Raw genomic sequence first — 57671 nt, forward strand, 5'->3', positions numbered from 1 at the left:
TTTTTAATCCCTCCGCTGTTGCCTATAGCTTGCTTTCTCTTGCCTGGAATCGAAGCGAAAATTTAAAAACAAAGTCAGGCAATGACCCCTAACGGATGTGTAACATCATATTGATGTTATATTATTTATCTATGTTTTTAATTAACTCATTATCAATCTTCTTCTTATCCTCTAAAATCCGATCTAATGGACTTTTTATTTTTGCAAAATGTTTTGTGCTTACATGAGTATAAATATCCGTGGTTTTACTCGATGCATGACCTAGGATATTTTGAATATACCTGATATCGGTTCCTTGTTCTAATAAGTGTGTCGCAAATGAATGCCTCAACATATGGGGTGTGACTCTCTTATCAAATTTACACCTTTCAGCAGCATTTGTCACAACATTAAATACACTTGTTGCACTATATTTTCTTCGCCCTTTACCCTCAAATAAATAATAATTTGGCTTAAATAACTTTAGATATTTTTTCAATACAATCATTAATGACTCAGATAGAATTGAAGTTCTATCTTTTTTCCCTTTCCCTGCTCTAATAAATATGAGCTGCTTATCAAACCAAATATCCTGCCGCCTCAGATTAATAAGTTCACTTCGACGCAATCCGGCAGAATACAAAGTCGCTATAATCGCTTTGTGTTTTAGGTTTGTACTAACATTCAATAACTGAATAACTTCATTTTCGGAGATTACTTTAGGCAGCGTTCTAGTTTTACGTGGCCGGTCTATACTATAAAATTCTTTTTTCTTACCTAAAACCTGCTCATAGTAGAATTTAATAGCATTTATCCGTTGATTCTGCTGACTATGAGAGATCTTATTACGAATAATTAATCGATGTATATAGTCATTAATTTCATCAGGAGTTATGTCCTCAATGTTTCTTAGTCTGAAATATCTCTGGTAGTCATCAAAATACTTGGTATAAATCCGAATGGTACTCTCACTGTATCTAACTCGTTCCAATTTCTCCAAATAACCTTTCGGCAATCGAACAACTTCCTCAACTTCTGCTATACCTCTTTGTATGCTAATCTCGTATGTCTGAGAGAAAACCTGCTTAAATTTGTCGTAATCAAACTCATTTCGAGCAACCCACCACATTTTTTTAGTCTGACTCCAGCATGCAGGAAAGTTCGCTCTCAGTAGGTTAATAACTTCCTGATTGCGCTCAAAGCGAATGCACACAACTTTTTGCTTGCGATGCACATCTGCAGATAGCTTGAGTTTTACTTTTTGCATAACGATTACAATATGACAAAACCAAATTTATGAAAATAAAACGATCAACAATATAAATATCGAATGTAAAAACAGAAATCCAAATAAAATAGAATTTGTCCACATAATTATGTTGGTTCCATGACCTTTTAATCCCCCTTTACTTAGCAGGCCAGAAAAAAGCAAGAATACCTGAAACAGCATATAGATGAAGGCTTCACACCCCCTCTCCAACTACACAGATTTAACTTTTAAAAAAAATCCTTTACCCTTTACCCTTTACCCTTTACCCTTTACCCCCTTCCAAATAAAAAGGCATGGCCCTCCCAGCCATGCCCTAATCCCAATCCACATATCTTGATATCTACCAAAGAACAAGACATATAAATCAGTATTCTTTTGATTAAAATAACCCGATATCATTTTGCAAACGCAACCAGGGGTTTGGGCATCATCTTAAGATGCAACTTCCGATGTTCCGAAGCATACCGTCGAACAGAAACAAAAAGCGTATTGTACCCCATATTCTCTATTTTCAAACGAAATTCACCCTCCGGAAACGACTTAAATCTAAAAGTACCATTGGCAGTAATCTTTACACTCAAGTCCTGCCCTTCAACCGAAACCTGGCCCAGCGAAATGGGTTTCCCGCTTACCTCATCAGTTATATACCCCAACACATCGTAATGACGATGTATAGCAGCTGGCACCTGTCGTGCCGTAAAATAATGATTTACAAAATCAGGCTGTGTATTCCGGTAACTCTCAATACTCCAATCCAGCTCTTGCTTAAGCAGATACTTCATTTTCGTTTTTAGCTTGTTAAATTCCACTCCTGCCACCTTTTTGTCATCTACCAACATCAAACGCTCAATACGTTTTTGTTCAAAAGAGTTCAGCTCGGTTTCACAAGCCGTTATCATCTCTTCACTTATACCAAAAACAACCAATTCTGCTTTACGAGCTTTTGACAAACCAATAAGCTTATCTGCATAGATATGCAAATCTGTTTCGTTTAAACTCGACAGTTTTCCTTTACTTATTTTCACTTGGTCCAGCAAAAGTTCATCACCGGTACTGTTGGCCAAACGAATAAAAGCAACCGATAGAGGATATATCAAATTGAGCAACGAAACTTTAATCTCATTCTTATCTCGGGTCAACCATTCAGTTGGCTGATCCATTTTATAGGCTAAGGTCGATAACTGTATCTTATAGCCCGAAAAAATATGGGTGAGCGATTTTGTTGCTTCATCTGTTTCATAAATATGGGCTTCTTCATCTAATACCCGGGAAATCTCAGATATTGAACTCATCCATTTCTTGTCATTTGTTTTCATTTTTTTCACTTTTTAGCAACAGATCTAAATCAGCTGACAAGGCTATAGTTCACCTTTTCAGCTTGTTCTGCTGGCCTGATGATTTCTACTATCTGATTTTCATCCATTATAAAACCACCATTCTCATTTACAAACGAATCATGACATAAGCCTCTTTAAATTAAATATTAAAACCAAATTAGAATAGTGCAAAATTTTAAAATTAGCGATGGCAATTTCACTAAAACGTCTAAGCTTGAGTCTAACACTTCAATTCCTGAACCCAACATTTCGTTTCTTAACCCCAACACTTCAATTCTTGAGTATAAAACTTCAACTCTACGAAGCAAAACCTCTAATCTTTTTTATAAAACCAGCTGTCAAAACCTTAAAACCTTGCTTCAGGTCTCGAAAACCTGGCCTCAGATTCAGTAAAGAGAACTTAAATAAGATAAGATTTGGTGTAAAATGATTAAAATCAGATGAAATATTGCCAATAGTGAGCTTGGTCGCTGGGAGAGATTTAGCAAATATGAAATACTTTCGTCGATATCACTTAAAAGTATTTAGAGTATCACCTACAGACTCATTTCGCCGTTTTAAAATCAGTAGGTAGCTGGACGTCTTTGGTAGATTTGTATTTCAAATTTAAAGAATTAATTCTTTAAAACCCAAAACTTTTTATCATTTACAACAAAAAAAGAGCCTTTCATCATCAAAAACTACACTTTAGTGTAGGTATCTCCTCAGCTTTTCATCAGGCGCAATTGAGTAAGATAAACAAGCTGATTCTCATACCCATCCATCCCATTAAATCCAAACAACTTAGTCTCACCTTCCACAGCTCACAACAAGTCTAAATACCAACTCCCATCAAAAATGCCCAACACTTAAAGTCAGCCATTCAACTTTGTTCAATATTTGCAATTCAACAAGCAGACTGAGATAAAAAGCGGAAATAGAGGAAAGACCTTTCCGGAATTGCCCAAATCTCAGATAAAAATTTAATTTTACACGCAAATCAAATCCTATACTTATGACGAAACTTATTTACACTTCAATCATTATACTCGCTCTTATCAGTTCAGCTTGTAGCTCCGGTGAAAAAGCCTTACAAAAAGGCAACTACTACACGGCTGTGCTCAAGTCGGTTGACCGATTACGATCGAACCCCAATAAGAAAAAGGCACAACAAACCCTATTGGAAAGTTATCCTTTAGCTCTTGATTGGTCGAAAAGAGAAATCACAGCTCTACTGAATTCGTCCGATCCTTTAAAAAACACCAAATCGATAGGGCAATATCAGATTCTGAACAGAATGTACAACGAAATCAACCGCTGCCCTGCGGCTTTGCGTTTACTCTCCAATGTACAATCATTCAGAGCCGAGGAAGATATGGCCAAACAGCTTGCCGCTCCTGAATGTTATAATTTAGGCCTAATAGAACTGGCTAAAGGCACACGCAATGCAGCCAAATCAGCATACAATCATTTTGCAAAAGCCAACCAGTTTGTGCCCAACTTTAAAGATGTGCTTGCTAAGATGGACGAAGCATACGAGATAGCAACCCTAAAGGTCATTATCGAACACATTCCGGTTAATTCTGCAAAATACAGTTTGAGTGCTGAATTTTTCCAGGATCAGGTCACCCAATACATTACCAACAATATCAAACGCCAGTTTGTTCGATTCTATACCCCTAAACAAGCTGAAATGGAAGGTTTAGACTATCCCGATCAGGTGATTGCCATGCGTTTCGAAGACTTTGTGGTGGGCGAAACCCACGATACCGACATCGAAAAGGAAGTCATTAGTGCCGATAGCGTTGAGGTAGGAAGCACCAAACTTAAAAATGGTGAAACCATCAAAGTTTTTAACAAGGTGAAGGCCAAACTGCACATTCACAAGCGCGAAGTGATTTCTAAAGGTCTGCTTTCCTTACAAATTGAAGAGTTTGCAAACAGACGAATCCTGAACAACAAACAGTTGGGCGGAGAATATGTTTGGTTTAGCAAATGGGGCCATTTCAATGGCGACGAAAGAGCCCTGACAAAGAAAGAACTTAAAATTTGCAATCAAGAACCGATTCTCCCTCCTGCCAAACAGGATTTGTTTGTAGAGTTTACCAAACCCATCTTCACCCAACTTACCGATGAGTTAAGACGATTCTATAACAGATATTAATGATCTGAATTGATGATATTAAAAAAGGCTATCCCATTTAGGATAGCCTTTTTTACTAATCTTGAATTCTACTTACTCCAAAAAAACAAAGTCGAGGTCTAAATCAAGAGAGAACTTCAACCTTAAATTTTTGATTTGAGCGGACTTTGTCAGTCTGCCGTGAGGCGTGATACAGTTTTATCTAAAAGAAAAAACAAGGATCAGACTGACTTGATTTTTTATTCGCGAAACAATTTTTCAAATGTGCTCATGAGCCCTTTAGTGTTGCTTACTTTTTGATCTAAGCAAAAAGTAAGAGCCCAGCGGCTTGAGCGAAATAAGAGATTATTAATCAATCGCGTCCTAAGAGATGGCATACTCGCAAGTCCAATTTGATTATAGATTCCAATGGAAATATAAAACCACCAAATAGTTACGCTGTTGTTTGCTCCATTTATATAGGAAGTAAGTTAAGTTCTAATTATTTTATAATCTTCACATTTAAATTCACAACAAGCTCTTTCAAGAATACACTTTATCAAAGGCTTCTTCCTAAAAGACAAAACGATAGTCATTCCATCGCTAATGAACACAGCGCCCTGATTAACTTCTGTACGTGCGATGGATTTACTTGATGCCAATAACCCGAAGTGGCAGTCACTCCGTGACTTGACTTCGGGCTAATGGGATTCGAGCCCTTTGGGCTCATTGCTTTGCAATCTTCAAACCGTAATGGGACAACTGGAGCCGGTTCCGAACAATCGGGATTGATTTTTTTTGCTTCGTTTTTTGGATCAAGCCAAAAAATGAAGTCGGGATTATTCGAAGAGCTCATGAACTCACAAAAGCTCGGTTGAGGCGAAGCCCAATTAATAGGACAGGATTAATTATTAGCTTATTCTTTTTCCCAAATCACTCGTATCAATGGCATACTCGCAAGTCCAATTTGATTACAGATTCCAATGGAAATATAAAACCACCTCGCCTTCGTTCCTCAGGCACTCCTCCTTGTAAAGGAGGAGAAACACTTGTTTTATAAATAAATCAGTCGTTATTAGTTACTCCCAGGGTACCAAAGCCGAAGGATAATAATTGATTCCCATAAACTCAAAACGTGACTTCTCTTTGCCTAAGCGAACTTTATATTCCTCCCACGATTTATCAGGATGATTCGACCAGCCCAATTCGGCATAACCCGGCAAACGTGGAAAAACCAGATACTCAATATCATCAATCGTTTCAACCGTTTCGGTCCAAAGTGGTGCTTCTATTCCGATAATATCCTTCTTGCTAATACCTTTTACATTGCTTTCTAATGACCAATCGTAAGCATCGTCCACTTCGGTATAACCTGCCCAATGCAGTCCCAAAGGACAAATTGAGTCGTACTGAATATCCATATAAGCCCTTGTAGCCGGCGACATAATAATCTTCACATTCTGATTCACAGCATCCAATGCCGTTTGCGTTCTCGTGTGCCAAAATTGGGCTATGGTATTTTCCTTGAGATTCGCTGCCGAAATATCAGCCCAACCCATCATCTTTTTACCATGAGCATTCACAATTTCCTGAACTCGGTTTACAAATTTGATATAATCCTTTTTCCTGGTGGCATTCGATTCATCACCTCCAATATGAATGTACTCACCCGGAGTAATCGCCGCCAATTCACCAATCACATCATCAATAAATTGGTAGGTGATCTCTTTATTTGCATCAAGCGTGCTGAACCCCACATCGGTTCCAGTATACAGTTCTCTGGCTTTACCATCCGCATTCAACTCGGCATAAGAAGCCAAAGCGGCATTGGTATGACCCGGCATATCAATTTCAGGAATCACGGTAATATATCTCGCTTGAGCATACTTCACAATCTCACTATAGTCTGCCTGCGTATAGAATCCGCCTTTTCCTCCGTCAACTTCAGCACTCCCACCATGTGCGGTTAAATTAGGCCAACTTTTTATCTCAATTCGCCAGCCCTGATCATCGGTCAGGTGCAAATGCAAAACATTCATCTTATAAGCCGCAATTAAATCAATGAATCGTTTCACATCGTCTACATCGAAGAAATGACGCACCACATCGAGCATAGCACCACGGTAACCATATTCGGGTTTGTCTTCAATAGTACCACTGGCCAATTCCCATGGGCCAACTTGTAGGTCTTTCGATTCAATTTTAGCTGGTAGCAGTTGTCGAATGGTTTGGACACCTCGAAACAAACCTGCCAATTGATAAGCCGCCAATACCACACGTTTTTCAGTAATCTCCAATTGATAACCTTCATCACCCAATGCTGTCAATTCTTTATTTAAAAGCATAGCGATTCCTTTTTTAGAAGCAGGTGTATTAACAACTTCTACCTTGGTCTTAAACCCGGTTGCCGGTGCAATAAAATCGGCCAGGTAATTTGCAATACCTTGCACACTTTCCTGTTCAACTGACACATATATTTTTGTTTTCTCATTCCATTCAAATGAGCTACCCGTTGCAATAAGAATTGAGGGTTTTGGAATCAAATTTTCCTTTGCCAGATCTTTAGGTGTTGGTGTCTTACATGAAAATAGCATCACTACGATTAATAATAGTGAGCAAAAACTGAATGATTTACTCATTTTGATACGAATTGTTAGTTGGTTTATTGGTCAAATCACAAGGATATAAAAATCCCTGTGAAAGATAAGCATAATTACACTTTAAAATAAAACAGATACTGAATACAACCCCTATTTTAATCCACCCCAAAACGAAAAAACGATTTCCCAATTAAGGCAAACCGTTTTCACATATATATCAGTTCCAAATTAAACCTTCTCTACCTTCTTTATACCACTTCGGTTGAAAATAATGCGGTAACGACGATAGGCCGTTTCATCATCAAGCTTAAAACGGAGAACCATATTCATAAAATAAACCTTTTCACCGGATAGTTTCTCAAACTTATCTGTATTCAAATAATAAAGAGGAATCTCAGGATTATCCATTTTCTGTATAAAGCGAGACACGTTAAAACGGATGATATCAACCACCCCGGTTATATTGTAGTTGCCATAGGAATTATCAAGCGCCTTTTGATCCAATCGCAGCAGCTTGCGATAGAAAATAATCTTCTCGCCCACACCCCGACTCTCAATATCGATAATGCGTGAGCGATTGCGATGCTTCATCACACGAAGAGGAACCGAATCTTCACTCACAAAGTCGAAACTCTCCTTACACCAACCAATTTTCTCATCCCCCTTAACACGAATGACAGTCTTATGATCGAAAAAGCGCTTATTGATTTTCCCAATCAGATAATGACGACTCAAATCCTTAATCCTATCCTTAAGCATGTAAATAATCACCAAGGCAATATATAAGGGAATGGTGAAACCGCCCAGACTTTTTTGAAAAATAAAGGTCAGTGCAGCACCAATAATCATGGCCATTCCGGCTGCAACACTATAAAGTAATTGCATCATAAAAAGACCTTCCTTTTTCTTACGGGAAGAAAGTAAAAGCTGCCCTTCGAAATATTTATTAAACACACTTCTGCGATGAACCAACCAGCGGTTACGATCCCGTGTATCTTTCTCAACCACCAAATAGCCATTGGCACGCTTGTAAGCAATCTCTTCTCTTATCAATTTCAGAATCTCGTCTTTACTCCGATCGAAATCAGCAAGATACTTTTTACGCAAGCCTCGATATAAATAGCCGCTATGCTGTTCGAACTGATTGCTCATAAACTCATCCCCAAACAAAAAATAATCGAACATTTCCTTTTGTATGGTAGGCACATTCACAATTGGACGCAAATCGCGATAATGTTGCGCAATCGTTCTCACATTTTCGATATAAGCATCAATCAGATAACGCCTGTCATCAGCCATATCGTTATTTAAAATATGCTGAATCTCTCTTCGAAGTGCCGACTTGAGAATAGAATGAAACATGCGAATATGATACTCATAATTCGCCTCATTCTTAGGGCCGGGATAGTTCGCCACCTTTACGAAGGCTTCTTTCAAATAAGAAAAAACAGAATGATCGCCATGAGCAATCTCCCTTAACAAATAAGGAGGGGTAATAAGACGAATATTGGAGTTAAAATCGTTGTAAAAGTCCTCTTTCTTGTAAGTCGACGAATTGATATCCAGCTTACTTGGGATAAATAACCAGGTCTTAACCGAAAATTCATTCACCTTTCGATCCTTACGAGCTTCGTAGCCCATTTTAATCTCCACTGAAAACTTATCATGTACTTTTACAACTTCTTCTATCATTCGCTATTCTCTCTATAATTTGACTTAATATCCTTTCGGAAATTAAAGATACTCAAATCCTTTTAATATAAATCATTTCAGACTACCTGATTTTAAAGGGATAGAAACGTTAACGATTGCAGATTAAAAAAAACGATAAGGAGAAATCTATTTTATTATTATTCCAAAGAATTTCGCTCTATCTGATCCAATATGGCATAAAATTCAAGCCCATTTACACTTGCTCCTAAAGTTATTATGTCATTTTTACTGTTTAACCTACCACAAGCCGTCAATCTGACAATATAAATGTCATTTTTTCATTTTGTTTCCCTTTTTATTGACCCCAAACGCCACACCCGTCAACCAACTGTTAATCAAATAAAAACAATTGCAAATCCTATTAACAAAAGGCAATTTGGCATTCAATTTGATGAGAACATAACGGATCGCGATTCCGATATTTTTAAATAGAACTGATAATTATTTAATGATCACAAAATTTAATTAAGGAGGATTTATCATGACACTAGTAAAGAGAAATTCAGACAATTTATTTCCATCCTTATTTGACAATTTCTTCTCAAGAGATTGGATGGATTGGAATAATTCAAACTATTCAAGTACCAACACAACCCTGCCAGCCGTGAATGTGCGTGAAGATGACCATGAATTCACGATTGAAGTGGCTGCTCCGGGAATGAAAAAGAGTGATTTCAACATCAATTTGGATAACAATCAGTTAACAATTTCATCTGAAATTAAAAGTGAAAATGAAACTAAGGATGGTAAATATTCCAGAAAGGAATTTTCATACCAATCATTCCGCAGATCTTTTCGACTACCTGTCGATTTAATTGATGGTGATAAAATTGAAGCCAAGTATGATGAAGGTATTCTTTGCATCCATCTTCCAAAAAAAGAAGAAGCAAAACCCAAACCTTCACGAATGATCTCTATAAAATAAACAAATAGGGCAGGTTGGCAGCCTGCCCTAAACCTGTTTATATCCCGAAACAATTGGCATTGCTTTATTTTTTGCACGCAAGTTTTTAGTCAGTAATCGAATTCAACAAAAAGTTCGCTCACTGGCCATTTATATAAATCATTAAAAGTAAATAAAAATGAAAAAATTCAGTTTACTACTTTTATCCGCAATTATGGGAGGCGCCCTTACCTTAGGGGGCTATCTCATATTGAGCGAAAAGAAACAATCAATCAGGATTGAACACATTACAGAAACACCAGTGCACGGAGCAAGCTATAGTGTTTCAAAAAATGGTGAAAACACACCCCTGCAGTTTACTGATGTCTCGAAAAAGGTGATGGATGCTGTTGTTCACATCAAATCAACACAATTGCAAGAGAATCCAAATTCAAGGACAACTCCCTCTCCTTTCAGAGAATTTTTTAATGATGATCTTTTTAAAGATTTCTTTGGTCCCTATTCACGTATACAACCTCAAAACCCAAAACAACGAATGCCACAAGCTAGAGTGGCAAGCGGATCAGGGGTTATCATCAATGCCGATGGTTATATTGTCACCAATAATCATGTGATTGAAGGAGCCGATGACATTGAAATCAGTTTGCATGACAACCGGGTTTATAAAGCCAAAGTCGTTGGTACCGACCCAACAACCGATTTGGCTTTGCTGCAAATCAAAGAAAAAAATCTGGTTCATATTCCCTTCACCAACTCCGACGAAATTGAAGTGGGCGAATGGGTGCTTGCAGTCGGAAATCCTTTCAATCTAAATTCAACCGTTACGGCCGGTATTGTCAGCGCCAAAAGTCGTAATATCAATATTCTTCGAAATCGAAGTGCGATCGAATCCTTTATTCAGACCGACGCTGCGATCAACCCGGGGAACAGTGGTGGTGCCCTGGTCGATCTAAAAGGCGGATTGGTTGGAATTAACACAGCCATTGCCAGCCCAACAGGAGCCTATTCGGGCTATGGTTTTGCAATCCCATCAAATATCGTCAGCAAAGTGGTTGAAGATTTAATGAAATACGGATTTGTACAACGCGGGTATTTGGGTATTCTAATACGCAATATCGATGGTAACTTTGCCAAAGAAAAAGAGCTTAAAGTGACCGAAGGGGTTTACGTCGATAGTTTACCTGATAACAGTGCAGCTTCTGATGTTGGAATTCAAAAAGGTGACGTGATTTTAAAAGTTAACGGTTCCGAAACAAAATCAACTTCCGAACTCATGGAAATTGTTGCCAGACACCGTCCTGGAGATAAATTAAACCTGGAAGTTGATCGATTTGGAAAAAGCAAAAGCTTTGACATCACCCTACGAAATGAAAAAGGAGACACAGGGCTGAACAAAAAAGAAAATGAACAAATCTTAACAAGACTGGGCATAGAGCTAAAAGAATTGGATAAAGATGAACTCAAAAAACTCGAAATATCAAATGGTTTACGTGTAGATAAAATCCATTCGGGACTAATCAAACACCAAACCAATATGAAAGAAGGTTTCATTATCACTCGAGTTGATGGTAAACCAATTGACAATATTGAAGCATTCAAAAAATACGTCAACAACAAGGAAGGTGGCATTATGCTCGCCGGCTTTTATGAAAATTACCCGGGCAATTATTACTATGCCTTTGGTCTTGATTAATATCTCTTAAATATCTAAAAACAAGCCCTCATCAGAATAATCTGGTGAGGGCTTATTTTCTGTCTTTATAATTACTTCCTTTTATTTACAACTCGTTTTTTTCACCCATAACATCCTTAGGACTAAACGGCTTGACAAGGTATCCCCTTCCATTTCGAATTTGAAGGCAAATTTTCTCCTTTCATTACTAATGACAATGGTGCTATTGATGTATTTCTGTCAATAATGGAATCATATAAAACGATGGACATATTTCCGATATTACAATTTTCCTTTATTCGCAGCGATGATGCTTTCATAATTCTATCTTCAAACAAATGGTTTTGGATAACAACGCCAGCATTAAGACTAACATTATCCTCTATTTCAACCAAATCGAACTCGGAAAACAAACTTGTTCCCATATGCACATTTCTTCCAATTTTACAACCAAGCAAGCGTAAAAAAGGGGCAAAAAATGGTGTTCCTATAAAAGGCGCTAGCATTTGAGCTGTTATACTTTCGTAGGCTCCGTTTACGGCTTCATTATACCAAACGAATGTTGACCATAGTGGTTTTACTGTCGCTTTTATTCTCCCCATTAGCAGCCACTTCACAAAAACGACGATGAGTGAACTTACTATTGCCACCAGAATTGCGAGCAAAGGCAATAAGCCAATCATGCTAAAAATCCCTTGTGTTTCATAAAAGTAATATGCGGTGTAAAATGTAGATAAAACACCCAGTACCTCAATTGTTGATGGTATAAGGATTCGAAGAAAATCAATCAAATATCTTTGTATGTACAGTTTTAAAGTCGGTTTAAAAATAACCTTATCATCAAAACCTTTGACAATTTGCCTTCTGGGAAGATTGAAGGATGGGGATCCTAACCAATCGGTACCATCTTCAATTTTCCCACTTTTTACCGGAGGAACGGACAATACCCCTATCAAACAATTGTCGCCAATACTTGTCCCCACGGGAAGAATGGCACTGTTACCCACAAAACTACGATTACCAATTACTGTAATGGAGACTTCCATATAACCATTGTAAAAATGTCGCCCACCTATAATTGATCCATCGGCAAAAAAACTCTCATCGCCAATAATCATAAGTTCGGGAGAGAATTGTGACACGGTTGATATTTCTGCATTCTTTCCGACTTTAGCCCCCAACATTCTTAGCCAATGAGGAAAAAATATGGTGGTGTAAACTGGTTTCACCAACATTACACTTAGTCTGATAATACTATCGACAAACCACTTGCGCAAAAAGAACAAACTCTCTGTTTTATACGTTCCCGGAGTAATTTTATTAAAGACAATCTTCTTAACAATGACTGCTGTAATACAGAAAGAGAGAACTGCCAAGGGACCCGATACAAGAATGCTGGCCATATTGATTAACAGGCTTGAGGAATCGAGACCAAACTTGATTAAGACTATTGAAGGGATACCTGCCATCATAAGAAAGGCGAAGAGTGTAAAGATTGCAAACAGGTGCATTATACCCCAAAAGAAGGGTTTAGACTTGTATGATTTACCCTTTGGCACATTAACTTTTGTTTTTACAGAGGGAGAACCTTGTCGTGATTCATCTGCTGAGATATGTTCATTATCCTGCAGGGCTGAAATGTCTCCAATCCTTGAATTATTTCCCATCTTAGTATTCAAACCTATATAAGAGTGAATGCCAACAAAACAGTTGTCGCCTATCTCAATTTTTCCGATTTTTAAATAGCCATTTTCAATAGAGGTTCCTAATAATTGAGTTTCATTTCCGATAGATGAGTTATTTCCAATGCTGAGGTTATCCCAACTTGAACACAAGTGAGTATCGATTGTACAATGACGACCTATTTTCGCCCCCATTAAACAGTAATAAAACGACATCAAAGGACTTCCTGCAAGCAATTGCGATCCCGTCATTGCCTGTATTCGATCAGTAAGCCACCATCTATAATAATAGAATCCATTAACAGGATAAATTCCTGGTTTTATTCGACCTATGATTAGCCACTTTAAAGCAACTCCCAACAACAGAATAACGGGATACATCAGCATCATGATTCCTGCACTTCCAAAGATTAATCTATTGATGGAAAGCTCATTCTCGGTATATTTCAAATAATAAAGGATTAATGCTGCAATGGGTAAAACACCTAGCCCATAAATAAGGTACATGGAGAGTGCCTGCAATGCTTTAATCAATGTCGCAATTTTACTTTTGGGTGGCAAACCCAAAGACTCTTCTTCATCAGCAGTTTCGCAAACATTCATCTTCGAGTGGGCCGTATCGGATAGTTTTTCTATGGTAGGAAAAATATATAAATCACGTATCGCTATCTCAATATTGTGTTTAAATCGGAGTACTGAAGCTACTTTCGCAGCTAGCAGAGAATGCCCTCCCAAATCGTTAAAGAAATTATCTTTAATTGAAATCTCATCCATTCCAAAAACTTCTTTCCAGACTTCAACCAGTATCTTTTCAGTCCCATTTGAAGGAGGAATGATTTCCCTATTCATTTTAATCAGTGGGGTCATGGGAATGGGTAACCTTTTTTTATCCACCTTACCACTCGTTAAAAGCGGGAGACCATCAACAACTTCCAAGTAGGTAGGAATCATATAGGCTGGCAGATGTTGTTCCAACATGCTTAATATCTCATCGAAAATAACAGGTTTTGAACTGTCTTTTAAAACAATATAGGCCACCAGCTCTTTAATCACGTTTTTCTCAGTTACATTAACTACCGAGCTTGAGACATTGGGGAATTCCCGCAAAACAGATTCGATTTCCGAGAGCTCAATACGATATCCCCTCACCTTAACCTGTGAGTCGATACGCCCATGAAAGAGGATTTCTTTATTCTCATTCAGACTGACCAAATCACCTGTTTTGTATAGCCTTTCATTTTTCACTATTCCGTCAACAAATGTATTTCTGGTCAGTTCTTCCTGATTTAAATACCCCTTTGCCAAACCTTTTCCGCCAATGTAAAGTTCCCCCTTATCACCATTCAATACGGGCTTTTTGTTTTCATCCAAAATGTAAATGTCATAATTCGGTATTGGCTTTCCAATGGTCACCTTCGCTCCTGCTTTACACTCCCAATATGTTGTATTAACAGTGGTTTCAGTTGGTCCATAAACATTTAACATTCGCGCCCCATTTTTTGACCATTTATTAACCAACTCAGGGGGGCAAACTTCACCACTCAGGATTATTAATTTCACCGAATGTAGTTCCTCATCCATCATACTTAGAAAAGTAGGCACGGTTGACAGAAAAGTGACTTTTTCATTATTAATTAATTTAATGGCCTCGCTAGCCAATTTGGTCACCTCATCATTTGCAACAATAAGCGAGGCTCCACATGAGAAAGCCATCCAAATCTCCTCAACCGAGCCATCAAAACTGTATGCAAAACCATTGTAAAGACGATCATTGGAATTGAGCTTACAAACTTGTTTAAAGGAGTTGACGAAATGGACAACATTGTAGTGTTGTGCCATGACACCTTTAGGGCGACCGGTTGATCCGGATGTATAAATGATATAAGCCAGATCATCATTTTTAATCTGAACCTGGTTTTCGCCCACTCTTTCCGGAGACAGGTCATTTAGCTCTGGAGAATTAATGTCGAGCAAACAAGTGTCGATATCTAATTCTGAAAACAGACCTGACTCTGTTAAAATGATTTTTATTTCGGCATCCTTAATAATGTGTCTTATTCTATCGACAGGAAAGCTCCTGTCTATTGGTACATAAGCTGCGCCAACCTTTAAAATTCCCAACATTGCGACGATAGGCAATTCGGAGCGTTTAAAATAGATCGCAACCAAATCCTTAGGCTTAACCCCCTTGGCAATAAGATAGTGAGCAAGCTTGTTCGCTCGTTCTTCAATATCTTTATATGTAAATTCACAACTCCCACTTTTTACTGCCAGAGCATTTGGAGTTAAACTGGCTTGATCTTCGAATATTTGATGTAAAAGCATGTTTTGTTTTTTTTGATGTTTATTTAGATAATAGCTTCATTAAACGACGACTATCGAACTCAATAATATGTGGGGTTTGATTTAGGTTTATCTCCTTATGAGTTACTGACAAGGCATAACTTTTGCCAGAGAAACAAATTGTTTTATTGTAAATGTGATTAGGCTGAACTTTATTATTGTACATCGCTGCATAGTATGACTCAGATCGACCAACAATATCGAGACCTTTAAAGTCGAGACCAATTCCCAGTCCCAGGTATTTAGCATAGGCTTCCTTGATGGTCCACAGACGCAAATAATGCATCTGTTTTGACAATATGCTGCTTCGCTGCAATTTTACTATTTCGCTATCAGTAAATACAGTTTGTGCAAGACGGTCATCAATTTTATAATGGTAGGATTCTATATCCAGGCCAACTTCATCTTTAGAGGAAATTGCTATCGCAAAAATATCTTCGCAATGCGAAACATTAAAAAACAGTTTGGATTCATAAATGGAATTAACTGTGTATGGTTTATTTTCAATCGTTTTTTCAAACTCCCAGTATGCAGGTAATATTCCAAAATCACAGTACTCTGAGAGTAGATATCTTTTTAAAACCTTTGACACAACAATACTCATTTTCAATTGATTATTCCCGATTAATGCGATCTCTGTTTTTTCAATCGGTGATAAAACATCCAAAACCTGACACATAGATTGAAGCAATTTTGGAGTTATTTCTACGATGTAAATCTTCATGACTTATTCCAAAGGGTAACTAAAATATTTATTTTCATAATTTCTAAGAATTACTTCTCCATATTCCTTTGAAATGATGGTCTCAGGCATAATAGGGATTTTTCCTCCACCATTAGGTGCATCAATAACCAACTGAGGAACTGCCATTCCTGATGTATGCCCCCTTAATCCTTCGATTATATCCAATCCGGTCTGAAGCGAAGTTCTAAAGTGACTAGCTCCTAGTATTAAATCCATCATGTAGATGTAATAGGGTTTTACACGTATCTCAAGTAGCTTTTGCATCAACAACTTCATGGTCGCAATATCATCGTTAACACCCTTAAGCAAAACGCTCTGATTCCCTAGAGGAATACCAACATTGGCTAATTTATTACAAGCTTCGGTCGACTCATCTGTAATTTCATCGGGATGATTAAAATGTGTATTGATATAAAGAGGATGGTGTTGTTTTAGAATTGAACACAACTTATCCGTAATGCGATTAGGGTTTACAACCGGCATTCTCGTTCCAATTCGAATAATCTGTACATGTTTTATCTTTCTTAAATTTGAAAGTATAAAGCCCAGATTTTCATCAGATAAGGTTAAGGGGTCGCCACCGGAAACAACCACATCTCTAATCTCAGTATGCTTTTTAATATATTCAAAACCTTCATTCCAATCTTCTTTTGAAACGGTATCTGTTTTCCCTACTTTCCGTTTTCGGGTACAGAAACGGCAGAACATAGCACATTCGGAAGTTGAGTAAAACAAAGCCCTGTCCGGATAACGGTGAACAATACATTTAACCGGACTATCGTGCTCCTCTCCTAAAGGATCCGTTATACCAGAATCCTCTAATTCTTTGATAGAGGGCATGGACTGTTTCCAGATTGCATCGTTTTTTTCTTTAATAAGGCCCTTGTAGTACTTTGTTATTCTTACAGGATATCTTGAACTTACTAGTTTCAGTTCTTCTGCATCTGTGATGGGGCTATTCATTTCAAGCTGTACTGTCTCCACTGTCATATCAACATTTTTAGTTCTTGTTAAAAATCTATATGACTCTTGGACTCAATAAACGAGCCCATAGTTCACAAGCATTGGCGAACGACATGTATCAATTGGTGAACGACAAAGAAAGGCAGAAAGGAAGGGGTAATAAGTGGAGAAAACTCCAATTAAAAGACATTAATTAGTACTGCATATTTAATTACGTAAAGCAAGTTGTATAAATATGCATGAATACACAAATTGATGTCCTTGCCGGACGGGCTTGTACTTTTTTCTTGAAAGAAAAGTACCAAAAATTCAAGACTGCGGCATTCGCTGACCCATTACGACTTAAAGGCTAAACGAAATGAACTCGCTACGCTCAAACAGCATTTCGTTTTTAACGCCTTTTTCATCTATGGGACCCCAGCTGCCATTGCCGATGTCGTCATGAGAAAATATAATTCATAAGCTTAATCAAGCTATTCGCATTTATGATAAAAGTTGAATATGCATCAATAATAACGCACTCCCAAACTGTTGGGTGAACAGCCCGTAAGGATCAAAACTGAACTGAAAACGAAGTTTTAGCCCTTCAAAAGATCTCTAAACTTATTTAGATAGACACGACCGACAGGGATTTCAGAATGGCCAATGGTAATTCTGCTGTTCATGAAATAATCAATCTTGCTTAAGGCTACCACGAAGGATTTATGCACTTGAATAAATTGATCACTGGGCAGTTCTTCGAGCACAGATTTTAAACTTCGCAGAACGATATGACACTTGTTTACTGTAAATATCTTCACATAATTGTCCATCGCCTCAAGATAGGTGATGTCCTGTAATTTAATCTTAAAGCTTTTGTAATCAACCTTAACTGTTATCGACTCCCCGTCTGCAGCCCTAGGTATCGTTTTACTGCTAGTCAAGCTCAACTGTTTTTTAGCTTTTTGAACTGCCTGATGAAACCGTTCAAAATCATAGGGCTTAAGAAGGTAATCTATGGCTTCCAGGCTGTAACTTTCAACTGCATATTTACTGTAAGCCGTTGTGAATATGACCAAAGGCTTCTTCTCAAGATTCTTAATCAGCTGTATACCCGAAAACTCAGGCATATTGATATCAATAAAGATAATATCAGGGAGATTGTTTTTCAGATAAGAATAAGCCTCAATGGGGTTGTTGAAGCTTTCAAGCAAAATTAATGAGGGTATGCGGTCGCAATACGATTCAATTAAGCGTAAAGCTCTTGGTTCATCATCAATGGCAATGCAGGTTATGCGAGTATTATAGGTCATGCTTACAAATTTATTGACAAATCAACCTGATAGCTATTTGTTTCATGGTTAATTCTTAGATCATGCTTCCCGGGATAAATTAAGGCAAGTCTTTTCTTAACATTGTCTAAGCCACTCTGAGTTCCATCTGCTTCCTTATTCGTAAAAATACCATTCCTAACCTGAAAACTCAAATGATTCTTTTCCACTCTTAATTTTATATTGATTTCCGTATCGGAACTGGAGCTTACGCCATATTTAAAGGCATTTTCGATAAATGGGATTAATAACAAGGGTGCAATCATCACCTCCCCATTGTCTACAGAGAGATCGAAATTCAGATGGGTTTTATGGGGCAGTCGTAGTTTCTGCAGTTCAATATAGCCTTGTATATAACTAATTTCCTGGTCCAAACTAACATATTCTGATTTTGCATCAGTCAGAACATATCGCATTAAGTTCGATAGTGACATGATTGCTTTGGGCGCCAGATCTGTTTTCTCAATAGCTTCATAATAGATCGAATTAAGACTATTGAAAAGGAAGTGGGGGTCTATTTGTGACTTTAATAGTGACAGCTCTGCCTTGTTTTTTTCGCTACTCATCTTTTGGCTTGACTTACGAAGCTGAGATGTAATTTCAAGAATGTTGATTGCCAATACCACAAAAAACAATATAGACAAGCCCTGTCTCATTCTATTTAGCCGATGAGCGTCACTAATGAAAAAGTTTGCCTCTGAATCAGTTTCCTGTAAGATCTTAAAAATCAGCTGTGGTAAATACAAGTACACTAAAAAACATATAATGACGACAATGATATAAACAATGCTCTTTTTCTGCAGAAGATAGATACGAGTAATGTAATAAATGGGGATGAGCAAAAGGCATGAGAAATAATAATATTCCGGAGCTACAGTACTTACGCGTTCAAAACTATTAAAAAGAAATGGGGGCAATAAAAACAGTAGAATCCAAGCAACCGTATGGAGAATTATTTTTTTTGTGATATCTAATCTAATTGAAAGCATATCTATTCTAAGGTATTATTGACGAAATGTACAAGTTTAACACCAATTGATTAAGATGAATAATATCCATTAAGAAATGTTTAAGATATAATCTTAAACATCAAGTCTAAATCATGCAAGGCAAACAACACCAAACCCTCTATATAGAATAATCTCTTTAAACCAACAAAGCGAGCTTGAGTATAACTTTCCAACAAAAGCTTATTATCAATATTTAAACTATTTTGTCGTGATAATCACCACGCCATATTTTCCTTTATCACCATATACAGCCTCAGCGGCTGCACCTTTCATCACATTCATTTCTTTAATATTCTTAGGATCAATATGCATCATATCTTCTGTGATTTTTCCATCAATAATATACAAAGGTGATTGTGTGTTCTCTGTGCTTCTAAAGACCTCTCTTTGTACGGGTTTGTACTCAACGGGAGCTTTATATCGTATTAAATTATCAGCAATTACCTCGCCTTTCAACTTTCGTATAATATACGCAATAGTCTGATTGTATGCTTCAACCTGTCGAAAAAATATCGGTGTCCGATCTTCAGAAGCTTTAGCAATCAATTTATAACTCTCAATCCGGTAATCACAATATCTTTTCAATAGAGCATTTCGTTGATATATCTCTTCTGAGAAACCTGACATTTCATCGAGCTTTAAAATGAGATCTTTGCATTTTTGCCAATTGGGAATGCCATCCTTATTGATTGCATCCAAATTTGCCTCAGTTATATACTGAGGATAAACACTTAAGGCTTTTTGCTCCAACTCAACAAATTCAGACATATGCGTTTCGTATATAACTGATATTTTCGGTGATCTTAGAACAATGAAACCACAACACACAATGAAGATAAAAGTCAACCCCGGAATAAGCAAGCCTTTCAGCTTAGCTTCCTGATTTGAGAGACTGGGATAAAACGAAAAGCCCAAAAGTATACCCGAAAACAAACCACCAATATGTGCCGCATTATCAATACCTCCTTTTAAACCAAAAAGCAGATTGTATCCCACAAAAATTAGAATACTCACCAGAATTCCTTTCTTACTTTCCTTGTCAATCAAATTGGTTGTTAGCAAGGCAAGATACACCCCATACAAACCAAATATAGCGCCCGATGCACCTGCACTCACAATCATATCGTGCCAAGCCAAACTAAGGAGACTACCTGCTATCCCAGTTAAGATGAAAGCAAAACCCAGTTTCCATTTTCCAATGATGGGCTCCAACAACAAACCAATATATAGGAGCGCATACATATTAAACAAGAGGTGAATCAGTCCAATGTGCAGAAAACAATTACTTAGCAATCGCCAGTATTGTCCCTGAAAAGTTAGAGTTGTAAAGTTGGCGCCCCAAGCTACCAAATTCTCAACTGTTGGGTCGATTAAATGCACTCCGGAAAGCACCATGGAAATAAATACCAAAACACAAAAAATGATGATAATAGGACTCATAAAAAAGCCTGGCTTGGGAGTCAGTAGCTCAAAAAAGCCAATGGTTTTCTCAGCCAATAGTCCTTTCTTTGCCTCGGGTGGTTGATAAACGTAAACCTCCTCATTATTACCTGTAAAATCAGGACATTCTTCTTCGAAATCTGCCTTAGCGTTTGTTAAGCCACACACAATACCTTGCCTGGTATCGAACTTTGACTTGTCACAAACCTTACAAAATTTAACACGTTCTTCTCTTGTCATTATACTCGGGGATTATTTTGATTTAGATCATTCAGTGCATTCTAAAAATTCTTCTAAACTGATGGGCGATTTCAAAAAAGTCACCCCATACATGCACTTATTTAGCAAATCACGAATTTAAACATTATCACACTATTTTTCATAATCCAGATTCTCTAATTATGATATTAATTTTAATTCCAAATTAAGCACACTCCGAATAGCATCCGCAAAAAAATAGCGACTTGAATTTTCATTCAAATCGCTACTCTCTATTTTATTCTTCAGTTCTTTTTAAACGTAATCGGTATAGCCTTTTTCGCCCGGTGAATAAAAGGTTTCCATATCAGGAATAGCAAGTTCTGCTTTGTTTTGTATTTTTTCAACAAAATTTGGATTCGAGATAAAAGATCGTCCGACATAAACCAAATCCAAACCACTGTCTAAAACAGACTGAGCCTTCTCTACAGAGTCGACACCCCCACCCGAAATAACAGTGCCTTTAAAATTTGTCTTAATCGTATTCTTTATATCTGTTGCAAAATCTGGTGCTCCAAAAGCAATCCGATGATCGACAATATGAATATAAGCCAAATTCATTTTCGCTATCTCTTGTGATAAATAGATATAGCTTTGCTCCAAATCTGCATAATCGGGCAACATATCGTTAAAATCGCCATAAGGAGAAAAACGAATTCCAACCTTATCAGCCCCAATGGCATCCACAACCTTTTGTGCTATTTCCAATACAAATCGAGCTCTATTTTCAATCGATCCCCCATATTGATCATCCCTTTGATTCGATCTGGGATTGATAAATTGATCCAATAAATAGCCATTAGCTGCGTGCAACTCTACCCCATCGATACCCGCTTCGTTAATCAATCGCTTAGCAGAAGAAACAAATTCATTTTGAGTGGCTTGAATTTCGTCCAGACTCATAGCCTTAGGCGTTTCATGAGGCATCATACCCGTTTCAGTAAACATCTCACCTGCCGCCTGAATACTTGATGGCGCCAGAGTTTCACTACCTTCAGGCATATTCAGCTTGGCGGTAATTCGACCACAATGCATCAGTTGAACAAAAATCTTCCCATCCTTAGCATGAACCGCCTCGGCAATCTTTTTCCACCCTTCAATTTGTGCATCAGAGTAGGCTCCGGGAATTCTGGGATACCCCAGACCATTAGGCGATGGAGATGTTCCTTCACTAATAATCAGTCCTGCACCAGCTCTCTGACGGTAGTACTCTGCCATTAATTCATTGGGAATATTATTTATCGCTCTGCATCGTGTCAATGGAGCCATTACAAATCGGTTCTTTAATTCTGTGGTTGAACCCAATTGAAAGCTTTCAAATAAACTCATATGATTTATCTTTTTTGGTTAATCGTTTCTTATTAATAATAGACCAGTCTTCAACAAACCTAATCCTTTTTTATTTAAGACACAAAGGTCCTTTATACAAAAAAACGAGCCAGTTTATATTTCATACAAAAGCTGGAATGATAAAACTATTTAAAAGCAATACCTCTAATCTGAGGAATAATGGGTACAATGGCAGAATATAGATTGTAGGATTCGATTTCCAACTGACTGAAACCAGCTGACTCAATAAATGGTTGAATATCCCGATTGGTATGACAGCCCTCGAAACAGTAGTGCCAAGGCCTGTGAAGCAAATTTTGAATCATTGCCAGAACAGAATTCTCTCTGGCTTTTACATGCTCTATAAAAACAAATTTACCCGAAGGTTTTAATATTCGTTTCACTTGTTTTAAACATTGATCCAAATCCTTCACCGTACAAAGAACAAGAGTACTCACCACAAATTCACAGGATTCATCATCCAAATCAATGGCCTCACCAATCAAGGAACGAATCTCCAGACTGATACCATATTTTTCAGCCGTTTTTTTCAAGCTGCCGTGCATATGCTCGTTGGGTTCAATAGCAATAAGATGCGTCCCCTTTCTCAGATAACGCAAATTTTCTCCCGTTCCCGATCCAATCTCAACAACAGTGTCGGGATGATCCTGAAACAAAACCTTCTTCATATCGCCAAACTTATAGTGCATATAGGCCGACATGATTCTGAGCAACCAGGAATTGATTGGTCCGCGTATGGCATTGTTCTTAAATTGATTCTCCATATAAAACAAGCGATTTTATTATCCTCTTCGATTAACCAAAAGTAAGAAAAAAGGGCACCCCTTACGGAATGCCCTTTCAAAATATCATATCAAACGGATTAGTTCGCTAATTTCTTTAATGCCTCACTTGCAGCCTGAATCAAAGGCTGTGATGACAACTTATTACCTGTTGCCTCAATCATCCACTGATTAGGAGTTAATCGACCTTGCTTAAAGATACGATCAACCTCATTAGGGAAACTTTTCCCTTTAAGCTGTTGCTCAAGCTGAAACTCAATCAAATTACCAAAAGCATAATTGGACAAATACAAAGGACTGTTCAACATGTGAGAATATACAGCCAAAATAGTTTGATCTTTCATGCCATAAACCGGAGCGTAGAATTCGTTCCAAATTTCTTTGGCAATACGCATAGTTGCATCGCGAAGTTGTGCCGCATTTGCATCCGGATTTGCATATAACCATTTCCAAACACGAATATCCAACACAGAAACGCCCATAATTTCGTAAGCACTCCAAAATAGATCCAATTTCTTTAAAGCATCTTTTTCCGGCGAATCATCATTGATATCCAATAACATCATATCTCTCTTCTGGAATATAAAAGCCAAGGCCTCAGTGAAAGCGGTATTAGGTACGCCATTCAGCATAAAATAATCAACATCATATAATGAAATGGTTTGCTCCACATTGTGTCCAAATTCATGAACAGCAATATTGTAACCTTTATAATCCATTCCTTTAGCTCCAATTCGGGTACGTAAATGTGCCTTCTGTCCTTTTTTGGCTCCTCCCCAGGCATGCCCCGATCCTCTGGCAGGATCAACTGCAATATGATCTGAAAGGAATTTTGCACGATCTTTATTATAACCTAATTTCATCAATAGGTTTCCTAGATCAGCTTCCAAAGCCGGAGCATTTGGATACAGTCTTCGAGTCTTAGCATCAAGCTTTGACTCGTCCATTCCGCTACGAGCTTTAAAGCCATCGTACCAAATATCGAATGGCTGCAAATCACGCCCCAATCTCTTCTTAATAAGCTCACCAACCTTTTTAGTCTCCTCTGATCTTAGGAAATCTGTAAAAATTTTCTCGGTATTTTCATGGGAAATTTCCTTGGCACCCGCATACTGTCTTTTGATGAAGGTATTCTGATCCGGATAGTAGGGATCAATCGCCTTATTAGCGTGGAAATTATTTAAAATTTGCTGATATCTCTCATTTGGCTCGGGAGTTGCCTCAACGGTATTGCCATTCTGATAAACCACATTTGCATATGGGTCCCATTCGTATTCCCCGCTATTAATTACCTTTTCAGGGATTTCCTGAGAAATAATACGTTGCATCACCTGATAAATGATCTTTTGTTTCTCTAATCCATCAACCGAATTGGCATAGTTAGCTTTAATTTCGTCACGTAAATTCCAATGAGATAGAAGCACCTTATCCTCTGGAAAAAAACGCTTATTATTAGCATCAGTCAAATGCCCCACATAAATATTATAATCAGCAATATAAACATCTGATTCTGCAGCTGCTTTACCCGCATTTTGCAACAATTCAGCAGGAACTCTTGCCGTAAAATAATCACCTAAACGCGCATAAGCCCATTCCTGGCGAGACCATTTCCCAGCCATAGCTTCTTTTTCTTCCAAACTAAAAGGAGGAAAGTTTAAAGCAATTGTAAATGCAATCTTATTTTTATAAAAATCGTCTTGCCAGTGCGCATCAACGCTATATGCACCAAACTGATTATCAATAGGGTGCTGCTCAAACGTATTTAAATGAACAGGTTCAAGCAAATCAAGCGTTATTTTATTAAAGTAACCGGTAATGATTTCGATATTTCGTGAAATCTTATTGAAAACCAATTCGCGTTCGTCTTTATCTGAAACATAGTTTTCTTCACAAAAAGCTTTAAAAACCTCAGAAGAACCATCAGCTTCAGTCCAAAGGTTGGCTACATGCTTCACCCCTCTTATCAATAAACTTTCATCAGCCTTAGGAAATTTAGCTTTCAATGCACTAATAGTAGCATCAACAGTCGTTTTATCAATGTTTGATTTTTCGACACTTGCCGTTTTTGTCGTCGGTGTTTCGTTTGGTTGACAAGCCGTAAAAAATAAAGCTGTACACACAAACAGAAGTAGTTTTTTCATTGTATTTAGATTAGTCGCTCTTGTGAGCTGGTTGTTTCGATTATCCGCTAAAGATATATTTTTCCCACGAGAAGAAATATGATAGAAAACAGGAATAATCTCCAGTTTGTCTATTCTAATCTACAACTCCTAATTTATCATTCATCAACTCCTTTCAGGCCTAATTCTTCGGCTATTCCTTGCATGGCTGTTAATGTGCCTTCAATCAGTTCCCCACGTTCCAATCCTAACATCTCAGCTCCCTTTTCAATGGTTTCACGATGACAGCCTGCTGCAAAATTCTTAGTCTTCCACGTCCGTTTAACAGATTTCACTTTCACGTCCATAATCGATTTTGACGGACGCACTAAAGCCGTTGCAGTGATTAAACCGGTTAATTCATCTATTGTATAGAGTGTTTTTTCTAAGAGAGAAACCGGTTCGACTTCGGTACAAGAACCAAATGCGTGAGACTCAACAGCCCTGATATAATCTTCCGGCCAATTGGCGGCTTCCAAAATCTCCCTTGTTTTTATAGTATGCCTTTCCGGTGCGACTTCCCAATCTAAATCATGTACCAAACCGATGGCACCCCACTTCTCAAAATCTTCGCCATGCAAATGGGCATAATAGCGCATCACCGCCTCAACGGCTAGAGCATGTTTAATTAAACTTTCTGTTTTGATATATTGCTTTACCAGTTCAAAAGCTTCAGTTCGGGTTGGAATATGTTTTTGCATACACTTTGTTTATTTGAGTCTAACAACAGAATAAAAATATCAAAAGTTTTATTCACACCCTATAAGTCTCAATAAAAATGAGTTAATCATTATTCCTATAAACAATTCATATTTGTGATTTTCAAAAATAAGTTCTTTTAAGTATATTCGGATCTTCAACTCTTATTAATATCATTTATGAAGAAAGATAATCGACGAAATTTTATACAAAAACTGGGTGTAACTGTTGGTGCGACCGCACTACTCGACACAGAAAGTATTGCCTCAGTGGCTCGCATGCATTCTGGAAAAGATATGGAACGAACTGAATTCTTAAACAATTATGAAAATTGGATTAATCAATACATCGAAGTGGTTGAAAAAGAAAAATCTGATCAAAATAATCTGGCCAACAAACATCGCATTATGGAGTTATCAGATCAAGCCAAGGATTGGCAAGAGAAGATTGCACTCTATTTAAATGACGATACATTTAAGAAGCGTTACATTCAATTATCGATGCGTTTATCGGATCGTATTAATCACGAACTAGAGGCCTAACCAGCACGTGTTCATACAATAGGGGATACTCTTTTCTAAGATAATCGACCGACTAACTACAAAAAAAGCCCCGATGCAGTCGGGGCTTTAATGTGATCAACAAAACGTTTAGTTTTCTGTCAAAATATTCTCGTCGTATTCAACTTCGAATCTCAATTTGTGCTTCGCCTCTTCTTGAGCCAAATTCAAAAATAATTTCTTTTCAACTTCGTCAGTAGTTGCTGCAGCCAAATCGCTATACAATCTAAAGGCAGCTTTCTCCTTTTTCATAGCAATTGTTAATGCTTCCTGATAAGTGATGTTGGTTTTCTCTTCGTCAACATCAACCAGGTAATCTGCAATTTTCATATCAGCAATCTTCACATCAGAAAATTTTTGCCCTTTACCATTTTTAATGGCTTCAAGCTTGGCGCGATGTCCCATTTCTTCAATTGCGTATTGCTCAAATGTTTCTTTAATCTCCTTGTGCTTCATTTTTGCAGCAAGGGCTGTATAAAATTCAGCGGCCATTGCTTCCTCGTTAATGGCAAAATCAAGGATGTCATTTAATGATTTGAACTCTTTCATATTAAGAATTTTTAAAATCAATATTATAATAAGTGCTTGTATTTAAACATACACTTTTTTATTCAAATTAGTTTGATAGATATTTCTCAGTCAAATAAATATCCATGTTCTTAGCCGCTTTTCTACCGTCACCCATTGCCAGAATAACAGTTGCACCACCACGAACAATATCACCACCGGCAAACATTTCCGGAATAGATGATTGCATCTTGTCCTTCACAACTTCAATGGTTCCCCATTTCGACACCTCTAAGCCTTCAACTGAATTAGGGATCAATGGATTTGGTGAAACACCAACAGCTACAACTACAACCTCACAGTCAAGAATGCACTCAGAACCTTCAACTGGTACTGGTCTTCTACGACCTGAAGCATCAGGCTCGCCTAATTCCATCTTCTGAACCTTCATCTGACATACACGACCGTTTTCGTCAGCAATGTATTCAATAGGATTAGTCAATGTCAAGAACTCAACACCTTCTTGTTTCGCGTGGTGAACTTCCTCAACACGAGCTGGCATCTCTTCTTCAGAACGACGGTAAACGATCATAGCGCGCTCAGCACCCAAACGTTTCGCAGTACGCACAGAGTCCATAGCTGTGTTACCACCACCAACAACAACAACATTCTTTCCTCTCAATACAGGTGTATCCGACTCTTCGCTATCAGCACCCATCAAGTTTACACGAGTCAGATACTCATTTGATGATAAAATACCATTGGCATTCTCACCAGGAATATTCATAAAACGTGGTAAACCAGCTCCTGATCCTACATAAAAAGCCTTGTAACCATCAGCTTTCAAATCAGCAAGACTAGCAGTTTGTCCAACAATATAGTTCGTGATAAATTTCACACCCATACGGCGTAGACTTTCAATCTCAACATCAACAACAGCATTTGGCAAACGGAATTCAGGAATACCATATTTCAATACTCCACCAATTTCATGAAGTGCTTCGAATACAGTCACATCATAACCCAATTTTGCCATATCTCCAGCAAATGAAAGCCCAGAAGGTCCTGAACCAATCACAGCCACTTTAATACCGTTTGAAGCGACCATTTCAGGAGTAGAAATATGACCAGATTCTCTTTCGAAATCAGCAGCAAAACGCTCCAAATAACCAATTGCAACAGCAGGTTGATTTAATTTCTCAACATAGAAACACTTTTGCTCACACTGCAGTTCCTGTGGACAAACACGACCACAAACCGCTGGTAAAGCTGATGTTTCTTTCAATACAGAAGCTGCCTCCAGGATTTCACCACGTTCAATATTCTTAATAAACTTAGGAATATTAATGCTTACCGGGCAACCTTCCATACAAGTTGGGTTCACGCAGTCCATACAACGAGTTGCTTCAAGAATCGCTTGCTCCTGAGTTAAACCTGTATTTACTTCGATACGTTGTGATTTAATACGAACCTCAGGCTCAGTTTCAGCCATAAGTGCTCTCTCAATCGACATACGATCTTTAGCTTTTGTCTTTTTCTGAAGAGCTACTCTCCAGTCTTGTTTTCTTTCGTTCTTGATATATTCTTCAGACCTTTCCATTGTCCTGTTTTTTTTGTGTTGCTATTTGTACTTTGAATCCTTTATTTCTGGAATTGATCAAATTTATCAACCTCCTCATTCTTATAACCACCAAGGCGAGACATCATCTCTTCAAAATCAATTTGGTGAGCATCGAACTCAGGACCATCTACACATGTAAATTTGGTTTTTCCACCAACTGTAACACGACAAGCGCCACACATACCTGTACCATCAACCATGATACTATTTAAACTAGCAACAGTAGGAATTTCGTACTTCTTAGTTAATAGAGAACAGAATTTCATCATGATTGCAGGACCAATAGTCACACACTCATCAATTTTTTCTCTCTTAATAACTTCTTCCATTCCTTCGGTTACCAAACCTTTTTTACCATAAGAACCATCGTCAGTCATGATAATCAACTCGTCAGAATGCTTACGCATTTCGTCCTCAAGAATGATTAAGTCCTTGCTACGAGCCGCCAAAATAGTCACCACTCTGTTGCCCGCTTTTTTATAAGCTTCAACAATTGGTAATAAAGGTGCAACTCCTACACCACCTCCACAACACAGGATTGTTCCTAAATTATGAATTTCTGTTGGCTTACCTAAAGGACCTACTAAATCAGTGATATATTCACCAACTTCAAGATCACAAACTTTGGTAGAAGACACTCCCATTTTTTGCACAACCAAAGTAATGGTTCCTTTAGCAATATCAGCACCAGCTATGGTCAAAGGAATACGTTCTCCTTTTTCACCTACGCGTAGAATAACGAAATTTCCCGGCTTACGAGATTTTGCAATTAAAGGCGCTTCTACAACGATTTTTACGATTTTCTCTGAAAAATATTCTTTTTCAACTATCTTGTTCATCACTTTCTATGATAAAATAAATAAATTCTTAATCCGAAACCACATTAAAAAAGCTGGCAATCAAAACAATAACACCCACTCAATTAATATTAATTCACTTTTCAAATGTAAAGAGTTCGTGTTAATCACCCGACATTATACAGGATTTTTTTTTCTGCCATAAAACATTTTAGTTTGAGTCTAAATTATGCCCCAATAGGGCTATATTTCTTTAATCAATATGACTTAGATGAAGAGTGACGAATCGCGTCAAAAATCAAACCATCAATAATATAAATGATATGCCCAAAATTAACCAAGACGAAATCAGGCATCAGATTGAAGAAAAAATTATAAAATTAAATGACGATATCTCCTATCTGATTGAACTCACAAAACCCATTTCTCCTGACTGTGCAATCGGACGAATTAGCAGAATGGATGCAATCAATAATAAAAGCATCAACGATGCAGCATTGAGACAAAAAAAAATACAGCTCAAAGCTTTACAACAGACGTTAAATCACATCAGCGATGCTGATTTTGGGAAATGTATCAGTTGTGGATGTGAAATTCCACTGGGTAGAATCATATTAATGCCCGAAAGTAAAAAATGTGTTGCTTGTGCAAGTCGCTAAAATTTGTGCTTATATTTGTAGAAATAAAGTATAGAACCATGGCAAAAAAGAATAAAAAAAATATCGTGTATTCAACAAACCCTGATTATGAATACGAATATGATCAAGAAGAAGCTTTGGAAACACTCCCTCCACATCAACAAAGCTTGAAAATAATGATCGATAAGAAACAGCGTAAAGGGAAAGCGGTCACTCTCGTTGCTGGTTTTATCGGTAGTGAAGATGATTTAAAAGATCTTGGTAAACTCCTAAAATCAAAATGTGGTGTTGGAGGGTCTGTCAAAGATGGCGAAATTCTAATTCAAGGCGACCACAGAGAAAAAATCATTGACATTTTAAATAAGGCGAATTATAAAACAAAAAGAGTTGGAGGTTAATTTCCAACTCTCTCTATTTAGACTAATTTCTCAAATTATACTCACTTCTATTCTCCCCCCTCATAATCTTAAACGTCCTGTTTCCCCTAAGTGCAAAACCTTCGAAAAATCAAGAATATTGATCACGAATCTCGACTAGCCATTAAGGGTAATCTCAAAAAACTGATTACCAAACAGTCAACTCTCTCACCCAACCTCTATCACAATAAAATATTACAATAACTATCAAAAAACATATTTTAAACAATATATTTTAAAGTATATTAAATTACAAATACAACCAGCACAACAAGTCTTATATATTATGATCTGCAAACTCCATCTATTAGTCTAATTTTCTGGATGTATATATTCTGACACACTTTTTTTTCACATCAAAAATATGTGTGATTATCTAAAAAAATCGTAAATTCATACACAATTCTTATCCAGAAGATAAAAGTATGAATTCAATAAATCAACAATTATTTTCAATCATTAATACGTCATATTCATACTATTAAACAAACTTGACAGATTTGACAAGTTGAATTACGACATATAATTCATACATTTGTCATTGTATTTTGAAATCGAAACTAAACTTATGTATCCTTTTACACACCACTTCTACATTATTGCTAGTTTTCTTTTCTCATTAATAGTATGTTACAAAATTATACCTTCTGTAATACATCTTGCTAAAGAGAAAAAATTATATGATGAACCCAATCATCGTTCATCACACACGACAATTGTACCCTCTTTAGGTGGCATTGCCATTTTTATTGGCTTTGCACTGTCTATTCTAATATTTAGCAATGGCTTCTTAATTCATGAACTGAAATATATCGTTGCGGCAACACTAATTGTATTTGGGTTAGGTGTAAAGGACGACATCATGGTCATTTCCCCAAAGAAAAAATTATTAGGGCAAATTTTCGCAGCATTGGTCATCATCATCCTTGGAGATATTCGTTTCACAAATTTCCATGGCATATTAGGGATTCATGAACTTAATTATTTTGTGAGTATTCTATTCACCATTTTTGTCATCATTGTTGTAACCAATGGGTTCAACCTAATTGATGGGATTGATGGATTAGCTTCCGGGATCAGTGGTATCTGCACACTCACATTTGGAATTTGGTTCTATATTACAGGACATTACGAATATGTTGTTTTAGCTGGAAGTTTACTAGGTGCTTTAATTGCATTCTTCCGTTTTAATGTATTTGGCAAGCATAACAAAATATTCATGGGTGACACGGGATCACTCATTTTAGGATTATTAATCTCAATTCTAATGATCCATTTCAATGAATTAAACATCTATCCCGAATTCAAGTATGCAGTAAAATCTGCACCAGCTGTTTCTATTGGTATTCTTGCAGTACCTTTATTTGATACACTTAGAGTGATGTTCATTCGTATCAAAAATAAAAGGTCACCTTTTGAACCTGATAAGAACCACGTCCACCACCGTATGGTTAGCCTTGGCTTTAAACATGTTCATGCTTCAATTCGAATTATGGGGGTAAACATCTTATTTATTGCTATTGTATTTGCTTTAAGCGATATTGGAAACCCTAGTTTATTAGTTATTGTAGCATTAATGGGCGCATTTTTCTCTTGGCTTCCATCTTATCTGCTTCACAGAAAAAAAGCAAAAGAACTCCAAACTGCTTAAAAAAAAAGATATTGAATATTAAAGCGTCTCATGCGAGGCGCTTTTTTTATACCCTACAACTCCATCCTTAAATTTAATCTAAATAAACTCGCAAATTTAAAGGAATAGTCATAAATTAGCTTTCCAAATAAAAATTGAACAAGATATGGATCCTATTTTACTTAAAGAATCTCTGAACACACAAGATATAGACTTGCTAATCAAACAAGGACTAAACGACTTGGAAATAAACCTAGAGCAAAAAAAAAGCATCTATAATGAAGCTAAAAAACTAGCTTTACCATTTGTGAAAGCCATCAACTATCACACCACAAATCAGGAAACTAAAGACGCCTCTTACACCTTTAACATTGCTGTTCACTTTAATAATTTCACAGAAAAATTTCGAGAGATCTTCATTTCAAGTTACAGCAAAGATGTTCTTATTGGTTTTGGTATAAGTGCCATCTGGATGGGGATACTAAATGGTCTTGATGCCGAGAGTGGGATTATGCCCAATCATCCATTCAAAAGAGAAATAGCAACTTGTTTGAGAACAATAAGTGAGATATTAGACAACAAAGCATAGATAAAAAGCCTCAGCGAAGTTTCACTGAGGCTTTCCTATATCATCTAACTATTAAAACATAGTTAGCTTCTTTTACTTATTTTCTTCTGAGAATTTACGTCCAGCATGAAGAGCGTCAATGTTCATTTTCACAACATCTTCACCTTTTCTACCAAAGATCTTACGGATACCTTCTTCCAAATACTCAAAAGGAACATCGATAAATGGAGAAGCAGCACCTAACATCACAAAGTTAAAAGCTCTTGTAGAACCCGTTACTTCCTTAGCAATCTTATCAGCATCAATCAATACATAGTTTGGTAGAGCTTCAATAGTTTTTACCAACTCCTCCTCATTCGGATAATCAGGAATGTTGATGAATGGAGATGAATTTGCTACCACGTACCCCCCTTTTTTAAGGTAAGGGAGGTAACGTAATGCTTCCATTGGCTCTACTGACAAAATGATATCTGCACCACCTTTAGGAATCAAATCCGAGTAAATTGGTGTATCAGAAATTCTCATGAATGACTGAACATCACCACCACGCTGACTCATACCGTGAGTTTCAGCTTGTTTCATGTGTAAATTATTATCTAAAGCAGCAGATCCTAATGCAGCAGCAATGGAAAGAATTCCTTGTCCGCCAACACCTGCAATAACCATATCTGTTTTCATGTGTCTAAAATTTAATTTAATCTGTCACATGTAAGTCGCCACTATTAGTCGTTTCCATAAGGCTGAAAAGTTCTTCAGTGGCTCGTTTCATATGTATGCTATTTTATTTTCGGAAAGCAATTTTAAATCACTTTCCGATATATTGAATTATTTGGGCAAAAATTAAAATTAAGCTTTTGCAGCTGCTTTAGCTTTCATTGCTTTTTTAATCTTCTGATCACGAACATTCTTCTGAACGCAAATACGACGAGGAATAATTACAGACACCCCTTGATAATCACACTCTTTACGAATAATATCCTTCACTTCTTCGTGTTTCTTAGGAAGAGACGTAAAGACTTTGATATGCTCAGGATCAACTCCTAAACCTTCACAAATAGATTCAAGCTTTCCTTTGGCAGAAGACTTCTGACCACCAGTCATCGAAATTGACTCATTATCAGAAATAATAACTGTTATAGGAGAATTTTCGTTGATGGCATCCAATAAACCTGTCATTCCTGAGTGAGTAAAAGTAGAATCACCAATCATTGCAACAGCTGGAATAAGACCTGCATCTGCAGCACCTTTAGCCATCGTAATAGACGCACCCATATCTACACACGTGTTAATGGCACGGTATGGAGGCAATGCACCTAAGGTGTAACATCCGATATCAGAGAATACGCGACCTTCACCATATTCAGCAATGACTTCATTCAATGCTTTATAAACATCATGATGACTACAACCAACGCACAATGCTGGTGGACGTGCAGCAACCAAATCAGGAATAGCCATTCCTTCTTCAACTTCCATTCCCAAAGCTTTTGCAACCATATCAGGAGTCAACTCACCATCACGTGATAAAGTGCCATCCAAACGACCGATTACAGCTTCTTTTCCTAAATAACCTTTCAATAATTCTTCAACAACAGGATAACCTTCTTCAAGAACCATCACCTTATCACACTCAGAAGTGATTTTTTCCATCATCTTACGAGGAAGTGGGTATTGACTAACTTTCAATACAGGGAAAGGACAATTGCCATCAGGATAATTTTCCATCAAATAATTGTATCCCAAACCACAAGCAATTACACCTAATGATTTATCAGAACCTTCGGTATATTGATTGAATTGAGAATCCTCAGAAGCTGCTTCGAATTTCTCTTGGTTTGACAACAACAACTTGTAACGACGACGAGCAATACCTGGCAACAATACAAACTGCTGCTTATCTTCTGGCAAATGCATTTCGTTTTCAACTACAATTTCTGATATTGGTTCAACACCAGCACGCGAGTGAGCCAAGCGAGTTGTAATACGCATCATTACAGGCGTTCCAAAAGCTTCAGACAACTCGAAACCAAAGCGAGTCATGTCATAAGCTTCTTGCTGATTTGAAGGCTCAAGAATTGGAATCATTGCAAATTTACCATACACACGTGAATCTTGCTCATTCTGAGAAGAGTGCATAGATGGATCATCAGCAATTGTAATAATCATACCGCCATTAGCTCCGGTGATGGCAGCATTCATAAAACAGTCAGCAGCTACATTCAATCCAACATGCTTCATACAAACCATAGTTCTTTTCCCAGCATATGACATACCAAGAGCCGTTTCCATAGCTGTTTTTTCATTCGCAGACCATTCGCTATGAATTTGACGCTCATTAGCAACTTTTGAATGCTGAATGTACTCTGTGATTTCTGTAGAAGGTGTTCCTGGATAAGCGTAAACACCAGACATTCCAGCGTCAATCGCCCCTTGAGCAATAGCTTCAACACCTAACAATAGTGACTTTTGCATACTATTAGTATTTGTTTATTATTTAAATATTTCGAGATATATTTTGGGTATCTATTCCTAGACTTATAGAAATACGGATCAACAATCGGTCAATCATGTCCAAAAAAAAATGTACTCAGAGAGAATTTCAGATTAATAAAATCTGAAAAAAAGGGAATATGGATTATAGGCCTCCGAAAATTTCAAAAAAGCTTACGAGATATGCAACAACGTAAAAATAAATTGCAAGAAAATCCATTTGTTTACTTGAAGATTGTAATTAAAACAAGAATTTATCCTATTAATTGTTGCAATTATACCAATATTTGATTTAATGTCAATACAACTGGAAGCCCAAACAAGAAGTTTAGAATTATTTCAAATAACGAAAACGGTTGCATAAATATCATAACCCTAAGAAACAGTAGATTAACAACAATTGAATTTAAGCATTTTATTGATTTTAGATAAATCAATAAAATTAGAATCTGCTTTATTCGCAAATAAATGAAGCCTTTTAAGCGAAGAAGATTATTTTTGTAATTTACAGTGTAAAAAAGTTCAGAAAACCGTTCAATATAACAAGACTAAATAATACAAAAGATGGATTACATTGAATTAAAATGTGAGATTACCCCTTATAACGAAGCTGTTGCACAAATTCTGATATCAGAACTTGGTGAACTTGGCTACGACAGCTTTACCGAAAATGAAGATTCAGTTGATGCCTATATCACTGAAGATCTTTTTGATATTGATATGGTCAAAGCTATTAGCTTGGATTACCTCCCTGAATCAAATTTTAAATTGAATTACACTTATAAAACAGTCGTCTCTCAAGATTGGAATGCCGTTTGGGAATCAAATTTCCAACCCGTTATCATCTCAGATCAGGTTGTCATTCGCGCCTCATTCCACACCGATACACCCAAAGTCCCTTATGATATTGTTATCGATCCTAAGATGTCTTTTGGAACCGGACACCACTCCACAACTTCGCTTATGGTTCAGAGCATTTTGGAAAGCGATATTGAAAACAAAAGAGTGCTTGATATGGGCTGTGGAACCAGTCTTCTTGCCATATTAGCCTCAAAACGAGGAGCAAAAATGGTTGACGCCATTGATATTGATGAATGGCCATATAAAAACTCTCTTGAAAACATTAAAAACAATAAGGCTGAAAATGTTTCCGTTTTCCTGGGAGATGCCAGTCTGCTTGAGGGAAAAGAATACGATATTGTTCTAGCTAACATCAATCGTAATATTCTTTTAAATGACATGAAATCATATATCGCTTGCCTACCTAAAAACGGAAGTTTAATTATGAGTGGTTTCTATACTGAAGATTTGAAGTATATTCAGGAAGAAGCTGAAAACAACGGATTGACTTATATAAATCACAAAGTTGATAACAATTGGGTTGCTGTCCGTTTTGAAAAAAAATAAAAGACAAGCATTCAGTTTTAAGAATATAAAATAATCACCAATGTCAAAGCACCTATTCTCACTTATTTTTTTAGGATTTCTCATAGCTAGTCTTTCAACTAAAGCTAATACCTTCAATCAAGATTCTATAACTAAAATAAGTGAGATAGATGTACTTATGGACCATCCATCCTTAAACAATAAGGAAAAAAAAGTTTTTCAGGAAAAGTTTCAAAACTTCTGGTCCAAAGCACAAAAGAATACTGCCCAAAGAGATTCTATTCTTGCAATATGTGAACGGTTTAGGAAAAAAAGAGCTCGTGTTGTCCCCGACTTCTACGACTATTTCAAAAGTCTCATACTCTTCAACGAAAAAGGATTAAATGAAACCGATTACACAAATTGGCAAAATGGATTACTTCACCAGTTGAATGCCCCAAAGGCTAAACTTAGAAATATCAACGAGTTTCTAAAACAAACAAACTATTTACTCAAAGACAGTCTTCTCTATAAATCTTTTTCAACAAGGTGGAAAACAAGGTCTCATGATTTTCACTATGTCTATGACAAAAAACTCAAAATTGTTTTCGATGCAACGGAACTTGTTTGTTATTCACAGAAAGATAGCTGCACAATATACAATGCAAGTGGAGTCTACTTCCCTTTCGAGAAAAAATGGATCGGCACAAAAGGTAAAATTGCATGGACAAGAGCTGGAAAATCACCATCAGATGAATATGCCGATTTTGAGAATTACCAGATTGACATTACCAAACCCCGAATTGAAGTAGACACCGTACAATACCGCAACAAACAGCTTTTTAAAAATTCGGTATCGGGCTCACTAACAGAACGAGTTAATATTGTAAAAGACCCTGCTTCTGCCACTTATCCACGATTTAATTCCTTTAATCAGGATATCGCAATCGACAGTTTATTCAGCAACATCAGCTATAAGGGTGGAATCGCAATTCAAGGGTCCAAATTTATTGGGAAAGGTAATTCTGAACAGCCAGCACGTATTAAATTAACCCGAAACGACAGCTTATTTATTGAAGCTTCATCGGAATATTTCAGTTTCTCAAACAATAAAATCATTGGGAAAGACGCCGAAATCACCCTGCATCTCGACACATTCAAAATTTACCACCCCAACCTTCATCTGAAAATTTTAACTAAAGATAAAGAACTCATCCTAACACGAGACGGAACCGGCATGTCTCAAAGTCCATATTTCAATAACTATCACAATTTGCTGATGGATTTCGGAATTCTTCACTGGAAAATGGACGAAGACATTATTCATTTTCAAAAAATGAAAGGTGCATCACATCGTTTAGCCAAATTCGAATCCATAAATTATTTTACAAACAATCATTATCTGAGACTTAAAGGAATGGATGATAAACATCCATTGGTTCTCCTTAATGCCTTTGCTGAGCATATGTATTCCAACAGCTTTACCACCGAAGAATACGCCAGTTATATAAAAAAACCAATCAGTCAGGTTCGTCAGCAAGTAATTAGTTTATCCTTTCAAGGCTTCGTCAATTACGATGCTGCGAACGATGAAATCACCATTGAAAAACGCTGTTCAAATTACATCTCAGCTGCTATGGGCCAGCAAGACTACGATGTCATCCATTTCACATCAAAAACTGAAAAGCTTCAGGATGACGCGACTCTAAATCTTAAAAATTTTCATCTTCAAATTAACGGAGTCGATCAGGTTTCGGTCAGTAATTCTCAGAATGTAACTTTTGTTCCCCGGGGAGGAGAGTTGCTGGTAAAACAAAATCGGGATTTTGAATTTAATGGTCTGATAAAAGCAGGACCTCTAAATATGTACGGAAGAAACTTCAATTTCTCCTATGATCAATTTAAAGTTGAAATGGGATTAATCGATTCATTAAAAGCCTACATTCCCTCAGATGACAAGGGGCAATTTGCAAAAAGAAACGCCATATTTCTTGAAAACATTGTAAAAAATGCCACTGCTAACCTGCTGATTGATGATCCATCCAATAAATCAGGAAACGAATATTTGGCACAATATCCCATTTTTAATTCTTACGACTCGTCCTATCTGTATTACGACAAACAATTTATTCAAAATGGGGTTTACAAAAAGGACAAGTTCTATATTAAAGTTGACCCTTTTACCATTGATAATATCAATAAACTGTCTGATCAAGATTTACAGTTTCAGGGCGAATTTAAATCGGGAGGTATAGTTCCTGATTTCCGTGAAAGCTTGATTGTAAATACTGATAACTCAATAGGTTTTGCACATGCTATAGACCAAAATGGTGTTTTAGTTTATGAAAAAGCAACTTTCACAGATTCTCTTTTCCTAAATAATGATGGTTTATGGGGAAAAGGTACGTTTACTCAGAACAACACCAAAATTGTTTCAGATCATTTTGTTCTCTTGCCCGATAGAGCAAAGGGTCAAGCTGAATCGTATACACTTATGGCTCAAACTGTACCTTTCTCGCACCCGGACATCAGCGGTAAAAATGTTTGGGTTGAATGGCAAACTGAAAAAAATCAATTTAAAATTCAAAGTCAGGGAAAAGATTCTCCTCTGGGTATGTACCAAGGTTATGCTTCACTTACGGGAATCGTAAATATTAGTAATGATAAAATGGATGGTTCCGGAGAAATGGTTTACGCCAATGGTTCATTTACATCAAATCATTTCAATTATTCAGGACGTAAAATAACCGCTGACACCAGTAAATTTAAACTTCTTAGTCACAATGAAGCAGGCTATTCCTTTAAGGCAGAATCATGCGATGCTGTAATCGATTTAAAAACCCAAAGAACCGACTTTAAGAGTACTATAGCTGGCAACTACAGTAGTTTCCCTTCAAACAACTACATCTGTCAACTCAATAGTTTTAAATGGAATATGACCAACGACCAAATTGAATTTGGAAGTGAAGAACTCACAAACCTGAATCAGTTGTGGGAAACAGGTCAGATCAACAATTTACCTAAAGAATCGTTTAACACGTTTATCTCAACTCATTTCGATCAGGATTCCTTAAGTTTTGAAACACCATATGCTATTTATGACACAACCGATTATACCATCGCGGCAAAGTTTGTTGAAAAACTAAGGGTTGCCGACGCCAACATTTTGCCATTACATGGAAATATAACAGTTAAAAATGATGGTTATTTAGCACCACTGAGCAATTGTGAAATTCTGGTAGACACCCTCCTTCATTTTCATAAAATCACCGATGCGATGATTGAAGTGAAAGGAAAAAGAGAATATACAGGAACCGGATTCTACACCTACAAAGATGAATTAGACGAAGAACAAGAGATCTATTTCAATGAAATCAGCGTGGATTCTACAGGGCAAACCATCGCCTCCGGAGCCTTACCAGATGCCAAATCCTTTACTCTAAGTCCGGATTTTGATTTTAGAGGAGAGGTGCACCTTGCTGCCAGAGAAAAACATTTACGCTTTGATGGTGAGACTCAAATCCATAATAAATGTGACAACATCAAACACAGATGGCTGTCTTTCAATGCTCCAATAGATCCCGAAAATATTCTAATTCCTATCGACACCATTGGTCGCGATAAAGAAAATGTGAAAATTTTCAACTCCTTGTATCTAACCAATGATTCGATTCATATTTACCCTGCATTTTTGTCTACAAGAAAATTCTATACCGATAATCCTCTTCTTACTGTGGCAGGTTACCTGACCTACAATAAGGGTGAAAACCTCTACCAAATTGCCAGCGAAGAGAAACTTAGAAATCCTGATCTTCCGGGAAATCAGATTTCTTACAATATGACTAATTGTGATCTGAATGCTGAAGGACTTATCAACTTCGGTGTAGAGCTTGGTCATGTAAAAACCACTGCAGCCGGGACTCTCGATTACGATTCAGACAAAAGCAAGCTTACGATAAACACCTGTTTAGGCTTCGATTTTTATTTCTCAGAGCATTTATTGAAAATGATGAGTAAACATATCTCAAACTCAGTACAAAGACCAAGTAATCTAAATAATGAAGATTTTCTCAGAACATTCCCTTTAATCTTCCCAAAGGGAGAATCAGATAAAATCATCGAAGAAATTAAGAAAAAAAGCACTTACGACGCACTGCCCGATACCATTAAACAAACGCTGTTTTTCAATAGGGTTATGCTCACTTGGGATGCTAAAAATAAAGCTTATTACTCCCAGGGAGAGCTCGAACTGGGAAGCATCTTAAATAAGAGCTTCAATAATATCGTAAAAGGTAAAATTGAGATTCGAAAAAGAAGACGTGGGAACCGTATGTACCTATACATGGAACTTGAAGATGGTGCTTGGTTCTACTTTGAATATCAAAATCAGGTCATGTTCATGAGATCATCTATTTCTGAAATTAATCTTGCTATGGAAGAAGTTAAGGAGGATGAGAGACGCTTTAGAGATCCTGTAAGCAGACTCAACTACCTATACTTGTTAGCTCCTATGTCTAAAGTAACACGCTTTAAAAAGCTGCACGAATTGGATACAAGCAATCAATAAGTATAGATATCTAATCTCATAAAAGACAGGCTCAATTAAATTAAAGAACGTGTAAAGCCTATTTAAAATTTTCTAATTTTGTTAGAGTACATTTTGAATCTATCAGTTATATGTCAAAATATCAGTTTTTCAATCGCGATTTAAGTTGGTTATCTTTCAACAATAGAGTTTTGGATGAAGCTAGAAATAAAGACTTACCCCTTTACGAAAGGATTAAGTTTCTTGCCATTTATTCTTCCAATCTTGATGAGTTTTACCGAGTTCGGGTTGCATCATACCAAAGGTTTACAGAACTCCCCATTGAAGACAAACTCAAATTAAGAGAAAATCCCGACCACACCTTAAAGAAAATCAAACAACAAGTTCATAAACAACAAGTTGAGTTTGGTCAGATTTTCACCAACGAGATTGTACCTGAATTGCTTGAGAATGACATCGTACTTTTGCAAGGAGAAACACTATGCGAGGAGCACTACCAGTACACCAAAGAATTTTTCCTTGACAACTTGTTGCCACACATGCAGCCTATGCTCCTTTTGAAAAAACAAATTCAACCTTTTTTACAAAATAATGCCATTTACCTGGCGGTAAAATTGTACAAAAAAAGAAGCAAAAAAGACAATCCAGACAAACCAAAACGCGCCAAATACGCCATTGTTAAGATTCCCAGTAATCGCTTCGACCGTTTTATTGAACTGCCTTCAATCAACGAGAAACACCACATCATGTTCCTCGACGATATCGTGAAACTTCACATGAAAGTTGTTTTTCCGGGATTCAAAATTGACTCGGCATACAGCTTTAAAATGAGTCGTGATGCCGATATTTTGATTGAAGATGAATATTCGGAAAATATCCTGAGTATGATCGAACGGAACCTAAAAAAACGGGAAACGGGTGTCCCTTCACGTTTTTTATATGACGAAAACATACCTCGCGATTTCTTGAATTTATTAAAACTAGCATTTAATCTAACCAATAAAGAACTGGTTAAAGGAGCCCGATATCATAACTTTCACGATTTTTTCAAATTCCCCAATCCTGCTGATGCGAAATTGGAAGATTCTGCATTTTCTGCTCTCAAAGTAAAAGAACTCGGTCAGAGTAAATCGATGTTTAAAGCCATTCATAAAAAGGATATTTTACTTCACTACCCTTATCAATCCTACGAATATGTTATTCGTTTTTTGAATGAGGCAGCCCTGGATCCCAAAGTTGAAGAAATTAAGGCAACACAATATCGGGTTGCAGAAAACTCTGCCGTTGTCAACGCTTTAATTAATGCGGCTTTAAACGGAAAAAAAGTAACCGTCCTAGTCGAGCTTAAAGCCAGATTTGACGAAGAGGCCAATATGAATTCAGCAAGGGCCATGACTAAGGCTGGCGTGAAAATTATATACAGCTTGCCAGGACTTAAAGTGCATGCTAAAATCGCTTTGGTTATCAGAAAAACAGATAAAGAGGATTATGCCTACCTCAGTACGGGTAATTTCAATGAAAAAACAGCACGAATTTATGCTGATCATGGCTTTTTCACATCCGATGAAACAACAATATCCGAACTAAAACTTTTATTTAAATACCTTGAGAATCAAGAAACAGAATGTAAATTCAATAAGCTCCTCATTGGAAAATTCAATATGCTGGATGAATTCATGGCAATGATAGATCGTGAAATTAGCCATGTGGAAAATGGTGGCAAAGGTCATCTTATATTAAAAATGAATGGCTTGCAAGAAAGGGGAATAATAACGAAGCTCTACGAAGCAAGTATCAAAGGTGTTAAAATTGATTTAATTATAAGGGGGATTTGTTGCTTGGTTCCAAACAAACCGTATTCCAGAAACATTAGAATTATTCGTATTGTTGACCAATATCTGGAACATGCCCGCGTTTTCTATTTTTACAATAACGGTGCTGAAGATGTTTATCTTTCATCAGCCGATTGGATGTCGCGCAATCTACATCGACGAATTGAATGTGCTTTTCCAATTGAAAAACCTAAACTAAAAAATGAACTCATCGATATTCTGAACATTCAGCTCAGCGACAATACAACAGCCCGACTAATTAATGAAAAATTGGAAAATATCAAGCTGAAAAATGAGATTGATGTACCAGAAAAGCGCGCACAAAGGGATATTTTTATGTACCTTGAGAAAATTGAATTGGCTAAACATTCCAAAAAAATAGAGATTTAGTAATCGACCTCTTAAAACCACACCGATGAAACAACTTATTTTATCTCGCCATGCCAAAACAGAAGTCATTCGATACGACATCAGTGATTTTGAGCGCAATTTAACAAACAGAGGAATCAATGATTCAGCTCTGGTTTCAGATCATTTATTAAAGAAAGGGATTCAAACGGAACTTATTATATCCAGTCCTGCCAATAGAGCGATTGCAACTGCCAGACTCTTTGCAAATCGTTTTAGTATTCACTCGGATAAAATTGTGGAGGTAGATCAACTTTATCATGGGTTTAGCACTCAGGAGTTTTTAGAAATGTTACAAGATAAAGCTGGTCAAATCAATCATGTTTGGGTCTTTGGTCATAATCCCGATATTGCGTCATGGGCTTACAATCTTCTTGAAGAAGCTTATCTGCATGTGCCAACGGGTACAGCCATCGGAATAGAATTCGATGTAGAAAACTGGTCTGATATTGATGCGCGATCGGGAAAATTAATTCACTACACAACACCAAAAATGCTAAAAGAATAAGCTCAGATTAAAACTGATCTTTTTTACTTATAGGTAGACTTATTGCTTCCCAAAAACAATCTTCCCCATATTATCGATGATTAACTTCCCATCAAGTTTTGCTTGAGTTTCGGGATGTATAAACCCTTTTATCAGTTTGGTTTTTCTATCGATCACCAAAGATTTTATCTGAGATTCTGAAAGACTCTTGCCCATAAATTCGAACGGAATAATAAAACGACATCCCTGCTTGTAATTCGAACAACCATAGGCAGCATTTCCTTTCATCATTGTTCCTTCTTTACACATCGGACAATGCCAAACTTCAGCTTCTTCGGGAACAAAACTTAATTCGAAAGAAGGATCAAAAATTAAAATACCATTCTGCTTATTTCCGTCAACCTCAAATCCTTTGATCTTAGGCGTTTTCTGTTTTAGGATTAAAGCTTCTATTTGTTTATCCGTAAGCTTTTTATTTTGAAATTGAAATGGCAAACGGATATCACAACCATTCTTCCAATTGCTACACCCCCAGGAGTTCTTGCCTTTCAATATTTGTCCTTCTTTGCATTTAGGACACGTCAGTTCTTTTGCTTTAACGACAGCCTTTTTTTCAGATTTATCTTTGACTTTCTCCTCCTCTACAGCAGCAATTTTCTGAATATGTGTTCGGGATTTAACATCCTTAACAATATTAAAAACCATCTGCTTTAACTCAATCATAAACTGATCAACCTCATAATTTCCCTGTTCAATGTCTCTCAGTTTTTTCTCCCAAAGTCCTGTCAGTTCTGCTGATTTCAACAGTTCATTCTGAATGGTGTCGATCAACTGAATTCCGGCAACAGTTGCCACAAGACGTTTCTTCTCTTTTCTAATATATTTGCGACGGAAAAGTGTCTCAATAATATTAGCTCGGGTAGATGGTCGCCCAATTCCATTCTCTTTCATCAACTCTCTCAGTTCATCGTCATCAACCTGCTTTCCTGCTGTTTCCATAGCACGCAATAAAGTTGCTTCAGAATAATATTTTGGAGGTTGAGTTTGCTTCTCAGCTAAATCCGGAACATGCTCACCGCTTTCACCCTTCTCAAACACAGGTAGAATCGTTCCTTCGCCAACATTGCTGTCTTTTGAGAAAAGAACACGCCAACCTGGCTCAATAATCTGTTTCCCCGTTGCTTTAAAATCGATATTCGTCACCTGCCCCAATACCGTTGTATGACTCACTTTACAATCAGGATAGAAAACAGCGATAAAACGCCGTGTAACTAAATCGTAAACCTGTTTTTCTTCATAACGCAGCCCACCGGGTTGCACCCCTGTTGGAATAATGGCGTGGTGATCGGTTACCTTTTTATTATCAAATACCTTTTTCGATTTACGTATTTTTTCTCCAAGTAACACCTCCGTAAATTCCTTGTAAGGTGTTAATTTTTTAAGAATATCAGGTACTTTTTTATAGATATCATCTGTTAGGTATGTCGTATCAACTCTGGGATAAGTCGTCAGTTTCTTTTCATATAAGCTTTGAATAATTCGTAGAGTTTCTTCAGCAGAGAGATTCAACTTTCTATTGCAATCAACCTGAAGTGAAGTCAAATCGTACAATTGAGGAGGCAACTCCTTACCTGCTTTTCGCTCAAAAGAAACCACTTCAAAAAGCTCCGACTTAATTTTACTTAAAAATTCAACGCCTTCTTCTTTCTTATCAAAACGTCCACGAGTTGCTGCAAAAGTGACCTCTCGATAAACCGTTTTTAGTTCCCAATAGGTTTGGGGAACAAAATTATCGATCTCTTTCTGGCGATTCACAATCAGTGCCAAAGTTGGTGTTTGAACACGACCAATGGAAAGCACATTTTTACCACTACCGTATTTAAGAGTAAACAAACGTGTGGCATTCATGCCCAAAAGCCAGTCACCAATCGCTCGTGATGAGCCTGCCGCATATAAACGATCAAATTCTTTCCCATCTCTTAAGTTGTCAAAACCTTCCCGAATTGCCTCTTCGGTAAGAGATGAGATCCATAGACGCTTAATCGGCACATTGCATTTTGCTTTATGAAGCACCCAGCGCTGTATGACCTCTCCTTCCTGACCGGCATCACCACAGTTTATCACTTCTTCCGCATTCTGTATCAATTTTGCCAGGATATCAAACTGTTTTTGCACCCCAGTATCATCAATCACTTTAATTGCAAAACGCCCAGGAATCATTGGCAAATCATTCATATGCCAATATTTCCAATTCAGATTATAATCACCTGGTTCTTTAAGTGTACACAGATGCCCAAAAGTCCAGGAAATCTGATAGCCATTGCCCTCATAATAACCATTTTTCTGACTCTTGGCTCCCAAAATCATCGCAATTTCACGCGCAACACTTGGTTTCTCTGCAATACAAACTTTCATCCGCAATTATTTAAATTTTCAATACGTTAAAAACGCAGGTAAACAGATCGATTTATGATCTACAAATATTTATCTAACATCTCAAAAAGAACCGTTTTAGTTACGGGTTTTGAAATATAATCGTTCATTCCAGCTTCTTTCGACTTTCTATTTTCATCAGAATAAGCATTAGCCGTCATACATATGATAGGAATCTTAATGCCAATTTCTCTCAAATTGAGACTGACTTCATATCCATTGATAATTGGCATCTGAATATCCATTAAAACTAAACCATAATCCCCTGAGTTAGGAATAAGAATCTCCAAAGCTTCTTTCCCGTTTTTAACCCATTCCACATTATAATTGGCTTTTTCAAGTAGTGTTTTTACAATCTTTCCATTTATGAAATCATCCTCCACTAAAAGGATTTTACAACTTGCTTTCTCTACCATCGTAACATTTAATTCTACACCTCAATGTCAATAAAATCAACTTTTCCAGACTTGCCTAAAACATATATTTAAATTCCAATGAAAAGAGATTATCCTCCTTAGAACAACTATAGTTAGCCGTAATTATCATCAATTTAAAAGGCGAAAGCCACAAACCACCTCCATATCCATGGTGCAGCGTTTCTGACCGTTCTCCTGAACTCCAAACTCGTCCAACATCATTAAAGGCTAAAATACCAAACTCACCAGCTAGCAAATACGTTCTAAACTGTGATAATCTGAAACGAATGTCCGTATTTTGATAAAAGACACCGTCTCCAGCAAATCGATCCAATGCAAATCCTCTTAAATTTGATTTCAGCCCCAACCTATTCGCATGAACTAAAGAATAACCATCCGAATTATACGCCCCGCCAACTCGAATAGCTAAAACAGTTCTTGCAGGTGGACTGAAACTGAAAAACAAGCGCATGTCAGACGAAACCCGGTCAAAATCCCGATCGTTCCGTCCTAACCCCTTGAAAACCTGAAAAGCCGACTGCCAGTAAATCCCTCGCGAAGGAAGTACTTCTGAGTTTCTGGAATCCCAAATATAATCAATATTTATTCCTAAATATTTCCTTGTCGAAAAATCCTTATTGGGATCTAAATCATACTTAAGATTCGAAAAATCTGTCACAAACCGATTTTCAGTCCTTTGCAGCCTTGATTGATCGAAAAAAACACCTGCTTTTATTTGATGATTTGTATTAAAATTAAATCTCAATCGCGGATTTATACTCAACCTTTCAAAACGCAGTCTATTATAGGTATTGTCGTCAGATTGTATATTTTCACTGTCATTTCCCATTCCGTAATAATAGCCCTGAAAATTTGGTGAGTTATAATTTACACTTCCCTCTAAATCTATATTTCTAAAAATAGATTTTAGTTCACCCAGATATTTAACTTGATAAGAAGGGTAATTAAACGCATAATTAATTAAAAGTTTATGCTTGGAAGCAAACGGTTCTTTTTTGAACGCATGTGATGTGTAATTAACACCCGCCCCTAAGATCAGGCCATCATCACTCACAAAATTCCCGTTAAGCATTGGGCTGACAATATCGTATTTAAAAGCTTTTCTATTATACACATTTACCTCAGCACTGTTCGATGTTTTATTCCTATAAACGGCATCCTTATTAATATGAAGCTTTGTTTTGTCATAAACACTCACCAAACCTCTTCGGGTATCCTGCAAGTCAAATTGATCTTTACCTTTGCCTCCTACAAGTTTAAGTCTGACTCCTTTACCTTCAGTTTTGCCTTGTATTTTAAACTGATCTTTACCTTTTAAACCAAATAGCCGAACCTCATCTGTTTGATCCGGATAAAAGGTTCTTGCATAAATGAGATCCCTCTTTTTATCCTTTTTTGATAAATGAAACACGTTTACATTCAAACTACCATCGTTTTGCCAATTGGCCTGATAGAGCTCTTTTTCATTGGTTCCCACAACATCAACTCCCTTTGCTAAAAAGGAATAAAAATCCATGGCCATTTGAGGCAGAAGATCTCGTCGGGCTTTTAGTTTTGAAATCAAAATATCTCCGGATATTGCAAATACTTCAGTCGGCAAATCCGAAACGGCTGATTCAATAAGCTCATCACTTAATTTGAATTTCAGATCGTTAGCCATATATTCCCAATCTGCTTTTGTTTTTGACGATAAAAAACTACGATCAAAATAGCGGGAGTTGAACCCCAACCCTGAAACATTTTCAACGATAGAATCAAACACCTGAAATTTAGGTATCAGCCACTTTCGACGCATCAACCATGGAAGTTTCCCATCAGTATAGAAAAAAACCTGGTCTCTATCCCGAGGAATAGGCCGAACAATCGTTTTATCATCTTCTTCAAAACTTGCCCATCGCCACTGATCATCGTGCCTGTCCCAATCGTTAAGAAAAATATCAAAAAGGCGGGCTCTTAAAACAGCATCCTCATCAATACGAATATTGGAATTTTTATAGCGCTTTTTCAAAAGTTTATCTGTGCTTAAAATCTCTTTGCTTCCACCAAATAGGCCGGAATCCGACCAATCTCCGGAAGCCCTTTCTTCAAATAAGAATAGTTCATTCTTAAAACCATCCTGATAAATTCCAAAACGAGGATCGTCAGGCACATATACAATTTTGGGTTGAGTATGGTAAACGCCTGCAGCCTCTGCCATTTTAGGCACAACCAAAGCAGCATATGGGTAAGACTCCGAAATACCATCCTGAACAATTTCAGCTGCCAATGTCTTCCGAAGACTCTGAGGAATGGCTTTCTCGGTATATTTTTCAACTGAACGCAAAACATATTGATGCCCATCCTTAGCCTCCAAACGCAACGATCTCGTCTGCTGACCTCCTCCCCGCTTTATAATTTTCAATCCTCCTTTTTCCTTACCGATATCAAAAACGGGGACCTTAATCGGTGTCCTCCATTCCTCACGATAATTATGCCCTAAATAGTTTAATTTAAATTGACTTGTTGTATTATAAACCTGGCTTGCAGCAATGCTTATTGTACTGTCTGAAAAATCAATCGATTGATCACGCTTTAAGATCTCATTATCTGAGGAACTAATATGTTGATAAAGGCATCTGGAAAAAGCCAAACGTGGTGCTTTTTGGCCCTCTCGACCCACCGCCCAGAATTCAAGAATTACTCGACCATCCTCGTAAAAATTCAATTTGGAGAAACCGACTTCGCGCAAAGCAAAATCCATTTTTTTCTCATTCACATAACTTGTTTGACTTGCTGAACCCGAAACAACCTGATAAGAATCACCTATTTGCTTAAACTGCAAACTATTATCATGAGCAGCAACAGAAATCAACCGAGGTGATTTCCCAAGCATCTTTTTAGCCATATAACGCATTTGCTTATAATATGGCGAAGCAAAATCCTGAGGGGTTCCCAGGAATTTTCGATACAGTTCAACGGGACCTGGAAAAGGGAAATTACCGGCATGTTTTCCACCACTATACAAGGGGTGATGACTAGCTAAAATTAGTTTCTTATTCTCATTTCGTTTGAAAGCATCACTCAACTGAATTAAAAAGTCGGCCGTATTTTCAAATCCACATTCAGATTCAGGTTTCTCACCAAAATGCAACCACCATTGCGAGTCAACAACCAAAAGAACAATATCATCGCTTAGTTCAATTTCAATCGGTCCGGGACACCCTCCCGATGGTAAAAACACATCTCCCTTATTTAAATAATCCTCAACATAGTTTTCAAAATTCATTAATGATTCCCAGCCGTTTTTCTTATTCAGAGTCCACTCCTGATCACCAGGAATAAAAACAACTTCTCCATCAAAATCTTTAACCAAATCAAGGAAATGATTCAGATCTTCACTTTCAAATTCTTCATCTTCCCTATCACAATTTAAGTACTCTTTCGAAATGACATTTCCCAAAACAACCAGGGTTCCGTCCTTTCCAGAATCTGACAATTGCCCACTGAGCATTTTCATATTAGCTTCCACCAACGGTCCCTCACCAATATCACCCACAAAATAGACGCTATGCATCAGTTGAGTACTATCTAAAACAGGACGTTCTGTATTCCCTAAAACATTAAGAGATACCAAAGAAAAAAACAGATAATATATATATTTTGCCATTGAGGTTTTTGAAATAATCAATAATAAAACAAAGTGATCACCTTTTAAATGAGCTGACACATCAATTCTTCAAAACGGGCTTGTAATCAAACTGATATATTTTGCCTGACATCATCTTCCCTTCTGTTGAAATAAAAAGAGTCCCGTCAGGCGTAAAACAAATGCCCTCTGGTTGAGGAAAAATTTTACGTTTCAATCTGTTCACAGCTAACAATTCTCCTTGAGGATTTAACACCAAAAGTAATTTCCCAACCGAGCCTAAGACATAGATATTTCTACTGATTGGATGTATGGCTATAGCGGATGGTTGAAAAGTCAGATTCCCCTTGGAAGGATTAATACCCTTTAATAACTTATTCGAAAATTTCGTATATGCATCCAAATTCAAAATTGTCTCTAATTCTCCCTGATCAATCAGGATATCAGGATACTTACTCAAACTACTGTCCTTAATGGAATAACGATAAATTGCTCTCTTATCCATATAACTCGAATCCTTATGAGCAAGCCCTTTGCAAGCAATTAACAAAGTTTGATTGGAAGCATCATATGCCAAACCCTCTGTATCATTTTTGCTCCCAAGTCCTGTTTTCACTTTAATGCTTTCACTTTTTGAATGAGACATGTCATTAATAAAATACAACTTGCCATCACTACGCAAAGCAACCACCTTGTTATCCATCATTTCCACTGCTTCAAAATCACCTTTTTTTGCAAACTTAATTCGCTGAGTAATTTTTCTTTTCTGAATATCGTACTCAAAAACATAGCCTTGTTCATCATTAATACAAAGCAACTTATGATCTCCTTTATAGGTCAAGCCCGAAATCTCTCTTAATTCCTTACTTAAAATATAGGTTCTACTGGGCTGATTAATACGATAAGGGAAGTGAGTATAATTTTCTGACAAGAAGCAAGTTTGTTTGTTTTTTTTATTCTTTGAACACGCAGAAAAAACCACAACAAAGACCAACAATATCAACAGCTTAACTTTCTTTAGACAAGGCATAGTTCGATTTTATTTTCATTGATAAAAATAAACAAAACCCAAGCATTATCCCAACAATATGAATGAAAACAAACAGCAAAAACTAAACAATAAAGCCTTCTACAGGCCATCCTTTTCCAAAATAATTCCCTCTATTCATCGGACGAACAAATCCAGCTCCCGAATGAATCAAGATTATTGCTATCTTTAATCATTCACATTTTATTGATTTCAACATCTTATTTTATGTCTATTATAGATCAAGCAGAAGCTTTTGTTATTGATTTTTTTGAGAAAAATCACAAGCCCATATATACATACCACAATCTGGAACACACAAAAAATGTGGTAAAACATGCAGGTAAAATTGGAACCATATTGGAATTTTCAGAAGCAGATATGGAAATCTTAATACTTGCCGCCTGGTTTCATGACACCGGCTATTTTCAAGGTTTTATCAACCATGAAGCAACCAGTAGTAAAATTGCTGAAGAATTTTTAAAAGAAAAAAATTACCCCAATGAGAAAATTGAACGAGTTTCGAGTGCGATTATAAATACCAAACTGCCCTATAAAGCGTGCGAATGTGATATTTCGAAGGCTCTTTGTGATGCCGATTTACAACATTTATCTTCGAAAAATTTCATGAAATCATCAGATAAACTGCGTGAAGAAAGATCTGCCTTAATCGAACACGAAATTTCAACCAAAACCTACTGGGAAGAAACTCTAAACTTCTTAAAAAAACACAACTACTGTACTGAATATGGCAAAAAGGTAATGGCAAAAAAGAAGGAACTCAACATTCAAAAAGTAACTGAGAAGGTTAATTCCTATCAAAATAAAGAGATTCAAAAACTCAATGAGAAAGTAATTAAACTTGAAAACCAAAACCTAAAATTAAAGATGCCTCAACGTGGTATAGAAACCATGTTTAAGGTTACGTCACGAAATCAAATTAACCTGAGTTCCATTGCCGATAAGAAAGCCAACCTGATGATATCAGTAAATTCCATCATCATTTCTGCCATTTTTTTCATTTTTAAGAATATCATGGAAGTCCCTCACTTCATAATCCCCTGTTTGATTCTTTTAGGCGTCAGTTTGGTAACGATTATATACTCCGTTTTGGCTACCAGACCCAACGTAACATCCGGAACTTTTTCGCAACAAGATGTTGAAGAAAAAAAAGTGAACCTTCTTTTCTTTGGTAATTTTCATCGCATGCATGTTGATGATTATTCTAAAGCGTTAAAAGGTTTGATGGTTAACTACGACGATTTGTACGACAGTTTGATTAAAGACCAATATTATTTGGGAGTTGTACTGGGTAAAAAGTACAATTTACTGCGCATATCCTATACAATTTTCATGTTTGGTTTAATTATATCGGTACTTAGTTTTATTTTTGCAGCCATCTACCAACCCGTTTTCTTTTAATTGTACGAGTAATGAATAAGGTTGGTGATTAAATCAACCATAAACCAACTGTCTCAAATCAAAATAGCACAATGAACTTGTTTTACACACCCGATATAGAAGATAAATTTTATCAATTAAACGAAATTGAGTCGAAACATTGTGTTCGTGTTCTTCGCTTGAAAGAAGACGATCAAATTCATTTGATTGATGGCAAAGGCAACCTGTTTACGGCCAAAATCATTGATGCGCATCCTAAAAGATGTACCGTAGAATGCATTGAAAAACAAGCTGAATTTGAAAAACTAAATTACAAGCTACATATTGCTGCTGCACCAACTAAAAATATCGAACGGACAGAATGGTATATGGAAAAATGTACCGAGATTGGCATAGATGAATTCACACCTCTTCTTTGTCAGTTTTCAGAACGAAAAGTGGTTAAGATCGATCGCCTTTTTAAAGTCATCACATCAGCGGTTAAACAATCTTTAAAAGCTTACCACCCGAAATTAAACGAACTAACTAAATTTAAAGATTTGGTAAAAACTCCTTTTGATGGTGAAAAATATATTGCACATTGTTACGAGGGAGAAAAAACGCATTTAAAAAACCTGTACTCTGCAAACCAGAATGCCTTAATTCTTATTGGTCCTGAAGGAGATTTTAGCCCACAGGAAGTTGAATTAGCACGAGCAAATGGATTCAAAGAAATTACTCTGGGAACAAGTCGATTGAGAGCTGAAACGGCAGGAGTTGTGGCTTGTAATATTATAAGTTTGGCAAACCAGTAAATTTCAAATTATTGATTTAAGAATACTAAAAATCTAATCCTAATTGTAAAATAGCACGCTACCTCAATGAAAAAAATCATTATTCTGTTTTTTATCATTTTGTTTAACCACAATGCTTTCTCACAAGAAAGTGGGGTGCGCATTGCGTTGCTCAAATATAATGGTGGAGGCGATTGGTATGCCAATCCCAGCTCATTACCCAATCTGATTGAATTTTGTAAGACCAATAAAATTGCCAATATTCAAGCCGAACCTGCCACTGTTGAAGTAGGAAGCAACGAACTCTTCTCCTACCCTTTTGTCCACCTGACAGGCCATGGCAATATCGTTTTCAACAGTCAAGAGGCTCATAACCTACGCCTCTATCTCGAAGCGGGAGGTTTCCTGCATGTAGACGATAATTATGGTTTAAATGCCTATTTCCGAAGAGAAATCAAAAAAGTATTCCCTAAAGAAGAACTTGTTGAACTGCCCTTTTCGCATCCCATTTACCATCAGGTTTATGATTTTAAGACAGGACTACCCAAAATCCACGAACACGACGGAAAAGCCCCACAAGGTTTTGGTATATTCCATAAGGGACGCCTCGTGTGTTTTTATACCTACGAATGCGACTTGGGTGATGGTTGGGAAGATCCATCGGTGCATAACGACACTACAGAGAATCATAACAAAGCACTTAAAATGGGGGCCAATATTTTAGCTTTCGTTTTTTCGCATTAGATTCCAAGCGGCTCACTTCATAAATCTACCCACAAAAGCTATCTTCTTTAAAAGAAAAAATCATTACCTTATAATAGGAATTAATGATAAAAGGAGATCGCTATGAAAATACCAAAGAATACCAAAGGAGTCATAGGCATTTTAACAGGTGGCGGTGATGTTCCGGGTCTAAATCCTGCCATTCGTGCCGTAACCATCAGAGCATTGCGCGAAGGTTACACCGTTTTAGGCATCCGCAAGGGGTGGAAAGGATTGATTGATATTATAAGAGATGAAAAAGCAGATAATAGCGAAAATTATTCCATCCTAACGGAAGAATTGGTCAATAGAGTCGGTCGAACCGGCGGAACCTTTCTGCACAGCTCCCGCATCAATCCATCAAAAACATCAAAATCCCGCGTTCCAATACACTTGCAGGATAAATACAATGCTGAAGTTAACGATCTTACGGAAGAAGTTCTGGCCAATCTGGCCTTTCTTAATATCGATTACCTAATTCCTATTGGTGGTGACGACACCCTAAGTTATGCGGTCCGCTTGGACATGGAAGGCTTTAAAGTTGTTGCGATTCCGAAAACCATGGATAATGACGTACCTGGAACGGATTACTGTATCGGTTTTAGTACCTGTATAACCCGAACCATATCCTTAACTCACAGCTTAAGAACCTCAGCTGGCTCACACGAACGCTTTTTGGTGCTTGAGGTATTCGGCCGTTATGCCGGATTCACTTCTATTTTGCCCACACTGGCAGGTGCTGCCAACCGTTGTGTTATTCCCGAGCACAAATTCGACATTCATCGACTCACCCAACTCATGCTTGAGGATCGATACAAAAATCCCAGTCGCTATTCAGTTGTGTTGATTTCCGAAGGGGCTGCTTTTACAGGTGAAGAAATGATTTTCCAGGATAACGTGACGGATGACTATGGACACAAAAAACTGGGGGGTATTGGTGAACGCGTCTCTGATCAAATGAAACTCTTATCACTCGAATACAATAAGGGAGTCCCCGTAAATGTAATTAATCAAAAATTAGGCTATTTAGTACGTTGCGGCGATCCCGATGCCATCGATTCCATTGTTCCTATGGCATTTGGCAACCTGGCACTCGATCTGATTATAAAAGGCATACACGGACGATTGATTACCCTTCGAAATGGGCGTTACGACAATGCGCCAATCGATATCATAACCAGCTCGAAAAAAATCGTGGATATTGACCGTTACTACAACACCGAACGCCTGCGTCCCAAATACAATAGTTTTGAACTGCAACCTCTCTTTTTAATGACAAGTCTTTAATCCAAAGTATTGCATGAGTGGCTACTCAATCATGTAGCCACTCTTACTTTATTAAAGCAAATTCATATTTTATCCTTTCAATTAATTTGTCTATTTTAGCACCGCCTTCCATGGGCACCCTACTATTTCAACCATCCCATTATCTTTTTTTATTAACTCAGCTGAATTTAAATCAGCAGAACAAACTTATTTTAGTATGTTAGAATTTTTAGGCATTTCTTATTTGGAATGGTTAGGTTATGCAGCGTCAATAATCGTATTTGTGTCACTTTCGATGACTTCAATTGTAAAGTTACGCTGGTATAACATGTTAGGTGCCGCCCTGTTTTCAACTTATGGTTTTTTAATTGGCTCTTACCCTGTAGCCTTCATGAACTTCTTAATTGTTTGCACCAATATTTATTATTTGGTAAAAATGTATCAGCATAAGGAAAACTTCAAAGTCATTGAAATCAACGGAAACGATGAAATTCTAAACTACTATCTGGAATCATACAAGAAAGATATTGCTAAATTCTTCCCTGATTTCACAAGAACTGAAGGCAAATTAAATGTTTTTGTATTGCGCGATATGTCGGTTGCAGGCATCTTTATTGGTGAGGTTAAAGATGATATCTTTAAAATTGATATTGATTATGCACTTCCCCAGTTCCGCGACTTTAAGGTTGCCAACTATTTGTATCAAAAACTTAGCGACATCCTTTCTCAACACGATGTAAAATGTATTGTTTGCGATTCAGATATTGAAGACAACTTGAAGTACATCAAAAAAATGGGCTTCGAAACCTGCACTCGTGAAGGCAAAAAAGTGATGTGTAAAAGCTTGTAATTAATGACTTTAATTCAGACTCGACATAAGAAATCCCGAAGCCAAAGCTTTGGGATTTTTTTATAAGCTAAATTTTAAATCCGAACAAAAAACTGTTTCAAGAAATACTTAATAATGACTATTTTTCTCATCAAATCCCTTAAAATCTTTTAAAACGTAGATTTTAAAATTATAAGTTTCTGCTCCACGGTGAAGAATTCTTCGAGTGGTAAAAGAGTCTAGCTGCTCAAAACTTGACTTTAAGTCGTCCTTAAGTGGATCTGTGCTAATATAAATTCCATAATAATTTTTATTAGTAAACTGTTCCAGTCCTGGCCAAAGGCTAAATTGATTCATCCGATTATTATAATTTAAGATGTAAGTTGTTGGTTGTTTATCGAGATAAAACTGCAATTCGGAACTGATATGATAACTATTGGAGAAAACAAAAAAACGTGTATCAGGTATATTGGCTTTCAAAGAATCAATATGTGTAGCAAGACTTTGCCAACCCGTCAATTTCTTTGTGGGATCCAATTCTGCAGGAACAATTTTCTGGATCCCCACTCTATCAAGAACCGATAAATTGGATAAAAGTAAAAGTAAGATAAAACTTGTACTTGCCAACAGGGCCAGACTACCAACTTTCTTTTTAATGACTGCCCAATGAGCCAAAGCAATCGGAATTGCTCCGTAAGCAAACATGGGCCAATTGACATTGATACCTGATTTTCTGGCAAATGCTATTGGTAAAAATGCAATAAAAACCAAAATCCCCGGAAGAATGAGAAACAACATTTCATCCGAAAGCTGTTTCCGAATCCACGATTTTATAATTTTAAAATAAAACACGATAAAAAATGGAGACAATACAGCTATTTGTCCAAGAATATACTCCAATAAATTCAAAGCCGTCTTTTTTATCGGAACTGAAAC

At 37.0% G+C, this 57671-nt stretch carries 40 protein-coding genes and 1 pseudogene (1 of these 41 running past the window's edge); 17 read left to right on the forward strand and 24 right to left on the reverse strand.

The window, feature by feature from the left end; translation table 11 throughout:
• Positions 1 to 121: 121 nt before the first annotated feature.
• Positions 122 to 1246 (reverse strand): tyrosine-type recombinase/integrase, encoded by a 1125-nt coding sequence (locus tag EV201_RS14250; RefSeq protein ID WP_207224501.1) that lies wholly within the window; start codon positions 1244 to 1246, stop codon positions 122 to 124.
• Between the two features lie 398 nt (positions 1247 to 1644).
• On the reverse strand, positions 1645 to 2565 hold the full coding sequence (locus EV201_RS14255) for a carboxypeptidase-like regulatory domain-containing protein (RefSeq protein ID WP_130308319.1): 921 nt from the start codon (positions 2563 to 2565) through the stop codon (positions 1645 to 1647).
• Positions 2566 to 3580: 1015 nt separating this feature from the next.
• Between EV201_RS14255 and EV201_RS14260 the strand changes: the two genes are divergently transcribed.
• The gene (locus EV201_RS14260) at positions 3581 to 4729 is read left to right on the forward strand and encodes a hypothetical protein (RefSeq protein ID WP_130308320.1); all 1149 of its coding nucleotides are present in this window, start codon (positions 3581 to 3583) and stop codon (positions 4727 to 4729) included.
• Between the two features lie 1037 nt (positions 4730 to 5766).
• Here the strand turns inward: EV201_RS14260 and EV201_RS14265 are convergent.
• Positions 5767 to 7326 carry a beta-N-acetylhexosaminidase gene (locus EV201_RS14265; protein WP_130308321.1) on the reverse strand — a complete coding sequence of 520 codons (1560 nt, stop codon included), beginning with the start codon at positions 7324 to 7326 and terminating at the stop codon, positions 5767 to 5769.
• A 189-nt stretch (positions 7327 to 7515) separates the two neighbouring features.
• Positions 7516 to 8979 (reverse strand): hypothetical protein, encoded by a 1464-nt coding sequence (locus EV201_RS14270; RefSeq protein ID WP_130308322.1) that lies wholly within the window; start codon positions 8977 to 8979, stop codon positions 7516 to 7518.
• 502 nt (positions 8980 to 9481) lie between these two features.
• On the opposite strand from EV201_RS14270, the gene EV201_RS14275 reads away from it, so the two are divergent.
• Entirely contained in the window at positions 9482 to 9925 is a 444-nt protein-coding gene (locus EV201_RS14275; protein ID WP_130308323.1) for an Hsp20/alpha crystallin family protein, read from the forward strand.
• A gap of 157 nt (positions 9926 to 10082) precedes the next feature.
• Positions 10083 to 11597: a Do family serine endopeptidase gene (locus tag EV201_RS14280; protein WP_130308324.1), complete on the forward strand. Its 1515-nt coding sequence runs from the start codon at positions 10083 to 10085 to the stop codon at positions 11595 to 11597.
• 122 nt (positions 11598 to 11719) lie between these two features.
• On the opposite strand, the gene EV201_RS14285 is transcribed toward EV201_RS14280, so the two are convergent.
• The 10 genes and pseudogenes from EV201_RS14285 to EV201_RS14330 form a co-directional block, all read right to left on the reverse strand.
• A complete protein-coding gene (locus EV201_RS14285; RefSeq protein ID WP_130308325.1) occupies positions 11720 to 15583 on the reverse strand; it encodes a Pls/PosA family non-ribosomal peptide synthetase in 3864 nt (1287 codons plus the stop codon).
• Positions 15584 to 15602: 19 nt separating this feature from the next.
• Positions 15603 to 16325 carry a 4'-phosphopantetheinyl transferase family protein gene (locus EV201_RS14290; RefSeq protein WP_130308326.1) on the reverse strand — a complete coding sequence of 241 codons (723 nt, stop codon included), beginning with the start codon at positions 16323 to 16325 and terminating at the stop codon, positions 15603 to 15605.
• A gap of 3 nt (positions 16326 to 16328) precedes the next feature.
• A pseudogene (locus tag EV201_RS14295) lies at positions 16329 to 17357 on the reverse strand (KamA family radical SAM protein); the annotation flags it as partial.
• A gap of 530 nt (positions 17358 to 17887) precedes the next feature.
• Positions 17888 to 18601: a LytR/AlgR family response regulator transcription factor gene (locus tag EV201_RS14300; RefSeq protein ID WP_130308328.1), complete on the reverse strand. Its 714-nt coding sequence runs from the start codon at positions 18599 to 18601 to the stop codon at positions 17888 to 17890.
• Between the two features lie 2 nt (positions 18602 to 18603).
• Complete coding sequence (locus EV201_RS16435) at positions 18604 to 19185, reverse strand: sensor histidine kinase (RefSeq protein ID WP_165389674.1); 582 nt, start codon at positions 19183 to 19185, stop codon at positions 18604 to 18606.
• A gap of 642 nt (positions 19186 to 19827) precedes the next feature.
• Positions 19828 to 21309, reverse strand: coding sequence for a rhomboid family intramembrane serine protease (locus tag EV201_RS14310; protein ID WP_130308330.1), 1482 nt, complete (start codon positions 21307 to 21309; stop codon positions 19828 to 19830).
• 273 nt (positions 21310 to 21582) lie between these two features.
• Positions 21583 to 22656, reverse strand: coding sequence for an alkene reductase (locus tag EV201_RS14315; protein ID WP_130308331.1), 1074 nt, complete (start codon positions 22654 to 22656; stop codon positions 21583 to 21585).
• A gap of 146 nt (positions 22657 to 22802) precedes the next feature.
• Complete coding sequence (locus tag EV201_RS14320; protein ID WP_130308332.1) at positions 22803 to 23441, reverse strand: class I SAM-dependent methyltransferase; 639 nt, start codon at positions 23439 to 23441, stop codon at positions 22803 to 22805.
• A gap of 98 nt (positions 23442 to 23539) precedes the next feature.
• Positions 23540 to 25600: a hypothetical protein gene (locus EV201_RS14325; protein ID WP_207224502.1), complete on the reverse strand. Its 2061-nt coding sequence runs from the start codon at positions 25598 to 25600 to the stop codon at positions 23540 to 23542.
• Between the two features lie 137 nt (positions 25601 to 25737).
• A complete protein-coding gene (locus EV201_RS14330; RefSeq protein ID WP_130308333.1) occupies positions 25738 to 26319 on the reverse strand; it encodes an HD domain-containing protein in 582 nt (193 codons plus the stop codon).
• Positions 26320 to 26496: 177 nt separating this feature from the next.
• On the opposite strand from EV201_RS14330, the gene EV201_RS14335 reads away from it, so the two are divergent.
• Positions 26497 to 26859 carry a hypothetical protein gene (locus EV201_RS14335; protein WP_130308334.1) on the forward strand — a complete coding sequence of 121 codons (363 nt, stop codon included), beginning with the start codon at positions 26497 to 26499 and terminating at the stop codon, positions 26857 to 26859.
• Positions 26860 to 26967: 108 nt separating this feature from the next.
• Here the strand turns inward: EV201_RS14335 and EV201_RS14340 are convergent, their stop codons facing one another.
• From EV201_RS14340 to EV201_RS14350, 3 genes are all read right to left on the reverse strand, one after another.
• Positions 26968 to 27426 carry a ferritin family protein gene (locus tag EV201_RS14340; protein WP_130308335.1) on the reverse strand — a complete coding sequence of 153 codons (459 nt, stop codon included), beginning with the start codon at positions 27424 to 27426 and terminating at the stop codon, positions 26968 to 26970.
• Positions 27427 to 27493: 67 nt separating this feature from the next.
• Positions 27494 to 28984, reverse strand: a complete 1491-nt coding sequence (gene gltA / locus EV201_RS14345) for an NADPH-dependent glutamate synthase (protein ID WP_130308336.1) — start codon at positions 28982 to 28984, stop codon at positions 27494 to 27496.
• A 41-nt stretch (positions 28985 to 29025) separates the two neighbouring features.
• The gene (locus EV201_RS14350) at positions 29026 to 29844 is read right to left on the reverse strand and encodes a sulfide/dihydroorotate dehydrogenase-like FAD/NAD-binding protein (RefSeq protein WP_130308337.1); all 819 of its coding nucleotides are present in this window, start codon (positions 29842 to 29844) and stop codon (positions 29026 to 29028) included.
• Positions 29845 to 30125: 281 nt separating this feature from the next.
• Here EV201_RS14350 and EV201_RS14355 point away from each other — a divergent pair, with 281 nt between their 5' ends.
• The 4 genes from EV201_RS14355 to EV201_RS14370 all read left to right on the forward strand — a co-directional run bounded on the left by EV201_RS14355 (position 30126) and on the right by EV201_RS14370 (position 33075).
• Positions 30126 to 30461: a TraR/DksA family transcriptional regulator gene (locus EV201_RS14355; protein WP_130308338.1), complete on the forward strand. Its 336-nt coding sequence runs from the start codon at positions 30126 to 30128 to the stop codon at positions 30459 to 30461.
• Between the two features lie 38 nt (positions 30462 to 30499).
• Positions 30500 to 30838 carry a translation initiation factor gene (locus EV201_RS14360; RefSeq protein WP_130308339.1) on the forward strand — a complete coding sequence of 113 codons (339 nt, stop codon included), beginning with the start codon at positions 30500 to 30502 and terminating at the stop codon, positions 30836 to 30838.
• A 586-nt stretch (positions 30839 to 31424) separates the two neighbouring features.
• Complete coding sequence (locus tag EV201_RS14365) at positions 31425 to 32507, forward strand: glycosyltransferase family 4 protein (protein ID WP_130308340.1); 1083 nt, start codon at positions 31425 to 31427, stop codon at positions 32505 to 32507.
• A 145-nt stretch (positions 32508 to 32652) separates the two neighbouring features.
• Complete coding sequence (locus tag EV201_RS14370; RefSeq protein ID WP_130308341.1) at positions 32653 to 33075, forward strand: hypothetical protein; 423 nt, start codon at positions 32653 to 32655, stop codon at positions 33073 to 33075.
• Positions 33076 to 33147: 72 nt separating this feature from the next.
• Here EV201_RS14370 and EV201_RS14375 read toward each other — a convergent pair whose 3' ends face one another.
• Positions 33148 to 33732, reverse strand: coding sequence for an indolepyruvate oxidoreductase subunit beta (locus tag EV201_RS14375; RefSeq protein ID WP_130308342.1), 585 nt, complete (start codon positions 33730 to 33732; stop codon positions 33148 to 33150).
• Between the two features lie 168 nt (positions 33733 to 33900).
• Positions 33901 to 35526 (reverse strand): thiamine pyrophosphate-dependent enzyme, encoded by a 1626-nt coding sequence (locus EV201_RS14380; RefSeq protein ID WP_130308343.1) that lies wholly within the window; start codon positions 35524 to 35526, stop codon positions 33901 to 33903.
• Positions 35527 to 36108: 582 nt separating this feature from the next.
• Between EV201_RS14380 and prmA the strand changes: the two genes are divergently transcribed.
• From prmA to EV201_RS14400, 4 genes are all read left to right on the forward strand, one after another.
• The gene (gene prmA, locus EV201_RS14385; RefSeq protein WP_130308344.1) at positions 36109 to 36951 is read left to right on the forward strand and encodes a 50S ribosomal protein L11 methyltransferase; all 843 of its coding nucleotides are present in this window, start codon (positions 36109 to 36111) and stop codon (positions 36949 to 36951) included.
• A 40-nt stretch (positions 36952 to 36991) separates the two neighbouring features.
• Positions 36992 to 41476 carry a hypothetical protein gene (locus EV201_RS14390; RefSeq protein ID WP_130308345.1) on the forward strand — a complete coding sequence of 1495 codons (4485 nt, stop codon included), beginning with the start codon at positions 36992 to 36994 and terminating at the stop codon, positions 41474 to 41476.
• Positions 41477 to 41586: 110 nt separating this feature from the next.
• On the forward strand, positions 41587 to 43677 hold the full coding sequence (ppk1, locus tag EV201_RS14395; protein ID WP_130308346.1) for a polyphosphate kinase 1: 2091 nt from the start codon (positions 41587 to 41589) through the stop codon (positions 43675 to 43677).
• A 25-nt stretch (positions 43678 to 43702) separates the two neighbouring features.
• A complete protein-coding gene (locus EV201_RS14400; RefSeq protein WP_130308347.1) occupies positions 43703 to 44203 on the forward strand; it encodes a SixA phosphatase family protein in 501 nt (166 codons plus the stop codon).
• Positions 44204 to 44242: 39 nt separating this feature from the next.
• Here the strand turns inward: EV201_RS14400 and EV201_RS14405 are convergent, their stop codons facing one another.
• From EV201_RS14405 to EV201_RS14420, 4 genes are all read right to left on the reverse strand, one after another.
• The gene (locus EV201_RS14405; protein WP_130308348.1) at positions 44243 to 46597 is read right to left on the reverse strand and encodes a type IA DNA topoisomerase; all 2355 of its coding nucleotides are present in this window, start codon (positions 46595 to 46597) and stop codon (positions 44243 to 44245) included.
• Positions 46598 to 46656: 59 nt separating this feature from the next.
• Positions 46657 to 47031 (reverse strand): response regulator, encoded by a 375-nt coding sequence (locus tag EV201_RS14410; protein ID WP_130308349.1) that lies wholly within the window; start codon positions 47029 to 47031, stop codon positions 46657 to 46659.
• Between the two features lie 55 nt (positions 47032 to 47086).
• Positions 47087 to 50698, reverse strand: coding sequence for a BamA/TamA family outer membrane protein (locus EV201_RS14415; protein ID WP_130308350.1), 3612 nt, complete (start codon positions 50696 to 50698; stop codon positions 47087 to 47089).
• A gap of 61 nt (positions 50699 to 50759) precedes the next feature.
• Positions 50760 to 51608: an SdiA-regulated domain-containing protein gene (locus tag EV201_RS14420; protein WP_165389675.1), complete on the reverse strand. Its 849-nt coding sequence runs from the start codon at positions 51606 to 51608 to the stop codon at positions 50760 to 50762.
• Between the two features lie 324 nt (positions 51609 to 51932).
• Between EV201_RS14420 and EV201_RS14425 the strand changes: the two genes are divergently transcribed.
• The 5 genes from EV201_RS14425 (at position 51933) to EV201_RS14445 (ending at position 56756) form a co-directional block, all read left to right on the forward strand.
• The gene (locus EV201_RS14425) at positions 51933 to 53126 is read left to right on the forward strand and encodes a Pycsar system effector family protein (RefSeq protein WP_130308352.1); all 1194 of its coding nucleotides are present in this window, start codon (positions 51933 to 51935) and stop codon (positions 53124 to 53126) included.
• Positions 53127 to 53197: 71 nt separating this feature from the next.
• Positions 53198 to 53899: a 16S rRNA (uracil(1498)-N(3))-methyltransferase gene (locus EV201_RS14430; protein WP_130308353.1), complete on the forward strand. Its 702-nt coding sequence runs from the start codon at positions 53198 to 53200 to the stop codon at positions 53897 to 53899.
• 66 nt (positions 53900 to 53965) lie between these two features.
• The gene (locus tag EV201_RS14435) at positions 53966 to 54622 is read left to right on the forward strand and encodes a DUF4159 domain-containing protein (protein WP_130308354.1); all 657 of its coding nucleotides are present in this window, start codon (positions 53966 to 53968) and stop codon (positions 54620 to 54622) included.
• A gap of 102 nt (positions 54623 to 54724) precedes the next feature.
• Complete coding sequence (locus EV201_RS14440) at positions 54725 to 55927, forward strand: 6-phosphofructokinase (protein ID WP_130308355.1); 1203 nt, start codon at positions 54725 to 54727, stop codon at positions 55925 to 55927.
• Positions 55928 to 56123: 196 nt separating this feature from the next.
• Entirely contained in the window at positions 56124 to 56756 is a 633-nt protein-coding gene (locus tag EV201_RS14445; RefSeq protein WP_130308356.1) for a YgjV family protein, read from the forward strand.
• Positions 56757 to 56864: 108 nt separating this feature from the next.
• Here EV201_RS14445 and EV201_RS14450 read toward each other — a convergent pair whose 3' ends face one another.
• On the reverse strand, positions 56865 to 57671 hold the 3' portion of the coding sequence (locus EV201_RS14450; RefSeq protein ID WP_130308357.1) for an ArnT family glycosyltransferase. Its footprint extends 765 nt past the window's final position; only the last 807 of its 1572 coding nucleotides appear in the window; its start codon lies off the right edge, out of view; its stop codon occupies positions 56865 to 56867.

Source organism: Ancylomarina subtilis, from assembly GCF_004217115.1.
Taxonomy (GTDB): Bacteria; Bacteroidota; Bacteroidia; order Bacteroidales; family Marinifilaceae; genus Ancylomarina; species Ancylomarina subtilis.

Coding starts and splice junctions, on each gene's coding strand:
- EV201_RS14320 (WP_130308332.1), bottom strand. CDS start 23,441: ATGGAGAATCAATTTAAGAACAATGCCATACGCGGACCAATCAATTCC.
- EV201_RS14375 (WP_130308342.1), bottom strand. CDS start 33,732: ATGAAAACAGATATGGTTATTGCAGGTGTTGGCGGACAAGGAATTCTT.
- EV201_RS14280 (WP_130308324.1), top strand. CDS start 10,083: ATGAAAAAATTCAGTTTACTACTTTTATCCGCAATTATGGGAGGCGCC.
- EV201_RS14260 (WP_130308320.1), top strand. CDS start 3,581: ATGACGAAACTTATTTACACTTCAATCATTATACTCGCTCTTATCAGT.
- gltA (WP_130308336.1), bottom strand. CDS start 28,984: ATGGAAAGGTCTGAAGAATATATCAAGAACGAAAGAAAACAAGACTGG.
- EV201_RS14445 (WP_130308356.1), top strand. CDS start 56,124: ATGTTAGAATTTTTAGGCATTTCTTATTTGGAATGGTTAGGTTATGCA.
- EV201_RS14405 (WP_130308348.1), bottom strand. CDS start 46,597: ATGAAAGTTTGTATTGCAGAGAAACCAAGTGTTGCGCGTGAAATTGCG.
- EV201_RS14400 (WP_130308347.1), top strand. CDS start 43,703: ATGAAACAACTTATTTTATCTCGCCATGCCAAAACAGAAGTCATTCGA.
- EV201_RS14315 (WP_130308331.1), bottom strand. CDS start 22,656: ATGAGTTTATTTGAAAGCTTTCAATTGGGTTCAACCACAGAATTAAAG.
- EV201_RS14330 (WP_130308333.1), bottom strand. CDS start 26,319: ATGCAAAAACATATTCCAACCCGAACTGAAGCTTTTGAACTGGTAAAG.
- EV201_RS14440 (WP_130308355.1), top strand. CDS start 54,725: ATGAAAATACCAAAGAATACCAAAGGAGTCATAGGCATTTTAACAGGT.
- EV201_RS14335 (WP_130308334.1), top strand. CDS start 26,497: ATGAAGAAAGATAATCGACGAAATTTTATACAAAAACTGGGTGTAACT.
- EV201_RS14340 (WP_130308335.1), bottom strand. CDS start 27,426: ATGAAAGAGTTCAAATCATTAAATGACATCCTTGATTTTGCCATTAAC.
- EV201_RS14415 (WP_130308350.1), bottom strand. CDS start 50,698: ATGGCAAAATATATATATTATCTGTTTTTTTCTTTGGTATCTCTTAAT.
- EV201_RS14275 (WP_130308323.1), top strand. CDS start 9,482: ATGACACTAGTAAAGAGAAATTCAGACAATTTATTTCCATCCTTATTT.
- EV201_RS14430 (WP_130308353.1), top strand. CDS start 53,198: ATGAACTTGTTTTACACACCCGATATAGAAGATAAATTTTATCAATTA.
- EV201_RS14310 (WP_130308330.1), bottom strand. CDS start 21,309: ATGACAAGAGAAGAACGTGTTAAATTTTGTAAGGTTTGTGACAAGTCA.
- EV201_RS14325 (WP_207224502.1), bottom strand. CDS start 25,600: ATGAAAAAACTACTTCTGTTTGTGTGTACAGCTTTATTTTTTACGGCT.
- EV201_RS14435 (WP_130308354.1), top strand. CDS start 53,966: ATGAAAAAAATCATTATTCTGTTTTTTATCATTTTGTTTAACCACAAT.
- prmA (WP_130308344.1), top strand. CDS start 36,109: ATGGATTACATTGAATTAAAATGTGAGATTACCCCTTATAACGAAGCT.
- EV201_RS14390 (WP_130308345.1), top strand. CDS start 36,992: ATGTCAAAGCACCTATTCTCACTTATTTTTTTAGGATTTCTCATAGCT.
- EV201_RS14410 (WP_130308349.1), bottom strand. CDS start 47,031: ATGGTAGAGAAAGCAAGTTGTAAAATCCTTTTAGTGGAGGATGATTTC.
- EV201_RS14265 (WP_130308321.1), bottom strand. CDS start 7,326: ATGAGTAAATCATTCAGTTTTTGCTCACTATTATTAATCGTAGTGATG.
- EV201_RS14255 (WP_130308319.1), bottom strand. CDS start 2,565: ATGAAAACAAATGACAAGAAATGGATGAGTTCAATATCTGAGATTTCC.
- EV201_RS16435 (WP_165389674.1), bottom strand. CDS start 19,185: ATGAGTAGCGAAAAAAACAAGGCAGAGCTGTCACTATTAAAGTCACAA.
- EV201_RS14365 (WP_130308340.1), top strand. CDS start 31,425: ATGTATCCTTTTACACACCACTTCTACATTATTGCTAGTTTTCTTTTC.
- ppk1 (WP_130308346.1), top strand. CDS start 41,587: ATGTCAAAATATCAGTTTTTCAATCGCGATTTAAGTTGGTTATCTTTC.
- EV201_RS14300 (WP_130308328.1), bottom strand. CDS start 18,601: ATGACCTATAATACTCGCATAACCTGCATTGCCATTGATGATGAACCA.
- EV201_RS14290 (WP_130308326.1), bottom strand. CDS start 16,325: ATGAAGATTTACATCGTAGAAATAACTCCAAAATTGCTTCAATCTATG.
- EV201_RS14370 (WP_130308341.1), top strand. CDS start 32,653: ATGGATCCTATTTTACTTAAAGAATCTCTGAACACACAAGATATAGAC.
- EV201_RS14270 (WP_130308322.1), bottom strand. CDS start 8,979: ATGATAGAAGAAGTTGTAAAAGTACATGATAAGTTTTCAGTGGAGATT.
- EV201_RS14250 (WP_207224501.1), bottom strand. CDS start 1,246: ATGCAAAAAGTAAAACTCAAGCTATCTGCAGATGTGCATCGCAAGCAA.
- EV201_RS14355 (WP_130308338.1), top strand. CDS start 30,126: ATGCCCAAAATTAACCAAGACGAAATCAGGCATCAGATTGAAGAAAAA.
- EV201_RS14285 (WP_130308325.1), bottom strand. CDS start 15,583: ATGCTTTTACATCAAATATTCGAAGATCAAGCCAGTTTAACTCCAAAT.
- EV201_RS14360 (WP_130308339.1), top strand. CDS start 30,500: ATGGCAAAAAAGAATAAAAAAAATATCGTGTATTCAACAAACCCTGAT.
- EV201_RS14425 (WP_130308352.1), top strand. CDS start 51,933: ATGTCTATTATAGATCAAGCAGAAGCTTTTGTTATTGATTTTTTTGAG.
- EV201_RS14350 (WP_130308337.1), bottom strand. CDS start 29,844: ATGAACAAGATAGTTGAAAAAGAATATTTTTCAGAGAAAATCGTAAAA.
- EV201_RS14380 (WP_130308343.1), bottom strand. CDS start 35,526: ATGCAAAAGTCACTATTGTTAGGTGTTGAAGCTATTGCTCAAGGGGCG.